The organism is Kineosporia sp. NBRC 101677 (assembly GCF_030269265.1).
In the GTDB taxonomy this organism is placed as follows: Bacteria; Actinomycetota; Actinomycetes; order Actinomycetales; family Kineosporiaceae; genus Kineosporia; species Kineosporia rhizophila.
Window position 1 is genome coordinate 1,145,104 of record NZ_BSTA01000001.1, and the last position, 56,705, is coordinate 1,201,808.

The following is a 56,705-nucleotide window of genomic DNA, read 5'->3' on the forward strand; positions in this document are numbered from 1 at the left end:
GGCCGCGGTGCTGCCGGTGCTGAACTGGCTCACCGTGCGGTACGGCCCGCGGACGATGTTCACCGTCGGGCTGCTGCTGTTCGTGGCCGGGTCCGCGCTGACCGCCCTGGCCTGGTCGGTGCCCGCGCTGATCGGCTTCCGGGTGGTCCAGGGACTGGGCGGCGGCATGATCGAGCCGACCGCGATGACCTTGGCCGCCACCCTCTCGCCGCCGGAGCGGATGGGCCGGGTCATGGGCGTGATGGCGGCGGTGATCAACGTGGCCCCGGTGGCCGGGCCGCTGGTCGGTGGGCTGCTCCTGCAGACCGGGCACTGGCAGTGGATCTTCTTGGTCAACCTGCCGCTGGGAGCCGTCGTTCTGGTAGCCGTGCTGTCCGCGACCCGATCGATGACCCCCGCGCCCTCACCGTCGTCCTCAATTGATCAGCCCCGCGCCGACATACCGGGGCTGCTGATGCTGACCTTCGGCTTCGTGGCGCTGCTGTTCGCCCTCAACCGCTCCGGCGAAGCCGCCGGACCGAGCGCACTCCTGGTTCTCGTCGGTCTGGCCGGAGCCGGGCTCTTGATCGCCTACGGGCCCTACGCCCGGCGACTGTCCCGGCCGCCGGCGCTCGACCTGCGACTGCTCGGCCGGCCCGGGTTCGGCGCCGGTCTGGCCATCATGGGGCTCACCGGTCTGGTCATGTTCGCCATGCTCACCTCGCTGCCGCTGTTCGGCGCCGAACGCTTCGGCCTGACCGGGCTCGAGCAGGGCGTGCTGGTCAGCGCCCTCGGCCTGGGGCTGCTGGTCTCGATGAGCTCGAGCGGACGGCTGAGCGACCGCCTGGGCGCCAGACCTCTGGTGGCCGGCGGATCAGCGGTGACAGTGGTGACGACCGGGACGTTCGCCCTGGCCCACGACGAACTCCCGCTACCCGTTCTCTTCGCGCTGTTCGTGCTCGTGGGCCTGGCCTTCGGCTGCACCGCAGCCCCCACCGTGGCCGGGGCGTTCCGCATGCTCGAGCCGGGCGAGCAGTCGGCCGGCAGCACGGCACTGTTCATGACCGTGCAGTTCGGCGCGTCCCTCGGCGTGACCTTGCTGGGGTTACTGCCCTCGGTCGTGGACGACTGGGTGCGCTGGCTGTTCCTGGTGATCGCGCTGGCCCAGGTGCTGGTGTTCGCCCTGAGTTCGCGGCTTCGGGCGGCACCACCGGCGGCGCCGATGGATCACTTGACCAGCGGGCAGCCGCCGCACTTCTCCTCGTCCTGACGGTAGAACAGGCAGCACATGCCTCGCACCGGGTCGAGCACTTCACGCCCGGCCTCGGTGCACACGGTGCGGACCGTACCCCGGCGCCGGATCGGCGCCCCCTCGGCCACCAGAGCGTCGAGCAGCAACTGCCCGGCGGCCCGGCCCTCTTCCTGACTCTGCCCGGCCAGGAGAGGGGCCTTGGTGGACGGGCTCAGCACCGAGTCGGCCATCTGGTTCCAGATCGCGACCGTGCCGTATCGGGTGTGCGCGTGAACCTGCTCGACCAGCACGGAGAGCGTGGCGTAGGCACCCCGGGCCGCCCAGGAAGCAAGTGCGGCCCGGTCTTGGACGACGGTGACGTGCGGCCCGCCGGCCAACGAGTCGTCGGGGAGCACAGCCAGACGCGGGGAGCGGAGGGCGATCTGCGCGACCAGCCCTTCCTCGTCGAGCCGCAGCATCAGCGAGTCGGGCCCGGTGTCGTAGGCACGGCCGGCCACCGCGAGCGCCACCGCCAGCCGGCCGACCGCCGCATAGCCGAGGCTGCCTGCCAGCCGGGCCCCGAACACGGCCGGCCCGACCTGGGTGTGCGCCGCCTCGGAAGCGAGCATCGACTGCGTCACCTCACGGGGAGTGAACCAGTCGGGGCTCTGCGGAACCCGCGCGAAGTCGGGCGCGGCGTAGCTGTGCGGGGTGTCCGGAGTCAGGGCCCGCAGCTGATCGGCCAGCAGCATCACCGGGTTGGCCTCGGTCACGAAATGTGACTCGCAGGTAGGACGCGAGAGGAGCCGAACAGCACTGTGACCTGCCATCTTTCCCCTCCCAACGAGTCGGCGTCGTCACTGACCGGAGCAACTATAAGGTAAGGCTAGCCTTAAAGCGTGGAGCCGGACGACGTCACCTCTGGGAGTTCCTGAACGTGCAACGCCCTGTACGCAGCACCCTCCTGTCGGTGATGGACGGGCGGTACTTGAGCAGAATCCGCGATCACGCTGAGACACGACACGGTGTCTTCTTGGCGCCCTCGGCCGGACCGGCGGCACCTGGCCCCCTGTCCGCCGCACAGTGCGTCGTGTTGAAGTGATCCACATGGCCGTGGTCCTGCTCGCCCGAAATCCCACCGACACCGTCACCCACGGGCTGCTCCCGGCCGCCCGCGACCTGGGTCTTCCGGTGCGGGTCCTGACCGACGAGCCGGATGCGCACCGGCGCACCTACGCGGGGCAGCACGACCGGTTGGGACGGCCCGAGGTGGTCGGCTGCGCAGTGCAGGACGTGCGCGCGGTCCTGGCCACGATCGAGGCCACCGGTGACCCGATCGCCGTGATCAGCAACAGCGACCACCTCCAGGTGCAGACCGCCCTGGTGGCGAACTACCTGCAGCTGCCCGGCAAGGACTGGCGGGCGGCCCAGCGGGCTCGTGACAAGGGCCTGATGCGGGCCCGGCTGCGGGCCCGGGGTCTGGACGACACCTACTGCCGCCGGCTGGTGCCCGGCAGCGCTCTTCCGGACGACTCCGAGATCCCCTACCCGGTCGTCCTCAAACCCGCCGAAGGCGTGGCCAGCGAAGACGTGGTGATGATCCGCGACCGCGAGGAGCTGGTGCGCCGGGTGGCCGACGTCCGCTCCCGACGGCGGGAAAGCGATCTGCTGCTGGAAGGCATGCTCGAAGGGCCGTTGCAGACCCTGGAGACCCTGGGCGACGGTGACCGGTTGCGGGTGCTCGGCGGGTGGCAGACCCGGGTGTCACCGCCGCCCTACTTCATCGAGGAGCGCCTCACCTGGGATCCGCAGCCCGACCCCGAGGTGACGGCCACGGTGCTGAGCCAACTGCAGGGGATCGGCGCCGGCTTCGGGGCCTGCCACACCGAGTTCGTGCTCACCCCGGCCGGGCCGCGCATCGTCGAGGTGAACGATCGGCTGATCGGCGACCACTGCGACTTCGCCATGGCCCGCCTGCTCGGCGAGCCGCTGTTCCACGATGTGTTGCAGCTCCTGATCGGCGAACCCCTGAAGCCGGATCCGCCCGTCTCGGAGCCTCAGGCCGGCGTCGTGCACTGGGTTCTGGTCGAGCAGGACGCGGTGCTGAACCGGGCGCCGGAGGAGTTCTACGAGAACCGGCTCCGGGACGGCGAGAGCTACCGGCTGAGCTACCGGCCGATGAAGCCGGTCGGTGTGCCGGTGCAGGTCACCGGCACGAACCGGGACTACCTGGGCTCGGTCACCGTCACCGGCCCCTCGGCGGTCGGCGTCGAGGCCGTGACCAGCGAGTTCCTGGCCGGTGGGCACTGGGTGATCGGGTGATCGGCGCGCTTTCGGGCCGCGATGTCGTGGCCCCGTGGGAACAGGACCTGATCCTGCGGCTGGGCACGGCCCTGCTGCGTGAGGACGTGGCCGGTCTGCGCAGCCGCGGCGTGCTGCTGCCGGTGTCGAGGGCCCGGGTGGCCGGAGCGCGGCCGGAGCGGCGTTCGTCGATCGGCTGGACCCGGCGCACCGAGCCGGCCGAGACCGACTTCTGGCTGGCCCTGAACGGGTTGCGGATGCCGGTGCGGGCCGGCTCCCGGGAACGCGGCGACCTGGTCAGCGACCTGGTCATGCGCAAGCCGCTGGTGATCCAGGTGGGGCCGATCCGGATGGACCCGGCCCGCCGGTACTCGCGGCACCTGGGGTCGGTGGTGCGGGCGGTCGAGGCGGAACTGCTCACCAGCGTCGCCCCCGAACTGGCGGCCGAGTTCCGGGCCGGTTTCGAGGCGCTCATGGTCGAGGCCCGTTCCGCAGCCCGCGCCGCGCGGCTGCGTCGGCGGCGGCAGCCCGAGGTTTATGGACGTTTGCGAGCGGCTTCGCAGGGCACCGCTCCTTTGGCTCGGGTCTCGTTGGACGGAACGGCGCCGGCTACCGCCCTGGACACTGATTTCTGGCTTGCCACTGAGTCTCTGGCCGCCCAGCGGGACCACCCGATCTACCCGCTCTCGATCGCCCGGGTCGGCCTGCGACCGACTGATCTACCCCGCTGGGCACCGGAACACGCACCGCGCTTCGGGATGCGCTGGGTATCGGTGCCCCGCGACCAGGTCCAGGCCGGGGGCGAACTGCCCAACTGGTGGCCCGAGACCCCGGAGGCCGAAGTCGCGCTCCCGGTTCACCCGGCCATGACAAAGGGGCAACTGACCGAGGCGGCCGGCGTTTCCTGGCAGCCCTTGCCCGCGCCCCGGCTGCAGGTGCGCCCCACCCTCTCGATGCGCACAGTTGTGCCCGAGTCCGACCCGTCGGTCCACCTCAAGGTCCCCCTGCCGATGCGCACGCTGGGCCGGCTCAACCTCCGGCTGGTCAGCCAGGCGTCACTGGCCGACGGTGCCGTTCTGACCCACAGCCTCGGCCGGCTCCTGCAGCAGGACGAGCAGTTCGGCCACTCGGTGCTGATCGCTGACGAGTCCTCGTGGCTACATACCAGTGGCCACTTGGCTGTCCTGGTGCGGCGCTGGCCGGATCTGGCCGACGCCCGGGTGCTGCCGGTGGCCGCGCTCACCGCTCGTGGCTGGGACGGCCGACCGCTGGTCGAGGTGCTGGCCCAGGAGTTCTTCGCCGGTGATGTCGACGCGTTCCTGGACGTGTACCTGCGCCGACTGCTGGCGTGGCAGCTGGCCCTGTGGCTGCGCTACGGCATCGTGCACGAAGCGCATGCACAGAACGTGCTGATCGCCGTGGATCACCAGCACGGGATCCGGCTGCTGCTGCGCGACCTGGACAGTTGCCTGATCGATCCCGAGCTGGCCACTGCCGCCCTGGGTGAGGCGGCTCCGGCGGGCCTGGCCGACGAGCGGCTGATCTCGAAGGACCCGGTGGATCTGGCCGCCATGTTCGTGACCACCACGCTGCACCAGTGTGTGGCAGCGGTGCTGGTGGAGACGGCTCTGGCTCTCCGGAGACCGGTTGCGCCCCTGCTCGCCCGAGTGCGGCCGTTGCTGCGCGAACTTGCGGACACGCACCGGGGCGCACGCGACACCGCACTCCTGACCTCAGGGATCATCCAGGCGGAGAGACTGCCGGTGAAGCGGACGCTGACCGCCGCCACGCTGCTGCCCAAATCACGCACGGGAGCTGCCGACGTGAACAAGTTCTACGGCGCCGACGCGCCTACTTACCTATGATCCGGCCGACGCTCGACGTCTGCCGGATCAGCCCGGCACCGGTCACCGCCGAGGCCGTGACGGTGGTGGCGCTGCTGAACTGTCTGGTGCGAGAGGTGTCCGGGCCTGGGGGGAACGTGATGCCCGACGGCCCCGAATGGGCGCTCATCAAGCTGGAGAAATCGGGCCGGAGCTTAAGGGCGCGGCTTGGTCGGCCGATGAGGAATGTTTCCCGTGGAACATCGGAGCCGCGCTTCACCGGACAGGTGCAGCTCGGGGACGTTCAGGGGCAGGCGTGGCTCGGCTGGCGTGAGCTACTGGCCGTGGTCGACGAGGAGCTCACCGCGATCACCGGGACGTCGGCCGATCACCTGCCTGACCAGATCGCGGCCTCCCAGGCACTGATCACCGAAGCGCTGAACCGTCCGCACACGTCGGCAGCCGATTACCTGGAGCTGGAGCAGTCCCTCCTCAGCGGCCACCGCTTCCATCCCGCGCCGAAGGCCCGGTCGGGACGGGAGGACGAGGTCCGGCGCTATGCCCCGGAGCTGGGTGCCCGATTCCAGCTGCACTACCTGGCGGTGCGGACCGAGCTCATGCGCGAGACCCACGTCTCGGACGCAACGCCGACCGGGGAAGAGGCGGTGCCGGACGGATATCGCCTGCTGCCCGTGCATCCCTGGCAGTACGCGATCCTTTCGCGGGGTGACGAGCTGCCCGCGGCGCTGGCCGACCGACGCGCCATCGACCTCGGCCCCAGCGGTCCGTCGATGCGGGCCACTTCCTCGGTGCGAACTGTGGCCGCCGACGACAACGGTTTCCTGAAGCTGAGCCTCAGCGTGCTGATCACCAACTGCCTGCGGATCAATCCGTGGCACGAGGTCCAGGCCGCGGTCATGCTGGCCGGCCTGCTCGAGCCGCTGCGCCGCGACCTGGCCACCCGCTTCCCCGGCACCGTGCTGCTGCGGGAGACCTCGGGCCTGACCGCCGGCCTCGGCCCCGGCCTGGCCGACCAGCTCGGCGTCATCCGCCGGGAGGGCCTGGCCGGACGGCTGCAACCGGGAGTGCAGGCAGTACCGGCCGCCGCTCTCACCGAGCCGGTGCCGCACCCCGCACTGGCCCGGCTGCTGGAGCGGATCACCGCCGACCGCGAGGTGCTGCTCGACTGGTGGCAGCGCTACGTGCGCCTGGTGGTGCCGCCGGTGCTGCATGCCTACGCCCGGCACGGCGTGGTGTTCGAGGCGCACCTGCAGAACGTGGTCGTGGGGCTGCGCGACGGCCTGCCCGTACAACTCGTCCTGCGCGACCTGGAGGGCGTGAAGCTCGTGCGAGAGCGGCGGGCTGAAGACCTGGCCGCCATGCCGGCGCGGGTACGCGCCCACGTCGGCACCCCGCAGGGCCGGGGCTGGGACCGGGTGGCCTACTGCCTGCTGATCAATCACGTGGGCGGGCTGGTGGCCGCGTTGGCCGACCGGGATCCGATGGCCGAGCCCGCGCTCTGGGAGATCGTGTCCGACGTGCTCTCCGGCGTCGAGCCGTTCGCCGAACTGGAGGGCGTCCTGGCCGGCGAACCCGTGCCGGCCAAGACCAACCTGCTGACCCGCTGGCGCGGCGCCGCCGACCGCGACAGCGGTTACGTGCCGCTCTACCTGCCGTTTCCGGCCTGAGGAACCCGGGCGAACAGGCGGCCCCGGGCCACTGGGGAGAACTCAGGCAGTTCCAACCCAGCCAGAGCCGAAACCCCCGCCGTCCAGACTCCAGGCGCACCAGCGTCTTCAATTGAGACCGTTCGCCCCAGCGCCGCCGACGTGTACGTGGCCATGGTGCAGGCCAGGGTGTGCAGGGCATCGCGACCGGTGGCCGCCGGTCGCCCGCCCGTGCGCACTGCGTCGGCGATGTCGGCCAGGGCCAGCGTCATGGCGGCCGACATCTTGGCCGGCAGTTCCACCCCGACGGGTACGTCTGCGCTGTGCGTTCCCTCGACGGTGGTGACCGTTATGCCTGCGAGGGGCGCCCAAGGCGGCGTGCTGTCGTCGACGTAGTGGATCACCAACCTGCCCTCGGTACCGGTGACCTGCACTCCCCCCGGCCCGTGCCCCCAGGCCATGTTCACCATCGCGACGCTGGTGCGATCGCCCTGGTCAGCTTCGAACCGGGCCAGGGCCAGAGTCTCCACGCCATCGCCCCAAGCCCCCGGCAGGTCGGCATCGGCGAACCCGGAGACCCTCACGAACGGAGCGCCCAGCAGCTGTTCGGCCAGGTAGACCGCGTGCAGCATGTCCATCAGCACGCCGCCCCCGGCGGCAGCGGGATCGTGCCGCCAAAGGGGGCGATAGCCACCGGCGCCGGGCAGGTCGAGCACCCCTAGGTAATTCACGGTGACCGTACGAATGGCGCCGAGCTCGCCAGAGGCAATGATGCGGCGGGCAGCGATGAATTCGGGCAGGAAGAGATAGTTGTGGACCACGCCCAGCACTACCCCGGCTGCCTCGGCTGCCTTCACTGCAGCTTCCGCGTCGGCCGGCACCGAGGCCAGGGGCTTCTCGCAGATGATGTGCTTACCGGCTTCGGCCGCGGCCACCAGGAGATCGCGCCGCCGGTTCTGCGGGGTGCAGATGTCGACCACGTCCACGTCGGGCGACCGGATGGCCTCCAGCGGATCTGTGTACGCCCGCACCGGATCCAGCGTTACCATCTCCCGGGCCGCCCGCAGCCTCGACGCCGTGGGGTCGGCGACCGCCACCACCTGATAGCGCTCGGGGTCGGCCAGGAACACCGGCAGATGCATGTTCAGCGCGATGTTCCCGCAGCCGATCAGGGCCACCCGCAGAGGTTGCGTCACTCGGACTCCCTCTCGTTCCGGGCCGTCGGCCGCAGCTCGTGCGCCAGTTCGTCGAGTTCGTCCCCACCCGCCATCTCCTGGGTGAGGTCGGTCAGGGTGATCGCCTCGCGCCGCGAGTCCAGCCGGGTGGAGCCCCGTTTCAGCACGATGAAGTGGTCGCCGACCAGATAGGCGTGGTGCGGGTTGTGCGTGATGAACACGACGCCGAGCCCGGCGTCCCGGGCGGCCGCGATGTACTTCAGCACCACGCCCGACTGCTTCACGCCGAGCGCGGCCGTGGGCTCGTCGAGGATCAGCACGCGGGCACCGAAGTAGACCGCCCGGGCGATCGCCACGCACTGCCGTTGACCACCGGAGAGCGTGCCGATCGGCTGGTTGATGTCCTGCACGACGATGCCCATCTTGCGCAGTTCCTCGTCGGCGATCCGGCGCATCTCGCGGATCCGCATCCCGGCCAGCGGGAACGATCCGTGACGAAGTTCCGCCCCCAGGAAGAAGTTCCGCCAGACCTCCATCAACGGCACCACGGCCAGGTCCTGGTAGACCGTGGCGATCCCCCGGTCGAGGGCCTGCCGCGGCGAGTCCAGCACCAGCGTCTCGCCGTCTACCTGGAACGTGCCCTCGGTGTGCGGATGCAGCCCGGACATGATCTTGATCAGCGTGGACTTGCCCGCCCCGTTGTCGCCCAGCACGCAGGTCACCTCGCCCGCGGCGACCTTCAGGTCGACGTCGGACAACGCCCGGATCGGGCCGTAACTCTTTCCCACGCCGTGCATCTCGATCAGCGTCATGCCCCTGCCCTCCGGCTCGGCCGGCTCGCCGTGGCCAGGGCCTTCACGTACAGGTTGACCATCACCGCGAGCAGGAGCATCACCCCGAGAAAGGCCTTGAACCAGTTCGGGTCCCAGCCCGCGTAGACGATGCCCAGACTGGTCATGCCGAAGATGAAGGCGCCGATCGCGACGCCGATCACGTTGCCGAAACCGCCGGTGAGCAGCGTGCCGCCGACCACGGCGGCGATGATGTACAGGAACTCGTTGCCCACCCCGTTGCCGGCCTGCAGGGTGTTGAAGCGGTAGAGGCTGTGCATGCCGACGAACCAGCCGAGGAACGAGACCGTCATGAACAGGCCGATCTTCGTGCGCAGGACCGGCACGCCGACCGCCCGGGCGCTGTCCGCGCTGCCCCCGACCGCGAAGATCCAGTTGCCGGTGCGGGTACGTTGCAGCACCCACCCGGCCAGGCCGGTGAACAGCAGCCACCACACCACGGTGCCCCAGACCGTCACGCCGCCGATCTCGGTGCTGGAGGCGAAAACGTTGCCCAGTACCCCGAACCCGTCCATCTTGGAGACGTCCGGGGAGGTGACCGAACCGGTGACCGCCTTGGTGATGCCCAGGTTCGCCCCCTGCAGCACGAAGAACGTGCCCAGGGTGATCAGGAAACTGGGGATGCCGGTGCGCATCACCAGGTAGCCGTTGACGAAACCGATGAGCAGGCACAGGGCCAGGCTGAGCAGCGCCCCCACCCACAGGTCGATCCCGAACCACCAGCAGAACATCGAGTTGGCCAGGGCCGAGGTGGTGACGATGACGCCGGCCGACAGGTCGAACTCACCGCCGATCATCAGCAGGCCCACCCCGATGGCGACGATGCCGATGGTGGAGGACTGGTAGAGCACGGTCAGGAACGAGTCGCCGGAGCGGAACGCCGGGGCCACGACGAGGAAGAAGATCAGGATGACGACCGCGGCCGCGGTGGCCCCGATCTCCGGCCGGGCGAACAGGCGCCGCGACAGCGGGCTGTCCAGGACCGGCGTGGTCGAGGTCAGGTTCTCCTGGGTGGCGGTCATCAGCGGGTCCCGTTCGCCACGAACGGCAGGATCTGGTCGATGTTCTCGCTGTCGACGAACGACGGGCCGGTCAGGACCGCCTGCCCGCCACCGAGGTCGTTACCGTTCTTGACCGCCAGGTAGAGCGAGGTGATCGCCATGAAACCCTGCATGTAGGGCTGCTGGTCGATGGAGAACTCGATCTTGCCGTCCTGGATCGCCTGCGCCGCCTCCTGATTCAGGTCGAAGGTGACGAGTTTCGCCTCGCTGCCGCTGGCGTCCATCGCCTTGATCGCGTCCAGCGCGATCGGGGCACCCAGGCTGACGATGTAGTCGATGGACGGGTCCTGGGCCAGCTTGGCCTGCAGGGTCGCCACCACGGCGGCGTCGTCGGTGCCGTTGACCTGCAGGTTCTCAGTGCCCGGAACGCCGGCGGCGACACCCGCGCAGCGGGCCTCGAGGGAGACCGAACCGGCCTGGTGGATCACGCACAACGGATGTTTCGCGCCCTCGGCGGCCAGTCGCTCCCCGGCCGCCTCACCGGCCGTGGTCTCGTCCGAGCCGAAGTACATGTCCGCCCCGAGCCGCTGGTAGTCGTCGATCCCGGCGTTCAGGCCGACGATCGGGATGCCCGCGTCGGCAGCGGCCTTCACCGATCCGGCCAGGGCGTCCGGGGTGACCAGGGTGGTGGCGATACCGTCGACCTTGCTGTCCACCGCGTTCTGGATCAGGGTGGCCTGCTTGCCCGCGTCCGGGTCGTTGGAGTACTTCAGGTCGATGCCGGTGTTCTGCGCAGCCTGCTCGGCCCCGGCCCGGACGATGTCCCAGAACGAGTCGCCCGGGGTCTCGTGCGTCACCATCGCGATCGTGTAGCCCGAGTCGTCCCCGGCGGTGCCGGCGCCCCGATCCGGCTCCTTGACCCGTCCGCCCTCGCTGCAGGCCGCCAGCCCGGCCACCAGCGCGGCCGCCGCGCACACCGCGATACCCGTTCTGAGCATGCGAAAATCCCTTCGCTGCTTCTTGTTCCACGAACGACGATTTGTGCTGACAACCTTCTATGTTCGCTTGTCAGAAGTTACAGTCATAACGGTCGGATCGTTCGACATCGAGATCAATGCCCTCGACCGCCTCCAGCGACGAACGGGCCCGGGAGGGTCTCATGCCGATCGAGATGCCGATCGGGCCGGCCCTGCCCGCCCTGGTGGTCGACCGGTCCAGCCCGGTGCCGCTGTACTTCCAGCTCGCGCAGCACCTGGAGCGCGCCATCGACCAGGGTCAGCTGCCGCCGGACACCATGCTGGCCAACGAGATCCAGCTGGCCGGGCAGCTCGGCCTGTCCCGGCCCACGGTCCGCCGGGCGATGCAGTACCTGGTCGACAAGGGGCTGCTGGTGCGGCGCCGCGGGGTCGGTACCCGGGTGGTGCAGCCCCGGGTGCGCCGCCCTCTGCAGCTCACCAGCCTGCACGACGACCTGCTGGCCGGGGGCCGCCTCCCCCGCACCCGGGTGCTGTCCAACGTCGTGGAACCCGCCAAGCCCGACATCGCCCAGGTCCTGGCCCTGCCCAGCGGCACCCCGGTGATCTCGCTGGTGCGCCTGCGCTCGGCCGACGGCCGGCCGATCGCCCGGCTCACCAACCACCTGCTCGGCGACCTGCCCGACGCCCGCAGCCTGACCACCCAGGCCCTGGAACAGCACGGCCTGTACGCGCTGCTGCGCGCCGCCGGGGTGGTTCTGCACGCGGCCCACCAGAGCATCGGCGCCCGCCCGGCCACGCTCGCCGAGGCCCGCCTGCTCGACGAGACCAAGGGCGCGGCCCTGCTGACGATGAGCCGGCTCACCTTCGACGAGCGGGGCCGGGCCGTGGAGTACGGCACCCACGTCTACGTGGCCTCGCGCTACAGCTTCGAGCTCAGCCTGCTGAACGGCTGACACCGTGTGACAATGCGCTGGCCGACGGCTTCGGTCAAACCGTTGGTAATTGTCAAGTCACCCCCGGTGTAACCAATCGGTCAGATCGGGCGTACGCTGCGTTGTGTGCTCAATGCGGATAGTCGCCGTCCTGGGGTGACCGTCCGCCGGAACCGCCGCGTGTCCTCGACCTGAGAGGGCCGGAACGAGGGAGCCGAGTTGCGGTGAAGTCGGACACCAACCCCTGGGGTCGCTGGTACGAGGTGGGCGACCGGGTCTTCGTGCGGCGCAACCGCACACTCGACGTGAATGCCGGGCTGATCCTGGGCGACGAGCGCTGCCTGGTCGTCGACACCCGGGGCAGCGAGCGCGAGGGGCAGGAGCTGCGCCGGGCGATCCGCTCGATCACCCCGCTGCCGCACCTGGTGGCGCTCACCCACTCGCACTTCGACCACTGCTACGGCACCTCGGTGTTCGCCGACGCCCAGCCGGACTGCGAGATCTGGGCGCACGAGCGCTGCTACGCCGATCTGGCCGGCTCGGGGGTGCGGCAGCGCGCCGAGATCTCCACCTGGCTGCGTGAGTCCGGCGAGGAGGTGCTGGCCGACGAGGTCGACGCGGTCCGGCTCACCCTGCCCAACCACACGATGACGGCCGACGTCACGCTCGACCTGGGCGGCCGGTCGGTGGTGCTGCACCATCCCGGCCGCGGGCACACCGACCACGATCTGGTGGTCGAGGTGCCGGACGCCGACGTCACGTTCCTGGGCGACCTGGCCGAGCAGGGGGCGCCGCCGTCGTTCGACCACGCCTTCCCGCTGGAGTGGCCGGACACCATGACCAGGCTGATGGAGCGGGTCGGGCGGGTGGTCGTGCCCGGGCACGGGCACCCGGTGGACGTGGGCTTCCTGGTGCGCCAGCGCACCGAGCTCGCCGAGGTCGCCAACCTGGCCCGCAAGCTGCCGCCGCACCTGGACGACGCCGAGCTGGAGTGGCACGCCAACCGGCTCGCGGTCGGCGGGGCGGCCGGTTTCATCGCCCTGAAGCGGGCCCAGGAGCACCTGGCCGAGCTGGTCAGCTCCGGCAGCCGCGCCGGTCGCCTGTCGTAAAGGCCCTACGATTGCCCTTTCGGGCGTGGGCTCGCGCGTAGGTGGAGGGAACGGTTCTGTGATCCAGGTGGACGACGTCCTCACAGCGGTCGAGGGTGCCGAGCTGGTGCGTCAGGCCACCGGTGGCGAGGCCGGGCGGTTCGGCCGGGCCAGCGTCGACACCCGGGACATCACCGGTGGCGAGCTGTTCGTGGCCATCCCCGGCCCCACCCGTGACGGTCACGACTTCGCCGCGGCCGCCGTGCGGGCCGGGGCCACCGGGGTGCTGATCAGCCGCCCCCTGGCCGACACCCCCGAGCTGGCCGGGCTCGACGCCACGGTGATCCGGGTGCCCGACACCCTGATCGCCCTGCAGCAGGCCGCCGCCCAGGCCCGCCGCCGCAGCACCGCCTCGGTGGTCGCGGTCACCGGGTCGGCCGGCAAGACCACCGCCAAGACCCTGATCGCCCAGGTCCTGCAGGCCAAGTTCGAGGTGCTGGCCAACAAGGCGAGCTTCAACAACCACCTCGGCGTGCCGCTCACGCTCACCCAGATCGAGCCCGCACAGACCCACGTGATCTCCGAGATCGGCACCAACCACCCGGGCGAGATCGGCCACCTGAGCGGCCTGGTCGCCCCGGACGTCTCGGTGGTCACCAACGTCGGTTTCGCCCACCTGGGCAACTTCGCCGGCCAGCCGGAGCTGGCGCTGGAGAAGACCGACATCTTCAACCACACCCGCCCCGGCGGTACCTGGATCGTCAACGGTGACGACGAGCTGCTCACCAGCACCACCCTCGGCCTGCCCGGGGCCGCGGAGGCCACCGTGGTGCGGGTCGGCTTCGCCCCCGGCAACGACCTGCGCGCGGTCGACGTGAGCGTGGACGAGAACGGCACCCGCGGCCGGATCGAGGTGGACGGGCAGACGCTGCCGTTCAGCATCGGCGCGGCCGGGCGGCACTTCGCCTACGCCACCATGCTGGCGGTGGCGGTCGGAAGGGCTTACGGCATCGCCCCTTCCGAGGGCATCGAGGCGCTGCGAGGGGTGCAGCCGCCGGCCGGCCGGGCGTCGCTGCGGCGGATCGACGACGAGCTGCTGATGATCGACGACAGCTACAACGGCAGCCCGGACGCGATGATCGGCTCGCTCGACCTGCTCGCCGCCCTGCCCGGTGAGGTCAAGGTGGCGGTGCTGGGGCAGATGGGCGAGCTCGGCGACTTCTCGCACGAGCTGCACACCCGGGTCGGGCACAAGGCGGCCGACTGCGTCACCGACCTGATCACGGTGGGCCCGAACGCGGCGCCGTTGCAGGCCGGGGCCGTGGAGCACGGGCTCCCGGCTTCCCGAGTGTCCACCGCCGGATCTGCCATGGAGGCGTTCGGGCAGGTCAAGGCCGTTCTCGAGGCTCAGGGAACCACCGCTGTGGTGCTGGCCAAGGGCGCCCGGGCGATGCACATGGAGCGGGTCTACCTGGGGCTGGCCGGGCACCAGGTGGTCTGCGCCCTCACCTCGTGCCCGCTCTACATCAACTGCGCCGACTGCCCCAAACTGACCACGGGCTGACCATTCTCGGCTGCTTCCCGCAGGCGGACCGCCTCCTGTTCGAAAGCGGCTGCGGCTTGCAGGCATTCGTCCCGATCGGGCGGTGTGCGAGAGTACAGAGCCCGATTGAGGACGTCGAAAGCGCCTTCCAGCGCGTGTTTCTGTTCCGGTGCGGTGTAGTAGCGAGGACCCAGCAGCCGGTCCCGTAGTGACTGCAGCGTCTCGTTGGCCGCCCGCGCCGCCCCCTGGGCGGCGAGCTCCGACTCCAACTCCAGGAACGCTTTTCGTAAGTCGGGATCGTAAGGCGGGTCAGCGTCCACAATTTTTCGGCGCCCGGTGACCCGGGCCACCAGCCGGGCCAGCTGCCGCAGCAGGAAACGGCGGAACAGCCAGATCACCAGCAGCACGACGCCGAGCACGACCGGGCCGACCACCCCCGCCACGAAGGCGGAGAACCGCTCGGCCAGGTCGTTCATCGCCCGGTTGAACGCCGAGTTGAGGTCGTCCAGGAAGCTCTCGTCGAGGCCACCAGCGGGGGTCGACTCGAACGTCACCCAACCTGCGCCGGGGAACCAGACCTCGGCCCAGGCGTGTGCCTGGGCCTGCCGGATGAGCTGACGGTCGTCGCCGATCGACTCCTTCCCCTCGGCCAGGTAACCGACCACCATCCGGGCCGGGATCCCGCCGGAGCGCAGCAGCATCACGGCGGCGCTGGCGTAGTGCTCGCAGAATCCCTGGTGAGATTCGAAGAGCGCGAAGTCGACAGCGTCTGCGCCGGACGGGGGTACGGGCGCGTCCAGGGTGTAGCTCATCGACTGCCGCAGCCGAGTGCCGACCGCCTGCACTGCGGCGAGCCGGGTGGTCGCGCCGCCCACCAACTGCTCGCCCAGATCACGCACGCGCGCCGGGAGGGTGTCGGGGACCTGGAGGTAACGGGGGTCGATCAAGGCGTCGGGGTCAGCCACTGCGTCGTCCGCCGCGCCTTCGAGCGCGGCGGGGTTCGAGATGTCGGGGTAGACCTGGCTCGTGACCCTGTACTGGTCCTCGTTCTGGCTGGGCATCACCACCCGCTCGCCAGGGGAGACGAACGTGCGTTCGGCATAGCTGCTGGGAAGGTCGGCGGTGAGTACACGGCCCGGGGCGATCAGCTGGGCCGGGCCGTTCCCCCGGTTGACCACCTGATCGGTGCGGGTACTGCCGAGCTGGGTGTCGCCCCCGTCCAGGGTGCTGGCTCCCCCATCGCTCCCGAGGCCTTCGATGCCTAGGTCGCCGGGGTCGGCGGGGTTGGTGAAGTCGTCTTCCGGGTCGGCGAAGGGGTCGGTCAGATCGGGGGACGACTGGCTCGGGTCGGGCGTTTCGGTCGCGTCCAGGTTGTTGTCGGGGTCTGTGTCTTCTGCTTGGTCTTCTGCCTGGCCTTCTGCTTGGCCGGCGGTCAGGTTTGCGGTGTCGTCGCCGCTGGTGCTGAGCCGTACGCCGGATGCGCTGGGGGTGAGCGTGGTGCGCAGGTTCGAGGTGCCGGTGACCTGCCAGCCGACACCGTTGTAGGAGTCCAGCGTTGCGGTGCGCCAGTGGCTCGGGCTCTCCAGGGGGATCTCGGCCACGGGGTAGTCGCCGAGGGGGCCGCGCGAGTTCAGGTCCATCCGTCCGCCCAGGAACTTGGTCTCCCAGGCCCGGGCGTTGTTGCCTTCGCTCTGGTCGGCGGCCGACGCGTTGCCGTTGCCCAGGTTCCGGAACTCGGCGCCGCCTGCGGCCAGGGCCAGGCCGGAGCTCAGGACGATGGCCAGCAGCACCGGCACGATGCGCCAGCGGAACACCGCGGCCAGTGCCGATTCGGTGGAGGCCACCGGCCCGGCCCCGCGGCGGATGACGGTGGTGCGGACATCGGGGTTCGGCGCGGCCAGGAAGTTCAGCTTGGTCAGGGCCAGCAGGGCGGCCGGCCAGCCGATCACGATGGGCACGAGGAGCCGGAGCCCGGAGGGGGCGGCGACGCAGGCCAGACCGAGCACGGCGGTGCCCAGGACCAAGGCCGACTGGGTGCCCCGACGGTGACCGATCTCCAGGGTCACGGCGATCAGCGAGCCGGCGGCCAGGGCGGCCAGCATTCCCAGAGGCAGGCCCTGCGGCACCGCCAGGACGTCGGCGGCACCGGCCAGCGGGCTCGAGGCGGTGCCGGTCAGGAGGTTCTGCGGCGAGGTCGCCGCCGTGGCTCCCACCACGAGCGCCAGGGCTGCCCCGGCCACCGAGCTGCGGCCCCACGAGGTCTCGGTGAGCTGCGGGAAGCGGGTCGGCACGAAGACGCCGACGAGCACCACGAGCACCATCACCAGCAGGCAGACCGCCCCCGGCAACAGACCGGCCAGACCCAGCGCCAGGGCGGCCGAGACCAGGGTCAGCAGCGTGGGGACGTTCCGTATCTCGTTCATCCGGCCCCGCCGTTCATCCGGCCCCGCCGTTCATCCGGCCCCGCCGTACATGCGGTGCAGACCGAACGGCCGGGTCGAGGCCTCCACGACCACCACCCCGGCCGCCCGCTGGGCCCGGACCAGCTCCTCGAATTCCGCGCCGTCGACCTCGTCCACCTCGTCGGCCGGCTGCTCGAGGCGGCTGCTGTCCAGGCCGCTGAACCAGTCGAGGATCTGCTGCACGTCGGTGCCCGACCAGGCCGGGACGCCGGGCGCCATCAGGGTCACGTCGGCGTGGCTGCCGACCGCCTCGCAGGCCGACCAGGCCGCCAGCGAGACCAGTTCCTCCCAGTCCTCGTCCTGCACCGACCCGGTGACCACGAGCACCAGCCGGGCCTCCACCTCGGGTTCCTGCACCACCACGATCAGCTTGTCCGGCTGCCCCAGCGCCGCCTGACGCGCGGTGGCCCGCCAGTTCACGTGGCGGCGGTCGTCCCCCTGACGCCATTCGCGCAGGCCGTGCGGCTCTGACCCGGCCGGCAGCAGCCGGGCCCCGGCCGCGTCCTCGAGGGACAAACGTCCACTGTCGATCTCTACCGTCGGCACCCGTTCCGGGTGCACCACGATCTCCGCCTTCCCACGGATGCACCGGTGGTGAAACGCCATCCCGAAGGGCGCCAGGGCATGCAGATGGATGTCGTGGGAGTCGGTGCGTCCGCGTTGCACCGGAAGCCGGGGGAAGGTGAGTTCGACCTGGTCACCCGGCCCGAGCGGGGGTACCGCCAGCTGGATCGGGGCCAGTCCCCGGCAGTGGTGCAACACCGCGAAGCCAGGCAACAGACGCCGGCCGTCGTTGCGCACGGTCAGCACCTGCTCAGCCGGTTCGCCCATGACCAGACGCTCGGGCGAGCGGAAGGCCACCGACACCGACTTCAGGTCCGGGCGCATCAGCTGGGAGAGCACCACCGGGATGAACAGGGCGAAGGCGACCAGCAGCAGCCAGGGGTTGAAGGCTCGTACGGCGATCGCCGCCAGCACGGCGGCCAGCATGATCGCCAGCCAGCCCCCCGGCGTGATCGGCCGCACTATGCGCATCTTGCTCACGACCCCCGCTCAGACCGGGACCGGAACGTGCTGGGCCCGGACCAGCTCGGTGATCAGGGCATCGGCCGGAGTGGCCACCGCCGGCACGATGCGGTGGGCGAGCACGGGCACGGCCAGCTCGGCGACGTCCTCGGGGGTCACGTACTCACGGCCGTACAGCACCGCCCGGGCCTGGGCGCAGCGGGCCAGAGAGATCGCCGCACGGGAGCCGGCGCCGGCCCGGATCCGCTGGTCGGTGCGGGTGGACCGGGTCAGTTTCACGGCGTACTCCAGTACCGGCTCGGCCAGGAAGACGCCGCGCACCACGTCGCGCAGTGCGCTCAGCCCTTCCGGGTCGAGCACTGCCTCCAGGGAGTTCACGGTCGGACCGGTCAGCTGTTCCCGCACGACCGTGAACTCGTCCACGGCGGTCAGCGGTTTGAGGTGCAGGCGGACGGCGAACCGGTCCAGCTGACCTTCCGGCAGGGGGTAGGTGCCGTGCTGCTCCACCGGGTTCTGGGTGGCCACCAGGAAGAAGTTCGGCGGTACGGGGTGCCGGACGCCGTCCACCGTGACCATCCGCTCGGCCATCACCTCAAGCAGCGCGGACTGGGTGCGTGGGGGCATCCGGTTCAGTTCGTCGACCAGGAGGACGTCGGCGAAGACCGGGCCGGGGACGAAGCTGAACTCCCGGCGGCTGGGGTCCCAGACCGCGGAGCCGGTGATGTCCGCGGGCATCAGGTCGGCCGTGGCCTGGACCCGCTGGAACACGCCACCGACAGAGCGGGCCACCGACTGTGCGAGGGTGGTCTTACCGGTACCCGGCGCGTCCTCGATCAGGACGTGCCCCCCGGCGAGAACGGCGATCGTCAGCAGCTCGACGGCCGCATGCTGTCCCCGGACCACCTGCTCGATGTTGGCCACCAGGCGGGCGGCGGGCGCGACGTCCATGCACTCTTGCGTCGGCAGCGAGCAGCGTTGCTTGAAGTAGACCGGCCCTGACCCACCGCGAACGGCCGCCGGTTCGACGTAGCTCGAGGTGGCTCGCATGTGAGGGGCTCATGGGCGAGTCGGCTAGGGTGCGCGACCGGCGAGGCCTTCGAGATCCATCCGTGAATTCGAGATCCATCCGTGAATGAGGAGAGACGATGACCCGCGATTCGGCGTCCGGCAAGGGACCCGAAACCGATTCGGCGAACGAGGTCACGGAGGGGACGACCAAGCCGGTCGCCGTCGACACCACGGACGGCGAACCCGGAGAGGTGCAGGACACCACGGACGAGGGGGCGCTCGGCGTCACCCGGACCGGGACGGACGCCGAGGGGGCCGGCGCCGAGAAGGAGGCCGGGGCGGCCGGCAAGAGCGAAGCTGCGCAGGTCGACGCCGGTAAGGCTGCCGAGGCGCCGGCGGCGGAAGAGTCGGCCACGCCCGACCTCACGCTGAAGCCGCTGCCCACGTCGGCCGGTTCCAAGGCCGACGACAAGACGGCCACCCCGTCCAGCACCATGTCGACCGACACGACTGACCCGGCGAGCGGCACGCAGGCGGAGACCACCGGCGCCGACACCGCCAAGGCGGCGGCTCCGGCCGGGGCCACCACCCCGTCCTCTGCTGCCCAGGCAACTGTGCCCGTCGGGGCAGCCACCCCGGCCTCTTCCGGCACCGCTGCCCCGACCGGTCCGGCGACCCCCACCCACACCGGGGCCACCGTGACCTCTGCGCCTGAGGCGAGCCCCTCGTCCTCAGTTTCTGATCCGGTTCCCCCCACCGCGCCGAAGGCCGAGAAGCACTCCACCCTCGTCCCGCTGGTCGGGACCCTGGTGGCGCTCGCCGCCGTCGCCGCCCTGCTGATCGGGTCGATGGCCCTGCCGATCGCCAAGGGCGGGCCGAACAAGGTGCCGGTCGGCGTGGCCGGTACCGAGGAGATCACCGGGCAGCTCACCACGCTGATGGAGCAGTTCGGCGGGGAGGGCACGTTCAGCGTCAGCCAGTTCAGCGATGCCAACGAACTGCGCGACGCCATCGAGGACCGTGAGGTCTACGGCGGTCTGTTCGTGGACAACACCCAGGCCCAGATGATGATCGCCACCGCGGCGGGCATCGAGGTCTCGGACGCCCTGCAGACCGTTGCCCAGGCTCTCCAGCAGCAGGCCCAGGCCCAGGTCACCGTCACCGACGTGGTGCCCCAGCCGGGCAAGGACCAGCGTGGTGACGGGCTCGCGTCCTCCGAGCTCGCCCTGGTCATCGCGGCCGCCCTGCCGGCGTTCGGCCTGATCGCGCTCTACCGTCGTCGTCCGCTGGCCCAGCTCGGGGGCGCGGTTGCGGCCTCCGCCGCGGTCGGCCTGGCCGTGGCCGCGGTGCTCACCTACGGGTCGGGTTCCACCTCCGGCGGTAACTTCTGGCTGCTGACCGTCGGCCTGGCTGCCGGTACGTTCGCCACCACCGTGATCCTGCTGGGCGTGTACGCGTTGGCCGGCCGGATCGGTCTGGCCATCGGCGCGGCCGTGTTGGTGCTGCTCGGCGCTCCCCTGTCCGGTCTGAGCAGCGTGCCCGAGTGGCTGCCCGACCCCTGGGGCACGATCGGGCAGATCCTGCCCCCGGGTGCGACCGCGACGGCGCTGCGCTCGATGGCGTTCTTCGACGGCGCCGGCAGCCGCGCCGCCCTGCTGGTGATGGGCATGTGGGTGGTCGTCGGTCTGCTGCTCCTGGGCCTGGGCACGCTGCTGCACCGCAGCAACCAGCGCCTGGCCGATCTGCGCGCCGAGGAAGAGGCCGCCCGCCTCGAGGACGAGGACGACAAGGCCCCGGCCACCGTCTGAGGTTCCGTACATCGAAAAGAGGCCTACGGACGTCCGTAGGCCTCTTTTCGTTTTGTCTTGCCGCTACTTCTGGTCGGCGAGGCGCCAGTCGCGGTAGTCGAACCCGGGCGCGACCACGCAGCCGACCAGCACCGGCTCGTCGGCCGCCGGACGCGCGGTCTGCCAGGTGCCGGCCGGGACCAGCAGCTGCGGGCTCTGGTCGATGTCGGTGCCCAGGACCGACTCGACCGCCGGACCCGGGCCCGCCTCGTCCGAGCCGCCCAGCCCCAGGGCCAGCGGTCCGCCGCGCTGGTGGATCCACAGCTCGTCGGAGCGCACCTGGTGCCAGGCCGAGACCTCACCGGGCAGCAGCAGGAACACGATCGAGGTGGCCAGCGAGCGGGGGCCGTCGTAGCCGGGTGGAAGCTGATCGGGGGAAAGTTCGACGGAGGAGCGGTAGGTCTCGGCGAACCAGCCGCCCTCGGGGTGCTGCTGGAGCCCGAGTCCGGTGGCCCATTCGGGTAGCGTCGGCATGCCTGCACGGTAGGGGTGGCGGCCCGGGCGGGCCAGCAGGCCGTGGGAGCGCCGTGGGAGCATTGGCCCGTGACCCAGCTCAGCTCCCCGCGCCCCGGAAAGTCCCTGCACCAGCCCGGTCGGCTGAACCCGCCGCCCAACGTCCTCGGCGACGACGTGCCGCTGGGCCCGCTGGACGGCCGTTACCGGGCCGCCGTGGCGCCGCTGGCGCAGCACCTGTCCGAGGCCGCGCTGAACCAGCGCCGGGTGCACGTCGAGGTCGAGTGGCTGATCCACCTGACCGAGTCCGGCGCCGTGCCGGGGGTGCGCCGGCTCACCCCGGAAGAGACCTCCTACCTGCGCAGCATCGCGAGCGACTTCAACGCCGAGAGCGTGGCCGAGCTGGCCGAGACCGAGCGGGTCACCCTGCACGACGTCAAGGCCGTCGAGTACTACGTGAAGAAGCGGATGGAGGGGCACTCGCTGGCCGACCTGGCCGAGATCGTCCACCTGTTCTGCACCAGCGAGGACATCAACAACCTGGCCTACGCGCTGATGGTGCGCGACGCCACCGCCCTGGTCTGGCTGCCCTCGGCCTGGGCGCTGCACGAGGACGTCGCCGACCTGGCCCGCGAGCTGCGCGACCTGCCGATGCTGGCGCGCACCCACGGCCAGCCGGCCACCCCCACCACGCTCGGCAAGGAGCTGGCGGTGCTGGCCCACCGGCTGGGCCGGCAGCTGCGCCGGATCGACAACTCCGAGTTCCTGGGCAAGATCAACGGCGCCACCGGCACCTTCTCGGCGCACGTGGCCGGGGCCCCGGACACCGACTGGGTGCAGGTCTCGCGCAGCTTCGTCGAGCACCTGGGCCTGACCTGGAACCCGCTGACCACGCAGATCGAGTCGCACGACTGGCAGGCCGAGCTGTACGCCGACGTGGCCCGGTTCAACCGGGTGCTGCACAACCTGTGCACCGACGTCTGGACGTACATCTCGATGGGCTACTTCGTGCAGGTCCGGGGGCAGGGCACGGTGGGCTCCTCGACCATGCCGCACAAGGTGAACCCGATCCGTTTCGAGAACGCCGAGGCCAACCTCGAGGTCAGCAACGGCCTGTTCGGCGTGCTGGAGTCCACGCTGGTCACCTCGCGGCTGCAGCGCGACCTGACCGACTCCTCGATGCAGCGCAACATCGGTACTGCGTTCGGGCACTCGCTGCTGGCCATCGACAACGCCCGCAAGGGCCTGGCCGGCCTCGACGCCGACCCGAAGGCGCTGGCCCGCGACCTCGACGCGACCTGGGAGGTGCTGGGCGAGGCGGTGCAGTCGGTGATGCGGGTGCATGGTCTGGAGCAGCCGTACGAGCGGCTGAAGGAGCTCACCCGCGGCCGCAAGGTGGACGCCGAGGTGATGCGGGAGTTCGTCGCCGGGCTGGGGCTGCCCGACGACGTGGCCAAGCGCCTGATGGACCTGACCCCCGGCTCGTACGTGGGTCTGGCCTCGCGGCTGGTCGACGAACTGCGCTGAGCCTGACCGGCTACCTGGTCACGACGTGACCAGGTAGCCGCGGGACGGCTGACGTACGGTGGCCGGGTGGCACAGGACCGGGCAGCGCTGGGCGCCTTTCTGCGTTCCCGGCGCGACCGGCTCACCCCGGCCCAGGCCGGGATCACGCCGTTCCCTGGGCCTCGGCGGGTGCCCGGGCTGCGCAAGGAGGAGCTGGCCGTTCTGGCCGGCCTGAGCGCCGACTACTACAGCCGTCTGGAGCAGGGCCGGCAGGCCAACATCTCGGCCGAGGTCCTGGGCAGTCTGGCCCGGGCGCTGCGGCTGGACGAGGTGGAGCAGGCTCATCTGCACGACCTGGCCGCCCCGGTCGCCGCCGGCCGGGCCCAGGCCGAGTCCTTGCAGGTCGCCGACCCCGGTCTGTTGCGGGTGATGGGCGCACTCGACCATGTCCCGGCGATCCTGCTCGGTCATCGTTCGCTCGTGCTGGCCCGGAATGCGCTGCTCGGTGAGGTTCTGGGCGTGCCGATGGAGCCGGGAACGGTCTTCTCCGACTGGCTGCTGACCGATCCCGGCGCCCGTGAGCGCATCGTCAACTGGACGGACTTCGCCCAGTCGGCGGTGGCGACCCTGCGCCGCGAGGCCGGCCGGCGTCCGCACGACCCGCAGCTGAAGGCCGGCATCGAGCGCCTACGGCGCGACCCGGACATCGCCCGCTGGTGGGACGACCACGGCGTGCGCGACTACTCCTCCATGCGCAAGACGGTGCGCCATCCGGCCGCCGGGCTCCTGGCCTTCGGGGTCGAGGTGCTTACCGGGCCGCTCGATCCGGGTCAGCGGTTGATCGTGTACACGGTCGAGCCGGACTCCGAGACCTCCCGGATGCTGCCGATCCTGGGCTCCTGGGCCGGCGCTTCCTAGTCCGGCCCCCGATACCCCCCTCTGGTATTTGCCGGAACCGAGGCATACCCTAGGGGGGTAGGGTTCCACGAGAAGGGGACGGGACATGCCTGGGTATGCCGGCACCAAAGAGGACTATCTGAAACGCCTGCGCCGGATCGAAGGTCAGGTGCGTGGACTGCAACGGATGGTCGACGAGGACACGTACTGCATCGACGTCCTGACCCAGGTCGCCGCGGTCACCAAGGCCCTGCAGGCGGTCAGCCTGGGGCTGCTCGAGGACCACATGTCGCACTGCGTGGTCGAGGCCGCGCGCCAGGGCGACGCCGAGGCCAAAGTCAAGATCACCGAGGCCGCCGACGCCATCGCCCGCCTCGTCCGTAGCTGAAACCCCTAGTTAGTCGTGTCGTTTCGAGGAGACAGCCAGTCATGAGCACCACCACTGTCGACGTCACCGGTATGACCTGCGGGCACTGCGTCACCGCGGTCACCACCGAGCTCTCCGCCCTTCCCGGTGTGACCGCGGTCGAGGTCGACCTGCACGCGGGCGGGATCACCCCTGTCACCATCGTCAGCGAGTCCGAGCTCGACCCGGCCGCGGTGGCCGCCGCCGTGGACGAGGCCGGGTACGAGCTGGCCCCACAGGCCTGATCATGGCCACCGATGCCGAGGTCAGGCCCACCACCGGGCCACAACGTCAGGTCGAGCTCTCGATCGGCGGCATGACCTGTGCAACCTGCGCCACCCGGATCGAGAAGAAGCTGAACCGGATGGACGGGGTGGACGCCACCGTCAATCTGGCCACCGAGCGAGCACATGTGCTGGTGGCCGCCGGAGTGAGCGACTCCGACCTGATCCACACCGTCGAGGCGACCGGCTACACCGCCCAGGTACCTGAGTCTCTCGAAGCCGAGATTCCCTACCAGGAAGACGTTCTCAAGCCCCGGCTGCGGGTGGCGATCCTGCTCACCGTGCCGGTGGTCGCCCTCTCCATGATTCCGGCCCTGCAGTTCGAGGGCTGGGAATGGTGGGCCCTGGCGCTCGCCCTGCCGGTCGTGACCTGGGCGGCCTGGCCGTTCCACCGCGCCACCGCGATCAACGCCCGGCACCTCGCGGCCACGATGGACACGCTGGTCTCGATCGGGGTCACCGTGGCCACGCTCTGGTCGATCGGCGTGCTGATCACCGGAAGCGGCGAGCCATACCTCGAGATAGCCACTGTCGTAACCACTTTCTTGCTCACCGGACGTTTCACCGAGGCTCGGGCCCGACGCAGTTCCGGTGCCGCCCTACGGTCTCTGCTCGACCTGGGCGCGCGCGACGTGAATCTGCTGCGCGACGGCCAGGAGGTCCGCGTCCGCGCCGAAGAGCTCTCAGTGGGCAGCCTTTTCGTGGTCCGCCCCGGTGAGCGCATCGGCACGGACGGGGTGGTGGTCGAAGGCACGAGCGATGTGGACGAGTCGATGCTCACCGGCGAGCCGTTGCCGGTTCACGTGAAACCGGGCGCGAGTGTGACCGGGGCCTGCGTGAACGGCGGGGGCCGGATCGTGGTGCGGGCCACCCGGGTCGGTTCCGACACCACGCTGGCCCGGATCACCCGCATCGTGCAGCAGGCGCAGTCGGGCAAGGCCCGCGCCCAGCGGCTGGCCGACCGGGTGTCGTCGGTGTTCGTGCCGGTGGTGCTGGTGCTGTCGGTCCTGAGCCTGGTGCTCTGGCTGGTGATCACCGGTGATGCCCAGGCGGCGGGCATTGCCGCGGTGTCGGTGCTGATCATCGCCTGCCCCTGCGCCCTGGGCCTCGCCATCCCCACGGCTCTGCTGGTCGGCACCGGGCGCGGCGCCCAGCTGGGCATCCTGATCCGCGGCCCGCAGACCCTGGAAGACGCCAAGCACGTCGACGTGATCGTGCTGGACAAGACCGGGACACTGACCGAGGGGCGGATGAGCCTGGCCGGGGTGACTTCGGCCGACGGCTTCGAGCAGGCAGAAGTGCTGCGCTGGGCCGCTGCGGTCGAGCACGCCGGGGAGCACCCGCTGGGCCGGGCCGTGGTGGCTGCGGTGCCAGGTAGGCCCGACGAACTGCCCGCCGTCACCGAATTCGCGAGTACCCAGGGGCTGGGCGTCGAAGGAACGGTCGAAGGCCGGCGCGTGCGTGTGGGTCGCCCCTCGTGGGTCCCGCAGAAGCTCCCGGTCGAGCTGGACCGGGCGGTGGTCGAGGCCCAGGGGCGCACTGCGGTGGTGGTGTGGATCGACGAGGTGCCCGCCGCGGTGCTGACTATCGCTGACACGATCAAACCGGCCGCTCGCGAGGCCATCACGCAGCTACGGGCCCTCGGGCTGACTCCGATGCTGGCCACCGGGGACAACCTCTCCACCGCGCGGGCGGTCGCCGCCTCGGTCGGGATCGCGCCGGACGACGTGTTCGCCGAGCTGATGCCGGAGGAAAAGGTCGCCGTGGTCGAGCGGCTGCAGGCCGCCGGGCACCGGGTGGCCATGGTCGGGGACGGTGTGAACGACGCTGCGGCCCTGGCCACCGCCCGCCTGGGTCTGGCCCTCGGCACGGGCACCGATGCCGCCATGGAAGCCGGTGACATCACCCTGGTCCGGGGTGAGATGGCAGGCGTGCCGCAGGCGATCCGGTTGTCCCGGGCCACCTCGCGGATCGTCCGGCAGAACCTGGTCTGGGCCTTCGGGTACAACGTGGCGGCCCTTCCGCTGGCTGCCTTCGGCCTGCTCAACCCGATGATCGCGGGTCTGGCCATGGCCCTGAGCAGTGTCGCGGTGGTGACCAACTCGCTGCGGCTGCCCCGGTTCCGAGGCTGACCTTCTCGGTGCACTGAGATCTGGACCGACCCCCCGGTCCAGACCTCAGTGCACCAGCTCTCGGATCTGCCGCAGGGCGAGCAGCGGGTTGGTGCCACTGCGGGGTGCGGTGGCCACGCGCATGCTGCCGTAGCCCGGGCGCGGGTCGGCGGTGCCCTGGCAACTGCTTCCCACTGCCGGCAGTTCGCCCTTGAGCAGGTAGTTCTCGACCTTCCGGTCCACGCAGCCGTTACCGCCGGCGTAGAGCCCGTGGTCGCCCTCGTTCTTGACCGTCAGCAGCCGGGCCCCGGCGAAGTTGGTCGCTGCCGCGCGGGCGCCCTCGATCGGTGTGGCCGGGTCGTTCTCCGACTGCACCATCAGCACCGGAGGGATGTCCTTACCGGTGGGGGTGGGCAGAGCCGCCGCGGCCGGCCGGTCCCAGAAGGCGCAGGGCTGGCTGATCGTGGCCCAGCCGATCAGCGGATACTTCTTACCTGCCTCCGACGAGGCCGTCCGCAGCCGCTGCACGCCGCCCGACCAGGGCGTGTCCTGGCAGGTGATGGCCAGGAAGGTGGTGCTCGCGGCATCGCCCGAGAAGGTCCGGCGCAGACCGGTGCGCTCGATCGCGGCCACCCGCCGACCGACCTTGGCCGCGTACTGGTCGGCGGTGCGGAACTTGCCGCTGCTCTGCGCCCGTACGTAGCCGTTGAGGTCGGCCAGCGCGGCCGCCGCGTCGGGGAAGAGCATCTTGGCGTACATCGTCCCGGCAACGATGTCATCGAGGGTGACCGCGTCCTCGACCGGCGCATCGGCCGTCATCCGCGACCGCAGCCGTTCGTAGCTGGCGATCACCGCCTCCTTGGTCGTGCCCAGCCCGTAGACGCTGTGGTGCCGGGCCACCCAGGGCGCGAAGTCGGACTCGAAGCGCCGCTGGAAACCGAGCGGCTGCCGGGCGAACGAGGCCTGCCAGGTGCTGGTGAAGTCGACGTTCGAGTCGAACACCATCCGGCCGGTGTGCTGCGGGAAGGCCGTGGCGTAGTGCGCCCCCAGCCAGGTACCGGCCGAGAAGCCCAGCCAGTTCGTCTTCTCCTGGCCGGCGATCCGTCGCAGCAGGTCGACGTCCTGCACGGTCTGCGCGGTGGTCACGTACTCGCGCAGGCCGCCCCCGGCCACTGCGCAGGCCCGGGCGGTGAGCTCGGCCGCGTCGAGCAGCAGGCCGATGTTCGCCTGGCTGCGCACCCGCGGGTCGACACTCAGATCCCGCGCCCCACCACAGGTGAGGTTGCTCGACCCACCCGTGCCCCGCACGTCCATGCCGTACACGTCCTGACCGGCCATCAGCTTCTTACGCTCGGCGCTGACCAGGAGCAACGGCAGATCGGCCCCCTCCGCGCCGGGCCCGCCGGGATTGGTGAAGAGCATGCCCGGATCGGTGGCCTTGACGCTCTTCAGGCGGCTCACCCGGATCCGCACGTCCACCCCGGCCTCCGGCGTCTTCCAGTCGCGCGGCGCGAGCATGGTGGCGCACTGCAGCCGGTAGTACGCGCGGGGCAGGCCGGGCAGTTCGGCCTTGTCCAGGCAGGGCTGCCAGCTGAGTTTCTGGCTGTCGTAGCGGCCGATCGCCTCGGAGGCCCGCAGCTGCGCCGGGCCGGTCACGGCTTGCGCCTCGTGTGGGGCGCCGAGCAGGATGCCGCTCATCGCCGCGCTGATCAGGACACCGGTTCCGGCACGCCGGACAGCCCGAGACTGCATGCTGAGACTTCCCCAAAGTCGGCTTACCGGAACACTTCCCGAGCCCTACGAGAACCCCGGAACCGGTTGCGGTGGTGACTGCTGCGATGACCGACTCTGCCATGGGAAAAGAAGTAGTGTCACATCAGGTGATCAGCGGATACCCAGCGTGCGCCGGACCCGGACCGCCGCGTCCTCCACGGCCGATCGCATCATCGCCGGCGTGGGTGTGGAGCTCATGATCGCCAGCTCGTCGGCCGGGGTGCTGGTTCCGTCGAGGAAGCGGATCACCCGCTCGCTCGGCTGGCGGGCGAAGAGCCCGGCGAAAAGCCCCGGGCCGTCGATGTAACCGCGATCCAGGGCGCGCAGCAGCACCGCATCCATCCACCGGTGCCGCAACGGGTACGGACGCGGTGGAACCGGCAGGCGATCCTGCAACAGCAACTCGGCGATCTGGGCGGCCTGCCGTTGCATGGCCGAGAACGTATAACCAGTGGACGCTCTCGTGGCACCACCCGCGGTACCGAGGCGGAACAACCGATCACCCGTGCGACGGGCGAAAGTTGCGTCGGTCATCGGGATCACACCGTCTTCCACCTCTTCGACGGTGTAGGCCACGCCGTCGAAGGCGCGGGTGAGATAGGCGCGCAGCGCCTCGTCGTAGCGCTCCGGTTCCAGCACGGCCGGGCTGAACTCGGTGTACTCGACCAGCGCGGAGTCGGGCGACAGCGGCAGACAGTAGGCGAAGGCCACGCCACGGCGAGGCTGGGGAACGCTGAAATCCATCAGCGTGGCCACATTCTCGTCGAGCGCGGCCGAGCCGGGCGCGAAACGCACGATCCAGCCCCGGAAATGCTGCAGCAGCGTGGTCGAGGCCGGGCCGGTGGGACGGGTCGGGCGGGAGTCGAACACCCAGCTGGCCATGACGCGTTCGTCGCCGGCCCGGACCACGGCGTGCGGCATGCCGTCGGAGACGCTCTGCGCGGGGGCGGTGATCCGGATCGCCCCGAGACGCTCCAGCGCAGAATCGGCGGCGGCGTACAGGTCGGCCGAGCGCAGCATCTGGTAGCGGAGCGGAGCCAGGTCGTAGGAGCTCGGGGCGCCCTCGGCGTTCACCAGCCGCATCGTCGGCCAGCTGCGGGTCAGCAGCGGATCTACCCACTCGGGCTGTTCCTCCGGCCGGGCCCACCAGCACCAGGTGCGGTCCTGACCGGACCGGCGCACCGGATCGACGAGAGCGATCGACGGGGCTGGCCGTCCGGAGGTGCGAGCTGCGTGGTCGAGGGCCAGCACCAGGTTCAGCCCGGCTCCCCCGCCGCCCACGATCGCCACGTCGACGACGTGGCCGGCCCCGTGGTTGTGGTGGCTCATGCGATGGGCCGCCGTAGCGGGCGAGCGCTGACCGACGCACCAACCGGTCCCCCGACATTGGTGGTGCGCCGGTCAGCGGCGCGACGCCCGGAGTGGGCGTCGGCCGTGCCCGCTGAGCTGGCGCGACGTCGGCGATGCCGATCCCATGGGCCCCCCGGCCCACACCGCTGACGTCGTCCCCTCGACAGCGCGTTCACTCTACACAAAGTCATCAGCCATATTCGCCGGGTAACCACGTTTCGCCTTCGAGATCATCGAACCTGACGATGAGCCATTCATACCCTCGGCCGGTATCACCCCGGGAAACTGCTGAAGGCCTGCACGCTGCCTCCGGATGCGGTGATCCTCTCGCGAACCGCACGGGCGATCTGGACCGCGCCGGGTGTGTCGCCGTGCACGCAGATCGACTCGGCGGTCACCGGAACCACCGTGCCGTCGTCGGCGATCACCCCCTCGCCGGAGAGCAGCCGCCGCACCTGGTCGGCGATGCGGGCGGGCTCGGTCAGCACAGCCCCGGGCTCCGCCCGGGAAAGCAGCCCGCCGTCGGCCGTGTACTGCCGGTCGGCGAAAGCCTCGGTCACGGTACGCAGCCCGACGGCCGCAGCCTCGGACAGCAGCAATGAGCCCGGCTGTCCCAGCACCGCAAGCGTCGGATCGTAGCTACGCACCGCGTCTACCACCGCTTTCGCCTGCCCCTGGTGATGAACCACCGCGTGATAGAGCGCGCCGTGCGGCTTGAGATAGCTGACCCGACCGCCCGCGACCCGGGCGAAGGCCTCCAGCGCGCCCAACTGGTAGAGCACGTCGTCGCGTAGATCGGCCGGAGCGACATCGACGAACCGCCGGCCGAACCCGGCCAGGTCGCGATAGGAGACCTGGGCGCCGATCGCCACCCCCGCGCCGACCGCGAGCTCGCAACTGCGGCGCAGGACGGCCGGGTCGCCGGCGTGGAAGCCGCAGGCGATGTTCGCGCTGCTGATCACCTCGATCAGCGCCGCGTCGTCGCCGAGCGTCCAGCGTCCGAAGGATTCCCCGAGGTCGGCGTTCAGGTCGATGACGGGCATGATCGGCATTCTTTCCCAGCAGTCTGGACATCGCATGGCCGGTTGCTGGGGGTGCACTGTGGGCGCTGCCCTGATGTCGGTTTCCTGCCAGCGGGCCCCTCGGGCGGCCGCGTAGCCTCGGGCCATGCCCATCAGCTGGTCCGTCCTGCCCAGCCCGGTCGGGGATCTGCTCCTGATCAGCCAGGACGCCGCCCTCACGGGGTTGTTCTTCAGCCCGCACAAGGCCTCGCACAAGCACTGGGACGAGGTGCGCGCCAGCGGCGTCGAGAACCCGCAGGAACCGGTGATCGCCGCCACCCGCACCCAGCTCACCGAGTACTTCGCCGGTGACCGCACCACCTTCGACCTGCCGTTGCAGCCGGCCGGCACGGGATTCCAGGTGCGGGTGTGGGAAAGGCTGCGGCTGATCGGCTACGCCCGCACCGCCTCCTACGGCGACATCGCCGCCCAGCTCGGGCTGGTGCCGGGCGCCTCCCGGGCGGTGGGCCTGGCCAACGGGGCGAACCCGATCTCGATCATCGTGCCGTGCCACCGGGTGATCGGCGCCAACGGCTCGCTCACCGGATACGGCGGCGGGCTGGAACGTAAGCGCTACCTGCTCGACCTGGAACAGGGCAGCGCCCTCTTCTGAGCGCCGGTCCGCTGCCGAGGGTCTACTTCCGGGTCTCGACCGGGTCGGGGAGCATCCGGCCGGGCGAGAGGATGCCCTCCGGGTCGAGCGCCTGCTTGATCGCCCGCATCGCCGTCATGTCGGCCGAGCTGCGGGTCAGCGGCAGCCAGCGCCGGTTGGCCAGGCCGATGCCGTGCTCGGCGCTGATGCTGCCGCCCAGGGAGGCGACCAGGTCCAGCACCGCCTCGGTGACCGCGCCCTGGGCGTCCTCCTCCACCGCGTTCAGCAGGTTGACGTGCACGTTGCCCTCGGCGATGTGCCCGAACAGGATGGGCACGGCGTGCCGGGCCACCGAGCGCACCACGGCCGCCAGCCGCCGCTCGAACACGGTCAGCTGGTTCAGCGGCAGGGCCACGTCGAGCTTGACCGGCACCCCCTCGGCGCTGATCGCCTCGGTCTGCAGCTCACGCAGTTCCCAGAGCCGGCGGCGGTCGGCCGCGGTGGACACCAGCACGACGTCGCGTACGCAGTCCAGCCCGGCCAGCAGCTCGGTGAGCTCTTCCAGGGTGTCCGGCCGGCCGTCGTCGTCGGCCAGGTCGAAGAGCAGGTAGAGCGGGTGCGGGCGGTCGAACGGCCGGGCCAGTCGCTCGTGCTCGAGCACCAGCTGCAGGCCGTCGTGGTGGAAGAACTCGGCGGCCTCGAGCCCGGTGAACTCGTGCTGCACGGCCCGCAGCACGGTGAGCGCGTCGTCCACCGTGCGCACCGCCACCAGGGCCGTGCCGACGATCTTGTGCGGGCGGATCAGGTCGAGCTGGACGGCGGTGATCACCCCGAGGGTGCCCTCGCTGCCGATCATCAGCTGGACCAGGTCGTAGCCGGTGTTGTCCTTGGACACGCCGGACATCCGGCGCACCACCGAGCCGTCGGCCAGCACGGCCTCCAACCCGCGGATCCGGAACCGGGCGGCGCCGTGGCGCATCACCCGCTCACCCCCGGCGTTGGTGGCGGCGATCCCGCCGACCGTGGCGGTGTCGCGGGCGGAGAAGTCCAGGCCGATGTCGAGACCCGCGCTGCGGGCGGCCCGCTGGGTCTGGGCCAGGGTGGCCCCGGCGCCGGCCATCAGGGTGCGGCCGAGCGGGTCGAGCGGGCCGACGGAGTCGAGCCGGGTGAGGCTGAGGACGACCTCGCCGTCCTGCGGCACCCCGGCCCCGACCAGCCCGGTGTTACCGCCCTGGGGCACCAGCGGGACCCCGGCGACGGCGCAGGCGCGGACCACCGCAGAGACCTGGGCGACCGTGGCCGGCCGGACCACCGCGAGCGGTTTGCCGTGCCAGCGTCTCGTCCAGTCCTGCGCGTAGGGCGCGACCGCGTCCGGATCGGTGACGACGTGCGTGTCCCCGACGATCTCGCGCAGGCCGGCGAGCAGGTCCACTGCGGGCATCCCTCCTAGTACCACGGTGACGTGGTGGCGGCGGTGCTTGCGGTGCGCACCCGGACGGCTACCGTCCGGGATGTCGCATTCCTCCGCGCGCGACTTTAGCGTGCGGACCGGCACCGGCCGGAGGGCCGGACCACACGTTCCGCCAATGGAGAGTTACCTGTAACCCTGTGGTTTCGCAGAACGGTTGTAGTTCGCCAGCTGAGCCGGTACCTGCCGGTCGTAGGGCAGGTCGGGCGAGGGGAACGGCGGGCCGTAGCTGTTGCGCACGCTGATCACGCCGGCCCAGTGGTGCAGTGCGAGGTCTTCCTCGGCGTCCTGCGGCGGACCGGTCCGGCTCTTCAGGGCCACGTCCTCGAGCGGGAGGCTGATCAGCACGATCTCGTCGAACTCGGCCGTCGTCGGCGGCCGGGAGTGGTTGGACCGCCCGGCCACCAGGTGCTCGACGACCGCGTCGAGCCCGGCCAGCTTGGCCTGCGGGTCCTTGACCAGGCTGCCGGTGCCGCGCACGACGATGCTGCGGTAGTTCATGGTGTTGTCGACCTTGGCCCGGGCCAGCACCAGGCCGTCGATCAGGGTGACGGTGACGCACAGCTTGAGGTCACCGTCGGCGGCCAGCTCGGCCAGCCGGGACCACTGGCCCACCCGCAGGAGCAGTTCCTCGCCGACCCGGGCGTGGATGACGGGGACGACGATCGGGTCACCGCTGTCGATGTACGCGACGTGGCACATGAACGCCTCGTCCAGCGCCGAGTTGATCGCCTGGGCGTCGTAGCGGGTCTGGTCGCTGCGGCGGGTGTAGGTGGGCAGCTGGTCCTCCGCCGCCACGGAGTTGCCCGCGTTTACCGCGTTGCCCGAGTTCCCGGCACCGGCAGTGTTCGGTTCGGTCGTCATACGTGCCGACCCTGCCCGACCCGGACTACCTTCGCCAGTTTCGTCACCGCACCGGTTGCTTTCGTCACTCTTGGCATTCTTCCGGTCACCACCCGCCATCGACTGCCGTTCCAGTCTCGCCGAGGAACTGCATGGGCGCAGGCGCAGACCGCGGCGACAGACGAATCCGTCGCCTGCCGGTCACCTGCCCGTCACCTGCCCGTCACTTGCTCGGTTCGGGCACCTTGCAGTCGACCTTCGGGTTGGCACCCATGTAGTTGAGCGGGCCGGCGATGATGCTGACCGCGATGGTGCCGGCGTCGGAGCAGCTCACGTCCGGGTCCTTCTCGCTGTCGAAGTAGCCCCGCTGACCGGAGGCCAGGACACCGATGAGGAGCCAGACCACGATCACCACTGTCAGGATTCGCATCGCTTCCTCCGAGTGTCGACGCCGATTCTTCGGTCGGCCGGGAAAAGCCGGATGAATTCCGGCCTTCCGGACCTGACCGCTGATGATCACGATAGTGACGGTCGGGGATTGCGCCACTTGTGATCAACACCGGCCGCGTCGCGGCCCCCCGGACGGGCGGGATGCGCGTCAGGGCAGCGGCATTCAGCGACTGGCGAACCGTCTTCCGACCTGGTCCGCCCTGTCCTCCGAATTGTGGACAGCCCGCACGACGTGCCACCCGGACTTGGCGGCGGACTCTGGGCCAGCCTTAACAACCGTCCTAGAATCGGGACTGCATTCGGGCCACGAGCGGGGGGCGGACGGGTGAGGAACGACCAGCGGGCCCTCGTTCTGGCCGGGGGCGGAATCACCGGGATCGCCTGGGAACTGGGCATGATCGCCGGTCTGGCCGAGCTGGGGGTCGACCTCTCCGCGGCCGACCTGGTGATCGGCACCTCGGCGGGCTCGGTGGCCGGGGCACAACTGCGCTCGTGCACCCCGATCGACCGGCTCTACGCCGAGCAACTGCGTGAGGTGCGGGGCGAGGCCCCGGCCCATCCCGGCCGGCGCACCCTGTTGCGGCGTGCGCTGATCGGCATCACCCCGGGCACCCGCACCAAGACCCGCCGGCGCATCGGCCGGGCCGCGCTGGCCACGCGCACCGTTCCGGAGAGCGACCGGCGCACGGTGATCGAGAGTCGGCTGCCCGAGCGCACCTGGCCGCAGCAGCCGTTCAAGGTCACGGCGGTCGATGCGGCCACGGGCGAGTTCGTGGTCTTTGACAACGATTCCGGGGTGCCCCTGGTCGATGCGGTGGGGGCCAGTTGCGCGGTGCCGATGGTCTGGCCGCCGGTCACGATCAGGGGGCGCCGCTACATCGACGGCGCCGTGCGCTCCTGGGCCAACGCCGACCTGGCCGAGGGCTACGACCGGGTGGTGGTGCTCGCCCCCTTCACCGCCGTGCTCCGGCGGGGCGGACGGGTACAGTCCCAGCTCGACGGCCTGGGCCCGCAGGTGCGCAAGGCGGTGATCGTGCCGGACGCGAACACCCGGCGGGCGATGGGTTCCAACCCGTTCGACCCGGCCTTCCGGTCGGATGCGGCGAAGGCCGGCCGCTCGCAGGCCCGGCTGGTACGTGACACCGTTGCCGTCGCCTGGGGTGAGCCACCCCGCTGATCACCGCTGATCAGGGGCGGGGGTGCTCCATCCAGTACTCGGTGAACTCCCGGCAGCGGCCGTCCCGGTCCAGCCGGATCACCCACAGGTTGCTGAAGGTCGTGGCCGGATAGCGCGTGGTGGCCCGCACCACCTGCACGTCTTCGGTGCAGGAGACGATGTCCCAGTCCATCGCGAAGGAACCCGGAACATCGCCCCGGGCAATCCATCCCGCCACGATCGCCTCCCGCCCCACCCACGGCTGCGCGTAGGGAGCGGTGAAATAGCGGGCGTCGGAGGCGAAGATGCCCCCGATGTCGTCCGGAGCGTTGCTCTGCCAGGCCCGCAGATAGGCGGCGATCCAGCTACCCAACATCGCGGCGTCGGCCATGGCGCTTTTCTACTCTGTCGGGATGGACGAGCGACAGGCAATTCTGGCCCAGGCGCTGCAGGAGAACACCGAACTGCTGAGCGCGCTGGAGCGGGACCACGCCCGGATGGTCGAGGCGTCGCTCGACTCCAACGCCGACGACGAGCACGACCCGGAGGGCGCGACCATCGCGTTCGAGCGGGAACAGCTCACCGCCGCCCTGACCCGCACCCGCGCCGCCCGGGCCCGCATCCACGAGGCGCAGGCGGAACTGGCGGCCGGTCGTTACGGCATCTGCGCGGGCTGTGGGCAACCGATCGCGGTGGAGCGCCTGGAGGCGCGGCCTCTGGCCACGCACTGCATCAACTGCGCCAACAACAACGGACGTCCGTGAGCCCCTTTCGGGGCCCACAAACGTCCATTGTTGGAAGGGTTTTGAAACTCAGCCGGCCAGGGTGCGCAGGCGACGCAGCACCTCGTCCTGACCCAGCACCACGGCCACGGCGTGCAGGTCGGGGCTGCGGGTGGAACCGGTCAGCGCAACCCGGACGAGCTGCGAGGCCTCACGGATCGAGCCGGGGTAGGCGTCGGGGTTCTTCTTGAACTCCTTCGGGCTGGGCGCGAAGTCGTTCTTGGCCGCCGCCTCCCGGATCTGGTTGAACCACTCCGGCTGCTCGTCCAGGTGCTGGTAGCCCTCGACGAACGTGTTCATGAACGCGGTGACCACTTCGGGCGCCAGGTTCAGGCCGGCGACCCGCTCGTCGGCGGGACCGGCGACCGGGGTGAACAGCGCGGGCAGGAAGAAACCGTACTGCGGGCCGAAGTCCGACCACTTGCGCAGGTCCTTGCGGGGGTTCTCGACGCCCTCGCGCTCCACGCCGATCGCCTTCACCGCGTTGTCCCGGTCGGCCTTGAGCACCTCGGCCAGCTGGGCGTCGAACTGCTCGGCCCAGGCCAGCACCTGCTCGTAGACCTGCTCGGAGCTGAGCGTGGCGATGTAGTCGGCGCTCATCCCCTCCAGCTTCACCAGGTCGACCAGCGGCCCGGCGACGCCGAACTGGTCCAGCTCGAGCGGGGTACGCAGGGCTTCGTCCAGGGGGAGCTCAGCGAGCCGACCGTTGGCCAGACCCCGCAGGTAGTACTGCACGGCGGGGGCAGGGAAGCCCTGCTCGATGTAGAACTCGACGCCCGCTTCCGGGTCTTTGCGTTTGGACAGCTTGCGCTTGCCCCCGGGGATCATCTTCATCAGGGGGGCGATGTGCGCGTAGGTGGGACGCTCGAAGCCCAGCGCGTCGAACAGCTGCAGGTGCAGCGGCACCGAGCTGATCCACTCCTCACCCCGGATGACGTGGGTGACCCGCATCAGGTGATCGTCCACGGCGTGCGCGAAGTGGTAGGTGGGCAGGCGCGGGCTGGTGGCCGAGCTCTTCAGGATGACCGCGTCGTTGCGGTTGGCCTCGTGCTGCAGCTTGCCGCGGATCGCGTCCTCGAAGCTGACCCGGCGCTCGCCGTCCTCCGGGGCCTTGAACCGCACGACGTAGGGGCGGCCCTCGTCCAGCGCCTTCTGCACGTCCTCGTCGGCGGCCTTGCGCCAGATCGCCCAGCGGCCGTAGTAGCCGGTCGGCGCCTTGGACGCCTCCTGCCGGGCCCGGATGTCGGCCAGCTCCTCGGGGGTGGCGAAGCACAGGTAGGCCTTGCCCTCGCGCAGCAGCTCACGCACGAAGGTCAGGTACAGGGTCTCGCGCTGGGACTGGAAGTACGGGCCGTACTCGCCGCCGGCCAGGGCCGACTCGTCCGGCTCGACGCCGAAGTACTCGAACGCCCGGGTGAACTGCTCGGCCGCGCCCTCGACCTCACGGGCCTGGTCGGTGTCCTCGACGCGGAGTAGGTAGTGGCCACCGGTGCGGCCGGCCAGGTCCTTGTTGATCATGCCGACGTAGAGGCCACCGATGTGCACCGAACCGGTCGGGGACGGGCCGAGCCGGGTCACCATCGCACCTTCCGGCAGCTGCCGGGGCGGGTACTTCTGTTCCAGCTCGGCCGGGGAGGGGAGGTCGGCGGGGAACAGGGAGTCGATGACCTGACGGTCAAGCATCATGAGTCCAGTCTGTGTATTCCTTAAATGCGTCGCATCAACTGTAGTGCTGGCGTCGTCGCCTTCCCACTTGCCGCTCTGCGTATAGTTGACAACAGCGGCTTCGACCCGGCCATCACCGGTGAGCCTCCGGAAGAACAGAGGGCTGTTCCAACCGCCCTCCTACTAGACCCGGACGTCCTCGGCGCACGTCACAGCGTCTTCGAGCGGCATCCGTCCCCCGGGACAGGTGCAAGCGGGGTGGTACCGCGGAGCCACGTGCTTCGTCCCCGCATGAGACCCGAAAGCTCATGCGAGTGACGAGGAGAGTCCTTCCGATGGCCGAACCCACGTTCGCCACCCCCTTCGCCGGCCTCCCCACGCGGATCGATCTGCCCGCCACGGATCACAAGATCATCGAGTGGTGGAAGCAGAACCGGATCTTCGAGCGCACGCTGGAGCGCACGAAGGACGGCGCCCCGTGGGTCTTCTACGAAGGCCCGCCGACCGCCAACGGCGCCCCCGGCACCCACCACGTCGAGGCCCGGGTGTTCAAGGACCTCTTCCCGCGCTACCGCACGATGAAGGGCTACGCCGTACCCCGCCAGGCCGGCTGGGACTGCCACGGTCTGCCGGTCGAGCTCGCGGTGGAGAAGGAGCTCGACCTCAAGGGCGGCAAGCCGGACATCGAGAAGTTCGGGATCGCGCCGTTCAACCAGCGCTGCCGCGAGTCGGTGACCCGTCACGTCGGTGAGTTCGAGAAGCTCACCGAGCGGATGGGCTACTGGATCGACCTGGAGAACCCCTACGAGACGATGTCCCCGGAGTACGTGGACAGCGTCTGGTGGTCGCTGAAGAAGATCTTCGACGACGGCCGGATGAGCGAGGACTTCCGGGTCACCCCGTACTGCCCGCGCTGCGGCACCGCACTGTCCGACCACGAGGTCGCGCAGGGCTACGAGAACGTCAAGGACCCCTCGGTCTACGTCCGCTTCCCGCTGGTCGAGCCGCTGGCCGGGCACGCCGACGCCGAGCTGCTGATCTGGACCACCACCCCCTGGACGCTGGTCTCCAACACCGCGGTCGCCGTCCACCCGGACGTCACCTACGTGCTGGCGAAGAACGACAAGGGGACGTTCGTGGTCGCCCAGCCGCTTCAGGCGGCTGTGCTGGGTGAGGACGCCGAGGTGCTCGCCGAGTTCCCCGGCCGCGACCTCGAAGGCGCGCGCTACACCCGTCCGTTCGATCTGATCGAGATCCCCGACGCGCACCGGGTGGTGCTCGCGGAGTACGTGACCACCGCGGACGGTACGGGTCTGGTGCACCAGGCGCCCGCGTTCGGTGCGGACGACCTTCTGGTCGCCCGGGCGAACGAGCTGCCGGTGGTCAACCCCGTGGCCGGGAACGGTCACTTCAAGGACGAGGTGCCGCTGGTCGGCGGGCTGTTCTTCAAGGACGCCGACGAGCCGCTGATCATGGACATGAAGAAGCGCGGCGTGCTCTACCGCTCGCAGCGCTTCGAGCACTCCTACCCGCACTGCTGGCGCTGCCACACGCCGCTGATGTACTACGCGCAGCCGGCCTGGTACATCCGCACCACCACCGTGCGACAGGAACTGCTGCGGGAGAACGAGCAGACCAACTGGCACCCGGAGCACATCAAGCACGGCCGCTTCGGCGACTGGCTGGAGAACAACATCGACTGGGCGCTGTCCCGGTCGCGCTACTGGGGCACCCCGCTGCCGTTGTGGCGGTGCGAGGACGAGCACGTCACGGCGATCGGCTCACGCAGGGAACTGGGTGAGCTGATCGGCCGGGACCTCTCCGACCTGGACCCGCACCGTCCGTTCATCGACGAGATCACCCTGCCCTGCCCCACCGAGGGCTGCGGGAAGACCAGCACGCGGGTGCCCGAGGTGATCGACGCCTGGTACGACTCCGGCGCGATGCCGTTCGCGGCGATCGGCTACCCGCACGTCGAGGGCAGCGAAAAGGCTCTGGAGAAGCGCTATCCGGCGCAGTACATCTGCGAGGCGATCGACCAGACCCGCGGCTGGTTCTACTCGCTGATGGCCGTGGGCACCCTGGTGTTCGACCGCTCGCCGTACGAGAACGTGGTCTGCCTGGGTCACATCATGGCCGAGGACGGCCGCAAGATGAGCAAGCACCTGGGCAACATCCTGGCGCCGATCCCGCTGATGGACGCGCACGGCGCCGACGCGCTGCGCTGGTTCATGGCCTGCTCCGGCTCGCCCTGGAGCCCGCGCCGGGTGGGCCCGGGCCCGCTCGACGAGATCACCCGCAAGCTCCTGTCCACCTACTGGAGCACGGCCTCGTTCTTCAGCCTCTACGCCAGCCACGTGAACTGGGACCCCTCGGCCGCCCGGCCGGCGGGCGAGCGCAGCACCCTGGACCGCTGGGTGCTGGGTGAGCTGCACGCCCTGGCCCGTGACGTGGACCAGAAGCTGGAGAACTACGACACCGCCGGAACCGGGCGCGTGCTGGGCGACTTCGTCGACGACCTGTCCAACTGGTACGTCCGGCGCTCGCGGCAGCGGTTCTGGGAGGGCGACATGGACGCCCTGGTCACCCTGTACGAGTGCCTGGACGTGCTCACCCGCCTGCTGGCCCCGATCGTCCCGTTCATCACCGAGGAGGTCTGGCAGCTCGTCGTGCGGCCGGGCAACACCGACGCCCCCGAGTCGGTGCACCTGGCCGACTGGCCGGTGGCCGACGAATCGCGGATCAGCGCAGCGCTTTCGGAGGAGGTGCGGTTCGCCCGCAACGCCGTGGAAGCCGGCCGGGCCGCTCGTAAGGCGAGCAAGGTGCGTGTGCGGCAGCCGCTTTCGGCCGCGTTCGTCGGACTTCCGGGCAGCGTCACGCTCTCCCAGGCGCTGCTCGACGACATCGCCGAAGAGCTGAACGTGAAGAAGCTCGACACCCTGGCCTCGGCCGGTGCGGTGGTCGACGTCGAGGTGAAGCCCAACTTCCGTGCTCTGGGCAAGCGTTTCGGCAAGCAGACCCAGGTGGTGGCCAAGGCCCTGTCGGCGCTGCCGGCCGAGGACGTGGTGGCGGCCCTGCGCTCCAGTGGTGCGGTGCAGGTCGAGTTCGAGGGTTCGCCGGTCGACATCACCGCGGAAGACGTTGTGGTGACCGAGCTTCCGCGCTCCGGCTGGGTGGTGGAGACCCAGCGCGGCGTGACCATCGCGCTGGACACCGAGGTCACGCCCGAGCTCGAGGTGGAGGGCCTGGCCCGCGACGTGGTCCGGGTGGTGCAGCAGGCCCGGCGCGACGCCGATCTGGACATCTCCGACCGGGTCCGGCTGGTGCTCACCGCGCCCACCGAGGTGCTGGACGCGGTGCGCGCGCACGAGCAGTTCGTGCTCGGCGAGGTGCTGGGTGACTCCGTCGAGCTGGCCGAGCACACCCCCGACGGCTCCCCCGACGCACTGTCGGGCGGCTTCGGCGGGATCGTGGGCGAGGTCGAGGTCACGGTGTCGGTGACGAAGGCCTGATCTTGCAGTAGAACCCGACAGGGGACGTCGGTGAGGACTCGAAATCGAGTCTCACCGGCGTCCTTTGTTGGGTTTCGGGGTTTTTCGCATCCCCGAGCCCTAGGCTCCGGTTGTGAGCATGCTGCTGGACACCGTCATCTTCGGGCTTCTGTTGCTGGCCGCCGGACTGCCGCTGACCGTCTTCCTCGGCGCCTGCGCCGGCCTCGTCTGGCTGCGGCTCGACCGGGTGCCGGGCTGGTTCTTCCTGGTGGGGATCGCGGTGTGCGCGGCGGTCTGGGCCGGTACCGAGATCTGGACGGCCGGGATGGACGAGAGCGACCCGGAGATCGTGGTCGGCCTGTTCGTCTGGCTCAACGCCCTGGTCGCCCTGCCGGCACTGGCGATCGGCTGGCTCGGGCAGCGCCGGTTCGGAGGGCGCGGGTTCGGGCGGCGCAAAAGCGGGCGGCCGGACAGCGTTTCCGCTGCCCGGCCGCTCGTGCCCTGATCAGGCTTCGCCGCGGATGAACTTCTCCACGTCTTCCTTGGCCTGACGGTCCTCGACCTGGACCGGCGGGGACTTCATGAAGTAGGCGGAGGCCGAGACGACCGGGCCGCCGACGCCACGGTCCTTGGCGATCTTGGCGGCGCGCAGGGCGTCGATGATCACACCGGCCGAGTTCGGGGAGTCCCAGACCTCGAGCTTGTACTCCAGGTTCAGCGGGACGTTGCCGAACGCGCGGCCCTCGAGGCGCACGTAGGCCCACTTGCGGTCGTCCAGCCACTGCACGTAGTCGCTCGGGCCGATGTGGACGTTGCGGGCGCCCAGGTCGTGCTCGATGTTGCTGGTGACGGCCTGGGTCTTGGAGATCTTCTTGGACTCCAGGCGGTCGCGCTCGAGCATGTTCTTGAAGTCCATGTTGCCGCCGACGTTCAGCTGGTAGGTGCGGTCCAGCACCACGCCGCGGTCTTCGAACAGCTTCGCCATCACGCGGTGGGTGATGGTGGCGCCGACCTGGCTCTTGATGTCGTCACCGACGATCGGTACACCGGCGTCGATGAACTTCTGCGCCCACTCCGGGTCGGAGGCGATGAACACCGGCAGGGCGTTGACGAACGCCACGCCCGCGTCGATCGAGGCCTGCGCGTAGAACTTGTCCGCGTCCTCGGAGCCCACCGGCAGGTAGCTGACCAGGACGTCGACCTTGCGCTCCTTGAGCACGGCGACGACGTCGACCGGCTCCTCGGGCGACTCCTCGATCGTCTCGCGGTAGTACTTGCCCAGGCCGTCGAGGGTGTGACCGCGCTGCACGGTGACGCCGGTCGGCGGCACGTCGGCGATCTTGATGGTGTTGTTCTCGCTGGAGTTGATCGCGTCCGCCAGGTCGAAGCCGACCTTCTTGGCGTCCACGTCGAACGCCGCGACGAACTCGATGTCACGCACGTGGTAGTCGCCGAACTGGACGTGCATCAGACCGGGGACGGTGCCCTGCGGGTCAGCGTCGGAGTAGAAGTGGACGCCCTGCACGAGCGAGGACGCGCAGTTACCTACGCCGACGATGGCAACGCGGATGGACATGCGTTTCTCCTTTTGGTTCTAGCGGGATCGTGATCGGTGAGCGGGAGCCAGGCTGGGGTCGGCTACCGGTCACCGTCGTCAGGGGGGTGGGTCATGTTGCTCGCCCGCTCGGTGTCGATGAGCTCCGAGAGCCACCGCACCTCGCGGTCAACGGATTCGAGTCCGTGCCGCTGGAGCTCGAGCGTGTACTGCTCGGCACGTTCCCTGCTGCGCTGCATGGACTGCCGGTAGCCCTCGCGCCGTTCTTCCAGCCGGCTGCGCCGGCCCTCCAGGATCTGCAGGCGGGTGACCGCGTCGGTCCTGGCGAAGAAGGCGAAGTGGACGTCGAAACGCTCGTCCTCCCAGGCCGCGGGGCCGGGATGACTGACCAGGGACTGGAAGTGTTCCTTGCCCTCGGCGGTGAGCTCGTAGACGATCTTGGCGCGGCGGCCGCCCAGGGGTGATGCCGGGGCGCCCGTCTCGACCGTGACCGGTGTGCCGCCGGCCTCGCGGATCCACCCCTGGGCCAGCAACGACTTCAGGCAGGGATAGAGCGTGCCGTAGGACAGCGCCCGGAACGGGCCGAGCAGGGCGTTGAGCCGTTTGCGCAGCTCGTAGCCGTGCAGGCCGGACTCCTGGAGCAGACCGAGGACGGCCAGCTCGAGGACGTCGCCGCGACGACGGCTCATGCCGGTACCTCCTCTTCCCTGTTCCACGAGCGGACGGTGCGGGTGTGTGGTGGGTCTTCCGCGTCCGTTACATCGACCCAATGTATCGGAGCGATATATCCGAGCTTCCAGATGAAGATACGACGGAGTTAACCCCGGGACAAGGCCGGGTGGATCACAGTCAACGTGGGCAAAGAAGCCAGGTTGGTCACACCCAAAGCCGCTCTGGGCGCAGACGGCCCACAGTCCGACCCCTTACCCTCGTCACCGGCGGATTTGGGAAGAAGTGGGGGGCCGCCGCACACTAAAGCGATCCGACAACCGGACGAATGCCTCACGGCGTACGGAACAGGAGGGCAGCGAGTACCGTGGAACGTCCTTCTGGTCCATCCCGGGGCCGCTCAGGCTCGCCCGAGGGCGAACCCAACGGCCTTGGTGGCCGCCGTCTCGGCAACACCCCCGGTGGTCAGCGCGCCAACAACCAGCCTGGTCTGGGTGGGCGCCGGCTCGGTGCCCAGGGCCAGCAGGCCCGACAGGGGCTGGGCGGTAATCGCAACAACGGCCAGAACGGGCAGGGTCAGGGGCTGGGCGGGCGGTCAGCCTCGCAGCCGCGCCGCCCCGAGCAGCCTGACGCCCGGTACTCGCAGCCGCCGGAAGACAGTCGGCGCCGGTCCTCCGGCCCGGTCTCCGAGCACCGCAGCGCTCCGGTCGCGCCGCCTTCTCCCTCGCGCCCTTCTTCTTCGCGCCCCGACTCCTCTTCTTCGCGTCCTGACTCCCGCCCGCCGGCTGCGCCTTCGCGCCCGGCGGCTTCTTCGCGTTCGGCTGCTGCTTCACGGCCGGTCGAGGCCCCCAGCCCGTACGACCGGGATCCGTACCAGCGCGACGAGCCGATGCGCCCGGCCGGGGGCCCGCACACCCCGCGCCCCTCTTCGCGTACTGCCGATCCTTATTCTTCGTCCTCCGCTGCCGATCACTCTGATGCGCACACGGTTGCGTACGGCGCGTCGCCGTACGACGAGATGGGCGGTCCGGCACAGTCGCCGGACGGGATGCCGTCGGCCAGGCGGCCCCAGAACCGCCTGCGGGACAGCCGCGCCGGTCGTCTGCTGGCAGACACGGGCGCGCTGAGCCTGTTCGGTCGCCAGGAGGACGAGCAGCTGGACAGCACCACTGCACCACCTCGCCGTAACCCCCGCCCGCGTGGGCCCGGGGGTGGCGGAAACCTGCCTCCGCAGGGCTATCACCGCTTCATCAACTACCCGCGGTGGGGCAAGCGCGGCGTCAAGCGCTGGCTGCCCTCGTGGAAGCTGATCAGTGGGATGTTCACGCTCGGGCTGCTGATGGTGGCGGGCGCGGTGTTCTGGTTCTGGAACTCGGTGAGCCTGCCCACCTCGCAGGACGAGCTGGTGAATGCGCAGACCACCACGGTGTTCTTCGCCAACGGCAAGGCCGAGCTGGGCGAGCTGAAGGTGCAGGACCGCGAGAAGGTCGACCTGGCTAATGTGCCGGAGCACGTTCAGCAAGCCGTCATCGCTGCTGAGGACAACACGTTCTACACCAACAGCGGTGTGCAGTGGACGTCCATCGCCCGGGCTGCCTTGTCCACCGTCACCGGCGGCGACACAGGTGGTGGGTCGACCATCACCCAGCAGTACGTGAAGAACATCTACGACCAGAAAGAGCTCACGTACCAGCGCAAGATGCGCGAGGCCGTGATGGCGATGAAGGTCAGCCAGCAGAAGAGCAAGCCCGAGATCCTCGAGAGCTACCTCAACACCATCTACTGGGGCCGCGACACCTGGGGCATCCAGGCCGCGTCGAAGGCGTACTTCGACAAGGAGTCCAGGGATCTGACGATCTCCGAGGGCGCTTATCTGGCCGGCATCGTCAACTCACCCAACAACGCAGACCCGCGTGCAGACGAAGCGGGCCGTAAGCGGGCCGAGTTCCGCTGGAACGTAGTGCTCGATGCCATGGTCAAGGAGGGCTGGCTCGCCGCCGACAAGCGCGCCGAGATGAAGTTCCCCAAAGTGATCAAGGAGAAGCAGGACACCTCGATCACCGGGCAGAACGCCTACCTGATGGAGATGGTCAAGGAAGAGGCGGCTGAGGTCGTCGGCATCCCCGAGGAAGAACTCACCACCGGTGGCTACGAGGTCACCACCACCTTCAACAAGGGGCTGGTCAAGGCCGCCGAGAAGGCGGTCAAGGAGCAGACTCCCGACTTCGCGCCCAAGGGCCTGCGGGTCGGTATGGCCACGATCGATCCGCGCGATGGATCAGTGCTGTCGATCTACGGCGGCAAGAACATCACCAAGGAGATGAACCAGGCCACGAAAGACGGGGCGCAGGCCGCCTCCACCTTCAAGGCCTTCGGTCTGCTGGCTGCTCTCAAAGACGGCGTGAGCCTGGACTCGTACTACGACGGCAACGACGGCCGGGTGATCCGCGGCGCCGGGGACTCGCGCAAGATCAGTAACTTCGGCAACACCGACTACGGCTGGATCAACCTGGTCAAGGCCACGGCCAACTCGGTCAACACGGTCTACGTCGACATGAACAACCAGGTCGGGCCGGAGAAGATGCGCCAGGCCGCGATCGACGCCGGTATCCCCGAGTCCGACGACCTGCAGAAGAACCTGGTCAACGTGCTGGGCTCGACCAGCGTGCACCCGATCGACCTGGCCAGCGCCTACGGCACCCTGGCGGCGCAGGGCATTCATCGCGACTGGCACGTGATCAAGTCGGTCAAGAAGGTCGAGACCGGCGAGGTCATGTTCAAGGCCGACAAGGATGCGACCAAGGGCGAGCGGGTCTTCGACGAGGGCGTGGTCGCCGACGCCACCTACGCGCTGGAGCACGTCGTCACCGAGGGTTCCGGCGAGAAGGCCCAGGCCCTCAACCGGCCGGTGGCCGGCAAGACCGGTAGCTCCACCGACAACCTGTCGGCCTGGTTCGTCGGCTACACCCCGCAGATGGTCACCGCGGTGGGGCTGCACCAGGTGAAGAAGGACGGTCAGAGCCTGGCTCAGATGAAGGGCTGGGACTCCAGCCTTCCCCAGGTCACCGGTGGTTCCGTACCTACCGACATCTGGACCGCGTTCATGCTCGACGCGCTCGAGGGCAAAGAGGTCATCGAGTTCCCGGATCCGGTCAACGGTGGCGAGGTGGTCAGCGCGTCGCCGACGCCTGAGGTCACCGTGGAGCCGACGCCGACCGAGACGCCGAGCGCTCAGCCGACCCAGACGATGGAACCGACCGAGCAGCCCAGCCAGCCGGTGCAGCCGACCGAGACCGGAACTCCGTCGGTGGAGCCGACCGAGACGGTCGGCGACGGCGAGGGCGAGGTCGATCCCACCGAGGATCCGAACAACGGTGGGATCTTCCCGACCGAGGATTCGGACGACGAGGGGAACGACGGGTTCGGATGACAGGCCGCCGGGTCCGGCAGCCCAGCCTGAAGCCGGGCTCGCCGCGCTGGTCGCAGACGCCGGCCGAGACAGACGACGGGGAGGGCGTGTACGCGCCCTCCCGGCTCGATCCGCTGGTGCGTTCGGCGAGCCCGGTGATCGGCGGCCCGGCCGGGCGACGGCTGGCCACCGCCACCGGTTTCTGGAGCGCTGCAACGGTTCTGGTGCTGCTGTCGGCGGCCGTCCTCGGTGCCGGACTGGTGCAGAAGCAGCACTGCCGGGCGGCCGGGTGGACGTCGCCCGACCACTTCTGGCACGCCTGCTACAGCGACATCCCGGTGATCTTCGCCAGTTCCGGCCTGGGTGGATCGGACCGCCCGGGTCTCAGCGAGGCCCTGGGCTCGGCCGGCGGGCTGGGGCAGCCCCCGCTGGCCGGACTGCTGATGTGGGTGACCTCCGGACTCGTCGACGGTGCCGACCCGGGCGCCAACCGCAGCTTCTTCGACCTGACCGCCCTGCTCCTGGCCGCCGTGCTCGCCGTCGGCGTGGCTGCGACCACCTTCACCCTCGGCCGTCGCGGCTGGGACGCGGCCCATCTGGCGATCAGCCCGGTCCTGATCACCGCCGGCCTGATCTCGTACCAGATCCTCGGCATCACCCTCCTCGCCCTGGCGCTCTTCGCCCTCTCCCGTAGCCGCGCGCTGGCCGGCGGGGTGCTGCTCGGCCTGGGCATCTCGGCGGCCCCCCAGGTAGCGGTGGTCGCAGTGGTCGCCGCCGTTCTGGCGCTCTGGCGCAGCCGTCATCCGGCCCACCCGGCCGAGGCCGGTCGCGATCCCCGGGCCCTGGCCGCGGTCACCTTCGCCGGGACCGCGGCGATCACCTGGCTGGTGGTGCGGGTCCTGCTGCTGCCCGGGTTCACCGGCCAGTTCGGTGACATGGTGAGTGCCTGGCGCGACGGCGCCCCCGGCTACGGCTCGTTGTGGCTGGTGCCGCAGCTTCTCGGTGCCTCCGAGCCGGAACCGGCCTCGTCGTGGGCCGGCCGGCTGGCCCAACTGCTGTTCGGGTGGTTGTTCAACGCCGACGCCCTGGGCGGCACCGCCACTTCGATGCTGGTGGTGCTGGCCCTGATCGTTCTCACCGGGCTGCTGGTCCGCTTCACCGTGTTCCGGGTGCCCCCGCTGTCGCCCCTGCGCACCGGCGGCCGGCCGCCGAGCCTCGACCTGGCCGAGTGGGTCACCCGCCGACTGGCGCCCGCCTCGCTCGCAACCCTCGCCGTCGTCCTGCTGACCGCGAAATCCCTGCCCGCGCAGTCGTCCTTACTTCTTCTGCCGTTGATCGCCCTGAGCGGGCTGCGCTGGCGCGACCACCTGATCTGGGCCGGCACCGAGGCGGTCTACTTCGTCGGGATCTGGCTCTACATCGCCGCCGAGACCACGTCCAACCGCGGCCTGCCCTCGCACTTCTACCTGATCATGCTGCTGCTGCGGCTGGCCGGGATCGCCTGGGTGGGGGTTCAGGGCGTGCTGGTCTACCGCTCCACCTCGACCCCGCCGGAGCCCGCACCCGACCTTCCGGACACCACGGCCGGGCTGAGAATCCACGAAATTTCATCTACCGGCCTTGACGAAGGTACGCTGCTGGGCGATCGAGATGCCGGTGCTCCCCGCTCCCTGGGGTGAGCGGCATCCCGACGACGCTTTAGCCCTCCTGTCACGGAGAGACCGTGACCGCTTAGACCGAAGGAGGTGGGTTACGCATGCGTCAGTACGAGCTGATGGTCATCCTCGACCCCGAGCTCGAGGAGCGGACCGTTGCGCCCTCGCTCGACAAGTTCCTCGGCGTCATCCGCAAGGGTGGCGGGACCGTCGAGAAGGTCGACATCTGGGGCCGTCGCCGGCTCGCGTACGAGATCAAGAAGAAGGCCGAAGGCATCTACGCGCTGGTCGACATGACCACGACGCCGGCCGACGCCAAGGAACTCGACCGCCAGCTGAACCTCAACGAGTCGGTGCTGCGGACGAAGCTGATCCGCCCCGGCGGTCGCTGATCCTTCTCACCGCCCACGTGGCCCTCACCGGGGCCTGAGGCCGGTACCCCCCAACGAAGCAACCAGCAGGACCGGAGAGAAACCGCATGGCCGGCGACACGACGCTCACGCTGATCGGCAACCTCACGAACGACCCCGAACTTCGTTTCACCCCGTCCGGGGCCGCGGTGGCCAACTTCACCGTCGCCTCGACCCCCCGCGCGTTCGACCGTCAGTCGAACGAGTGGAAGGACGGCGAGACGCTGTTCATGCGCTGCTCGGTCTGGCGGGAGGCGGCGGAGAACGTCGCCGAGTCGCTGACCCGTGGCTCGCGGGTGATCGTCACCGGGCGGCTGAAGAGCCGCACGTACGACACCCGTGAGGGCGAGAAGCGCACGGTCGTCGAGCTCGAGGTCGATGAGCTGGGCCCGTCGCTGCGCTACGCCACCGCCAAGGTCAACAAGACCTCGCGCGGTGGTGGCGGTGGCGGTGGTGGTGGCGGCTTCGGTGGTGGCGGTGGCGGTGGCTACTCCGGTGGTGGCGGCAACAGCGGTGGCGGCGGTGGCGGCTACTCCGGTGGCGGCCAGTCCGGCCCGGCCGACGACCCGTGGGCCACTGGCCCGGCTTCGGGCGGCGGCGGTGGCGGTTTCGGCGGCAGCCAGGAAGAGCCGCCCTTCTGATCTCTACGTCGGCCCCTCACCGGGCTGCCGACGAACCCCACTCGTGCAGTAAGGAGTAACCACGATGGCTAAGCCCCCCGTGCGCAAGCCCAAGAAGAAGCAGAACCCGCTGAAGGCCGCCAAGATCACGGTGGTCGACTACAAGGACACGCAGCTGCTGCGTAAGTTCATCTCCGACCGTGGCAAGATCCGGGCCCGCCGGGTCACCGGCGTCACGGTGCAGCAGCAGCGTGAGATCGCCAAGGCCGTCAAGAACGCGCGGGAGATGGCCCTGCTGCCGTACTCCAGCTCGGCCCGCTGAGCAGAGGGGACGCGAAGATGAAGCTCATCCTCACGCAGGAAGTCTCCGGTCTGGGTACCCCGGGCGACGTGGTCGAGGTCAAGGACGGCTACGGCCGTAACTACCTGGTTCCGCGCGGCCTGGCCACCAGCTGGACCAAGGGTGGCGAGAAGCAGGTCACCGCGATCCGCAAGGCTCGCAAGACCCGTGAGATCGCCACGCTGGACGAGGCCAAGTCGGTCAAGGCCAAGCTGGAGGCCAAGCCGGTCCGCCTCGCGGTCCGCGCCGGCGCCTCGGGCCGCCTGTTCGGTGCGGTCACCCCGTCCGACATCGCCGCGGCGATCGTCGCGGCCGAGGGCCCGCAGGTCGACCGTCGCAAGGTCGAGCTGCCGCAGCCGATCAAGACCACCGGCGAGCACGTCGCCCACGTCCGGCTCCACTCGGACGTCCAGGCGAAGGTCACGCTGAAGGTCGTTGCCGAGGGCTGATCCCCTGGGCATTCGAAGACCCCGGCTCCTGCTTCAGGCAGGGTCGGGGTCTTCTGCTTTGCGCAGGTGCGCGCCGGCTCGGGATGTCCAGGATGCTGAGGCGACCACACTCGTCCTCGATCACCACTGCGCCATGAGCCGACTCTCGTGGATTGGCCCTTTGGTCTTTGCGGCACAGGGACGAGAATTGGGTGCATGAGTGAGACACCCCGGCCCTCGTTCGGACGCCGCGTGTACATGGCCCTGTTCCAGATCATGGGCCCGGCCGACGTCCGCCCGGTGGGCCAGCCCGCAGCGCACAACCCCGACGACCCGACCGTTCCGCAGGGCTACCACCTGGAGACGTTCACCCAGCCCGACGGCATCAAGAAGCGCATCATGGTGAAGGACTCCTGAGCCGCTTCCAGGCTCAGCGATAGGCGCCCGTGACCAGCCACAGGTCACCCCGGGCGCGACGCCGCAGCACCACGGCCCGGACGATCATCCAACCGCCGGCGAAGGCCACCCAGAGCCAGACCAGGCCGACCTTGCCGTCCGGGCCCCACAGACCGATCGCGATGGCGGCCGGCGCGTAGAGCGCGGTCTGAACCACCGCCGCGTAGGCCAGGAACCGCCCGTCGCCCGCGCCGATCAGCACACCGTCGAGCACGAAGACGTACCCCGCGACGGGCTGAGTCAGCGCCGCCACGATCAGCGCCCCCGTGAGAGCTGTTCTCACCTCGGGATCGTCGCTGAACAGCGGGCCGAGGGCGCCGGCGCAGAGCAGAAGAATCACCGCGAAGACGATTCCGGCGCCGATCCCCCAGCGCACCATCCGTGCAGTGGCGTCGCGGACCCCCTGCACATCCCCCGCGCCCAGGGCGTTGCCGGTCAGCGCCTGCCCGGCGATCGCCAGCGCGTCCAGGCCCAGCGCCAGCAGGTTCCACACGTTCAGCGCCACCTGGTGCGCGGCCAGCGCGGGGGCTCCGAAGCCGGCGGCCACCGCGGTGGTCAGCAAGAGCAGCAGCCGCATCGCCACCGTTCGGATCAGCAGGGGGACGCCGGTGCGCCCCGCGAGCCGGACGCCGTCGAGTTGGGGCCACAGCCGCACCCCTGCCCGCCTGGCGTCGCCCACCACGTACCCCAGGGCCGCAACCGCCATCCCGCACTGGGTGATCGAGGTACCTAGCGCCGATCCGGCGATACCCCAGCCCACGCCGTGCACCAGGAAGAGGTTCAGGAGCGCGTTCACCACGGCCCCGCTGACGGCGATCCACAACGTCACCCGGGTGTTCTGCAGCCCCCGGAGGACCCCCACCAGCGCCAGGACGATGAGCATGGCCGGAACACCCGGCAGGGACCATCGCAGATAGGTGATGGCAGCCTCGCGTACCCCCGCCTCGGCGCCTGCGGCCCCGACCAGGTCCACGGCGTAGGGCGCGGCCGGATAGAGCAGCAGAACCACGCCCAGGCCGATCGCCGCCGCCAGCCAGGCCGCGTCCATCCCGATGGCGATCGCCTTGGTGCGCTCGCCCGCCCCCATCAGCCGGGCCACGCTGCTGGTGGTGCCGTAGGCGAGGAAGACGAAGATGTAGACGGCGGTGGTCAGGATCCCCGCGGCGATGCCCAGGCCGGCCAGTTCGGTGGTGCCCAGCCGGCCGACGATGGCCGAGTCGGCGAGCAGGAAGAGTGGTTCGGCCACCAGGGCACCGAGGGCAGGCAGGGCGAGCGCCAGGATCTGCCGGTCGGTGTTCCGGGCCCGGCCGGGATTCTTGCTCAGCCGGATCACCTCGTCGCTGGTCTAGGGCGGTCTGTGGCAGTTGCCGGCCCGGCCGTCGTGCTCAGCCGGCCGAACGCGTTCACGGCCCTGCCCACGCGTCCGCCCCCAGCGCGTCCGGCATTGCCACCTCACAGTGTGCCCGACGAGTAGGCAAGTGTCGGGTCCGTCCGGCGGGCGGGGTTCCGGACCCGCTCTTACCGACGGATCTGCATGCTTTGGTAACGGTGAGGTGACTGTGCACTGAATCGACGCAGGGTTTTTGGCATCCACAGGCCGTGGACAGCTGCGTGGCCGGTCAGAGGCCGTTTGGGGACAACCAGAACGCGCTTCATCCCCACTGTTATCCACAACCTGTGCACAACACCCGGGGTTTGTCCCCAAGTTATCCACAGGCCTGGGGCAATTGTGCACCGATTCGGGCCAGGGCTGTGGACAGTCTCTTTGAACCCACGCCCGGCGACCCGTATTTTCAGGGGGCCTGCTCATGGGTCGAGTCGGCCGCACAGTCAGCGGGTTCCACGACGAACTCGAAGGGTGGCCGGTGTGGCGCCCTTCGCAAGGTTGTCGTACCTCTCCGCTTGACTGAGCCGCGTCGCCCCGGCGGCCGGGTACCTCCCGGCCGGTGGCGATTGGTGCAGGGCAACAGCTGGGAAGAGGGTTCGATGTCCATCGTTGATCTGCCGGTGCCGTCCGACTCCGGCGGCGGTCCGGACCTCGGCCGGACCCCGCCGCAGGACGTGGCGGCCGAGCAGAGCGTGCTCGGCGGCATGATGCTCTCGAAAGACGCGATCGCCGACGTCGTCGAGGAGCTGAAAGGCACCGACTTCTACCGGCCGGCCAACGAGCTGGTCTACGACGCGATCCTCGACCTGTACGGGCGCGGCGAGCCGGCCGACGCGGTCACCGTCGCGGCCGAGCTCACCAAGCGCGGCGAGCTGGCCAAGGTCGGCGGCCCGGCCTACATCCACACCCTGATCTCCTCGGTCCCCACCGCGGCCAACGCCGGCTACTACGCCCGCATCGTCCGCGAGCGCGCCGTCCTGCGCCGCCTGGTCGACGCGGGCACCCGCATCGTGCAGCTCGGCTACAACGGCGCCGACGGCCACGGCGGCGGCGACGTGGAAGAGATCGTGAACTCCGCCCAGGCCGAGATCTACAAGGTCAGCGAGGCCCGCACCAGCGAGGACTACGCGGCCCTGTCCGAGGTGATCGAGGGCGCGATCGACGAGATCGAGGCCTCCAGCCACCGCGGCGACGGCCTCACCGGCGTCCCCACCGGCTTCGCCGACCTCGACGCCCTCACCAACGGCCTGCACCCGGGCCAGATGATCATCATCGCCGCCCGCCCGGCGATGGGTAAGGCGCTCGCGCTCGACACTGCGCTGCCCACGCCCGCGGGCTGGACCACGATGGGCGCCGTCCAGGTGGGTGACGAGCTGATCGGCGCCGACGGCCGGCCCACCCGCGTGGTGGCCGCCACCGACGTACTGCTGGAACGCCCCTGCTACGAAGTCGAGTTCTCCGACGGCAGCAAGATCGTGGCCGACGCGGAGCACCAGTGGCTCACCGAGACCAGAGCATCGCGCCGCTCCGGCAGCCGGGTCGCCGCCGAGGTCCGCACCACCGCGCAGATCGCCGCCACCCTTCGCTGTGAGAGCGCCGACCGACGCCTCAACCACAGTGTGCGCAACGCCGAGGCTCTTGAGCTCGCCCCGAAAGACCTTTTGGTGCCGCCATACACGCTGGGCGCCTGGCTCGGCGACGGTACGAGCGCGGCGGCCCAGATCACCTCGGCCGATCCCGGCATCGTGATCAGGCTGGAGCAGGACGGCCTGGACGTGGTCCCGAGCGCCAGCCACAGCCTGCGGTACTCGCTGCGTCTGCCTGAGGGCCGTCTGCGCACCATCGGAGTGCTCGGGAACAAGCACATCCCCGCCGACTACCTGCGAGCGTCTGAGACGCAGCGTCGGGACCTGCTGGCCGGGCTCCTGGACACCGACGGCACGGTGCACTCCACCGGCTCGGTGCAGTTCTCGGTGACCAACGAGCAGCTCGCCCTCGATGTGCAGGAGCTCGTGATCAGCCTCGGCTACCGGTGTACGGTCATGCGTAAGGCGGTGAAGGGCCGCCGCAAGGACTCGTCCGTGGCCCACACGCTGAACTTCACCACCGACGACCGGGTCTTCCACCTCGAGCGCAAGCACTTGGTGCACAAAGACCGGATGGCTCGCCGTTTCCACTGCCGCGACTCGCGTTTCATCACCGCCGTACGGCCGGTGCCGAGCGTGCCGGTGCGCTGTGTAGAGGTAGACAACGCGTCCCACCTCTACTTGGCCGGCCGCACGATGATCCCCACCCACAACTCCACCTTCGGGCTGGACATCCTGCGTTCTGCTGCAATTCACCATCGGATGACGTCGGTGATGTTCAGCCTCGAGATGGGGCGCAACGAGATCACGATGCGCCTGCTCTCGGCCGAGGCGCGGATCCCGCTGCAGAACATGCGCAAGGGCACGATGCGCGAGGAGGACTGGACCCGGCTGGCCCAGACCATGGGCGACGTGAGCGAGGCGCCGCTGTTCATCGACGACAGCCCGAACATGTCGCTGATGGAGATCCGGGCCAAGTGCCGCCGGCTCAAGCAGCGGCACGACCTCAAGCTCGTGGTCATCGACTACCTCCAGCTGATGACCAGCGGCAAGCGGGTCGAGAGCCGGCAGCAGGAGGTCTCCGAGTTCTCCCGGGCGATCAAGCTCCTGGCCAAGGAGCTGCAGCTGCCGGTGATCGCGCTGAGCCAGCTGAACCGTGGTCCGGAACAGCGCACCGACAAGAAGCCGGCCATGTCCGACCTTCGCGAATCCGGTTCTATAGAGCAGGATGCCGACATGGTCATCCTGCTGCACCGTGAGGATGCATACGAGAAGGAGAGCCCGCGCGCCGGTGAGGCCGACTTCATCGTGGCCAAGCACCGTAACGGCCCGACCGACACGATCACCGTGGCGTTCCAGGGTCACTACTCGCGCTTCGTGGACATGGCTCAGTAGGTCTTGTGGACGAGCGGCGGGGCGGCTGGCAGCGGGCTGAGAAGCTCGATGCGGAAGGCCTCGCCGCCCGGCTACGCATCGAGCACGGTGTCCGGCTCGAAGTCGAAGGTCCTTGTGCCGGTGGGGAAGTCGGTGCTGCCTTCGTCCGCTGGGAGCCGGTCGGAGGCCGGCGGCGCCGGTCAGTGCTGAAATGGCAGCCGCACTCTCGTCTGCAAGATCTGCGGGCCGGGCCGCTGGCGGTGCAGGAAAGCGCTCGGGCGGCCGGGCTTCCGGTCCCGGCGGTCGAGTTCGCGGCGCAGGTAGGGCACGCCGTGGTGATGGTGCAGGAGTTGATGCCCGGAGCCCCGGTCGACCGGTTCGACGCAGCGCTGCTCGGCCAGGCCCTGCAGCTCAACGCCCGGCAGGCCGGACTGCTCCGGCACCACCCCAATGTTCCCCCGGTGCACCTTTACCTCGCTGAAGACGGGCCGGGCTACTGCCTGCACGAACCGTTGCGCCAGCACAGCGCCAGAGGTGCTGCACTGGAACGCCGCATCGCGGCTACCCCCGCCGATCCCACCATGGCCGGGGACGACGTCGTCCATCTGGATTTCCATCCCGGCAACCTGCTGGCCTCGAACGGAATCATCACCGGCGTGGTCGACTGGGACGGCGCCGCCCGCGGGCATCGCGCATTCGACCTGGTCACCCTGCGATTCGGCCTGAACAACCGGGCTGACCCCGAGGTGACCAGCCGCCTCGACGACGTTCTTGATCAGGTGCCCACCGACGTCCTCAATCCGGCTTGGGCGCACATGAGCCTGCGGATGAGCGACTGGGCCATCCGGCACCACGCGCCCGCCGAAGTCCAGCAGTGGTTCGATCTGGCCGAGCAGCGCCTGAGCTGAGTTCGCCCAACACGGTACTTTCCTGCTTCCCAGAAGAACCCGAAAGCCCGATGGGGGACGATGTGCGCGCGGCGGTCGATGTCGGCTACCCACCCAGCGGGGGCGCCCGCGCGGCGCTGGTTCTCAGCGACTCCCCTGAGTTCGCGCGGATCACCGGCACTCGGGTGTCAATGGTGGACGAGGTGGCCCCCTACGAGCCGGGCCAGTTCTACAAACGCGAGCTTCCGGCCGTCCGCGCTGTCCTCGCCGAACTGACCGAACTGCCTCACCTCTTGGTGGTGGACGGGTTTGTGGACCTTGATCCGGCCGGTACCCCCGGGATGGGGCGTTACGTGCACCGCGAGTTCGGTATCACCGTGGTCGGGGTGGCCAAGACCGCCTTCCGTACCGCAGAACACGCCTTGGAGGTGCGGCGAGGCGCCTCGGCCCGCCCGCTGCACGTCACCGCCGCCGGTATGCCCCCGGAAGACGCAGCTACCCTCGTGCAACGCCTCAGTGGCCCCCACCGGATCCCCGATGCGCTGCGGGCGGTGGACCGGCTCTCGCGAGGGCTCCCTCCGGTCTGATCGAGCCAGGAGCGGATCTGCGGCCTAGGGTTGTCGAGTGCCAGGGACCCAACAATCCTTCCTGTCCGACCTGATGGTGGTGCTTCGCGGTGCCAACTTCCGCAAGCTGTTCGCCGTGCGCCTGGTGTCCCAGGCCGGTGACG

The 56,705-nt window shown here is 70.0% G+C and carries 49 protein-coding genes (2 of these 49 only partly in view); 29 read left to right on the forward strand and 20 right to left on the reverse strand.

Annotated elements, in window-relative coordinates:
- Window positions 1–1,249: the 3' portion of an MFS transporter gene (locus QSK18_RS05205; protein ID WP_285616796.1), read on the forward strand. Its footprint begins 170 nt before the window's first position; 1,249 of the gene's 1,419 nt are visible here — the last part of the coding sequence; its start codon lies beyond the left edge, outside the window; the stop codon is at window positions 1,247–1,249.
- On the opposite strand, the gene QSK18_RS05210 is transcribed toward QSK18_RS05205, so the two are convergent.
- Window positions 1,207–1,983, reverse strand: coding sequence for a (2Fe-2S)-binding protein (locus QSK18_RS05210; protein WP_232808793.1), 777 nt, complete (start codon window positions 1,981–1,983; stop codon window positions 1,207–1,209). The two genes, QSK18_RS05205 and QSK18_RS05210, sit on opposite strands and share 43 nt — an antisense overlap.
- A 334-nt stretch (window positions 1,984–2,317) precedes the next feature.
- Here QSK18_RS05210 and QSK18_RS05215 point away from each other — a divergent pair, with 334 nt between their 5' ends.
- From QSK18_RS05215 to QSK18_RS05225, 3 genes are all read left to right on the forward strand, one after another.
- Window positions 2,318–3,532, forward strand: coding sequence for an ATP-grasp domain-containing protein (locus QSK18_RS05215; protein ID WP_285616799.1), 1,215 nt, complete (start codon window positions 2,318–2,320; stop codon window positions 3,530–3,532).
- The gene (locus QSK18_RS05220) at window positions 3,529–5,376 is read left to right on the forward strand and encodes an IucA/IucC family protein (RefSeq protein WP_285616801.1); all 1,848 of its coding nucleotides are present in this window, start codon (window positions 3,529–3,531) and stop codon (window positions 5,374–5,376) included. The genes QSK18_RS05215 and QSK18_RS05220 overlap by 4 nt, the downstream gene beginning before the upstream one ends.
- A gap of 197 nt (window positions 5,377–5,573) precedes the next feature.
- The gene (locus tag QSK18_RS05225; RefSeq protein ID WP_285616803.1) at window positions 5,574–7,022 is read left to right on the forward strand and encodes an IucA/IucC family protein; all 1,449 of its coding nucleotides are present in this window, start codon (window positions 5,574–5,576) and stop codon (window positions 7,020–7,022) included.
- Here the strand turns inward: QSK18_RS05225 and QSK18_RS05230 are convergent.
- The 4 genes from QSK18_RS05230 to QSK18_RS05245 are packed head-to-tail and all read right to left on the reverse strand — an operon-like array spanning window position 7,001 to window position 11,026.
- Window positions 7,001–8,197: a Gfo/Idh/MocA family protein gene (locus tag QSK18_RS05230; protein WP_232808797.1), complete on the reverse strand. Its 1,197-nt coding sequence runs from the start codon at window positions 8,195–8,197 to the stop codon at window positions 7,001–7,003. The genes QSK18_RS05225 and QSK18_RS05230 overlap by 22 nt on opposite strands.
- A complete protein-coding gene (locus tag QSK18_RS05235; protein WP_232808798.1) occupies window positions 8,194–8,988 on the reverse strand; it encodes an ATP-binding cassette domain-containing protein in 795 nt (264 codons plus the stop codon). The genes QSK18_RS05230 and QSK18_RS05235 overlap by 4 nt, the downstream gene beginning before the upstream one ends.
- Entirely contained in the window at window positions 8,985–10,049 is a 1,065-nt protein-coding gene (locus tag QSK18_RS05240; protein WP_232808799.1) for an ABC transporter permease, read from the reverse strand. The genes QSK18_RS05235 and QSK18_RS05240 overlap by 4 nt, the downstream gene beginning before the upstream one ends.
- The gene (locus tag QSK18_RS05245) at window positions 10,049–11,026 is read right to left on the reverse strand and encodes a substrate-binding domain-containing protein (protein WP_232808800.1); all 978 of its coding nucleotides are present in this window, start codon (window positions 11,024–11,026) and stop codon (window positions 10,049–10,051) included. Before QSK18_RS05245 ends, QSK18_RS05240 begins: the two co-directional genes overlap by 1 nt.
- A 161-nt stretch (window positions 11,027–11,187) precedes the next feature.
- Here QSK18_RS05245 and QSK18_RS05250 point away from each other — a divergent pair, with 161 nt between their 5' ends.
- From QSK18_RS05250 to QSK18_RS05260, 3 genes are all read left to right on the forward strand, one after another.
- Window positions 11,188–11,958: a GntR family transcriptional regulator gene (locus QSK18_RS05250; protein ID WP_232808801.1), complete on the forward strand. Its 771-nt coding sequence runs from the start codon at window positions 11,188–11,190 to the stop codon at window positions 11,956–11,958.
- Between the two features lie 203 nt (window positions 11,959–12,161).
- A complete protein-coding gene (locus QSK18_RS05255) occupies window positions 12,162–13,046 on the forward strand; it encodes an MBL fold metallo-hydrolase (protein WP_232808802.1) in 885 nt (294 codons plus the stop codon).
- 58 nt (window positions 13,047–13,104) lie between these two features.
- Complete coding sequence (locus tag QSK18_RS05260) at window positions 13,105–14,589, forward strand: UDP-N-acetylmuramoyl-tripeptide--D-alanyl-D-alanine ligase (RefSeq protein WP_232808803.1); 1,485 nt, start codon at window positions 13,105–13,107, stop codon at window positions 14,587–14,589.
- Here QSK18_RS05260 and QSK18_RS05265 read toward each other — a convergent pair.
- From QSK18_RS05265 to QSK18_RS05275, 3 genes are read right to left on the reverse strand one after another with little or no spacing between them, the layout of a single operon-like run.
- Window positions 14,547–16,991 (reverse strand): transglutaminase TgpA family protein, encoded by a 2,445-nt coding sequence (locus QSK18_RS05265; protein WP_285616812.1) that lies wholly within the window; start codon window positions 16,989–16,991, stop codon window positions 14,547–14,549. The genes QSK18_RS05260 and QSK18_RS05265 overlap by 43 nt on opposite strands.
- A 30-nt stretch (window positions 16,992–17,021) precedes the next feature.
- On the reverse strand, window positions 17,022–18,074 hold the full coding sequence (locus QSK18_RS05270) for a DUF58 domain-containing protein (RefSeq protein WP_502894166.1): 1,053 nt from the start codon (window positions 18,072–18,074) through the stop codon (window positions 17,022–17,024).
- 9 nt (window positions 18,075–18,083) lie between these two features.
- A complete protein-coding gene (locus QSK18_RS05275; protein ID WP_285616814.1) occupies window positions 18,084–19,004 on the reverse strand; it encodes an AAA family ATPase in 921 nt (306 codons plus the stop codon).
- A gap of 197 nt (window positions 19,005–19,201) precedes the next feature.
- Between QSK18_RS05275 and QSK18_RS05280 the strand changes: the two genes are divergently transcribed.
- Window positions 19,202–20,872 carry a hypothetical protein gene (locus tag QSK18_RS05280; RefSeq protein WP_285616816.1) on the forward strand — a complete coding sequence of 557 codons (1,671 nt, stop codon included), beginning with the start codon at window positions 19,202–19,204 and terminating at the stop codon, window positions 20,870–20,872.
- A 63-nt stretch (window positions 20,873–20,935) separates the two neighbouring features.
- On the opposite strand, the gene QSK18_RS05285 is transcribed toward QSK18_RS05280, so the two are convergent.
- Window positions 20,936–21,385 (reverse strand): cupin domain-containing protein, encoded by a 450-nt coding sequence (locus QSK18_RS05285; RefSeq protein ID WP_232808807.1) that lies wholly within the window; start codon window positions 21,383–21,385, stop codon window positions 20,936–20,938.
- A gap of 105 nt (window positions 21,386–21,490) precedes the next feature.
- Here QSK18_RS05285 and purB point away from each other — a divergent pair, with 105 nt between their 5' ends.
- The 5 genes from purB (at window position 21,491) to QSK18_RS05310 (ending at window position 26,589) form a co-directional block, all read left to right on the forward strand.
- Window positions 21,491–22,891 (forward strand): adenylosuccinate lyase, encoded by a 1,401-nt coding sequence (gene purB / locus QSK18_RS05290; protein WP_408622483.1) that lies wholly within the window; start codon window positions 21,491–21,493, stop codon window positions 22,889–22,891.
- Window positions 22,892–22,957: 66 nt separating this feature from the next.
- Entirely contained in the window at window positions 22,958–23,788 is an 831-nt protein-coding gene (locus QSK18_RS05295; protein ID WP_232808809.1) for a helix-turn-helix transcriptional regulator, read from the forward strand.
- A gap of 85 nt (window positions 23,789–23,873) precedes the next feature.
- The gene (locus QSK18_RS05300; protein ID WP_232808810.1) at window positions 23,874–24,155 is read left to right on the forward strand and encodes a metal-sensitive transcriptional regulator; all 282 of its coding nucleotides are present in this window, start codon (window positions 23,874–23,876) and stop codon (window positions 24,153–24,155) included.
- Window positions 24,156–24,196: 41 nt separating this feature from the next.
- Window positions 24,197–24,418, forward strand: a complete 222-nt coding sequence (locus QSK18_RS05305; RefSeq protein ID WP_232808811.1) for a heavy-metal-associated domain-containing protein — start codon at window positions 24,197–24,199, stop codon at window positions 24,416–24,418.
- A 2-nt stretch (window positions 24,419–24,420) separates the two neighbouring features.
- On the forward strand, window positions 24,421–26,589 hold the full coding sequence (locus tag QSK18_RS05310) for a heavy metal translocating P-type ATPase (RefSeq protein ID WP_285616820.1): 2,169 nt from the start codon (window positions 24,421–24,423) through the stop codon (window positions 26,587–26,589).
- A 45-nt stretch (window positions 26,590–26,634) separates the two neighbouring features.
- On the opposite strand, the gene QSK18_RS05315 is transcribed toward QSK18_RS05310, so the two are convergent.
- The 3 genes from QSK18_RS05315 to QSK18_RS05325 form a co-directional block, all read right to left on the reverse strand.
- A complete protein-coding gene (locus QSK18_RS05315; protein WP_232808813.1) occupies window positions 26,635–28,320 on the reverse strand; it encodes an alpha/beta hydrolase in 1,686 nt (561 codons plus the stop codon).
- Window positions 28,321–28,452: 132 nt separating this feature from the next.
- Window positions 28,453–29,670 (reverse strand): lycopene cyclase family protein, encoded by a 1,218-nt coding sequence (locus QSK18_RS05320; protein ID WP_232808814.1) that lies wholly within the window; start codon window positions 29,668–29,670, stop codon window positions 28,453–28,455.
- A 293-nt stretch (window positions 29,671–29,963) separates the two neighbouring features.
- Window positions 29,964–30,734: a LamB/YcsF family protein gene (locus QSK18_RS05325; RefSeq protein WP_232808815.1), complete on the reverse strand. Its 771-nt coding sequence runs from the start codon at window positions 30,732–30,734 to the stop codon at window positions 29,964–29,966.
- Window positions 30,735–30,858: 124 nt separating this feature from the next.
- Here QSK18_RS05325 and QSK18_RS05330 point away from each other — a divergent pair, with 124 nt between their 5' ends.
- Window positions 30,859–31,365: a methylated-DNA--[protein]-cysteine S-methyltransferase gene (locus QSK18_RS05330; protein WP_285616825.1), complete on the forward strand. Its 507-nt coding sequence runs from the start codon at window positions 30,859–30,861 to the stop codon at window positions 31,363–31,365.
- A gap of 22 nt (window positions 31,366–31,387) precedes the next feature.
- Here QSK18_RS05330 and QSK18_RS05335 read toward each other — a convergent pair whose 3' ends face one another.
- From QSK18_RS05335 to QSK18_RS05345, 3 genes are all read right to left on the reverse strand, one after another.
- Window positions 31,388–32,785, reverse strand: coding sequence for an FAD-binding oxidoreductase (locus tag QSK18_RS05335; protein ID WP_285616827.1), 1,398 nt, complete (start codon window positions 32,783–32,785; stop codon window positions 31,388–31,390).
- Window positions 32,786–32,938: 153 nt separating this feature from the next.
- Complete coding sequence (locus QSK18_RS05340) at window positions 32,939–33,676, reverse strand: pyridoxamine 5'-phosphate oxidase family protein (RefSeq protein ID WP_232808817.1); 738 nt, start codon at window positions 33,674–33,676, stop codon at window positions 32,939–32,941.
- A 202-nt stretch (window positions 33,677–33,878) separates the two neighbouring features.
- Window positions 33,879–34,085: a hypothetical protein gene (locus tag QSK18_RS05345; protein WP_232808818.1), complete on the reverse strand. Its 207-nt coding sequence runs from the start codon at window positions 34,083–34,085 to the stop codon at window positions 33,879–33,881.
- Window positions 34,086–34,430: 345 nt separating this feature from the next.
- On the opposite strand from QSK18_RS05345, the gene QSK18_RS05350 reads away from it, so the two are divergent.
- Complete coding sequence (locus tag QSK18_RS05350; protein WP_232808819.1) at window positions 34,431–35,282, forward strand: patatin-like phospholipase family protein; 852 nt, start codon at window positions 34,431–34,433, stop codon at window positions 35,280–35,282.
- Window positions 35,283–35,292: 10 nt separating this feature from the next.
- On the opposite strand, the gene QSK18_RS05355 is transcribed toward QSK18_RS05350, so the two are convergent.
- On the reverse strand, window positions 35,293–35,652 hold the full coding sequence (locus tag QSK18_RS05355; RefSeq protein WP_232808820.1) for a nuclear transport factor 2 family protein: 360 nt from the start codon (window positions 35,650–35,652) through the stop codon (window positions 35,293–35,295).
- A gap of 22 nt (window positions 35,653–35,674) precedes the next feature.
- Between QSK18_RS05355 and QSK18_RS05360 the strand changes: the two genes are divergently transcribed.
- A complete protein-coding gene (locus tag QSK18_RS05360) occupies window positions 35,675–36,025 on the forward strand; it encodes a TraR/DksA family transcriptional regulator (RefSeq protein WP_232808821.1) in 351 nt (116 codons plus the stop codon).
- A 48-nt stretch (window positions 36,026–36,073) separates the two neighbouring features.
- Here the strand turns inward: QSK18_RS05360 and QSK18_RS05365 are convergent, their stop codons facing one another.
- Window positions 36,074–37,726, reverse strand: a complete 1,653-nt coding sequence (locus tag QSK18_RS05365; RefSeq protein WP_352396467.1) for a glutamate--tRNA ligase — start codon at window positions 37,724–37,726, stop codon at window positions 36,074–36,076.
- Window positions 37,727–38,043: 317 nt separating this feature from the next.
- Here QSK18_RS05365 and ileS point away from each other — a divergent pair, with 317 nt between their 5' ends.
- Together ileS and QSK18_RS05375 are read left to right on the forward strand one after the other, a co-directional pair.
- Window positions 38,044–41,220, forward strand: coding sequence for an isoleucine--tRNA ligase (gene ileS / locus QSK18_RS05370; protein ID WP_285616838.1), 3,177 nt, complete (start codon window positions 38,044–38,046; stop codon window positions 41,218–41,220).
- Window positions 41,221–41,332: 112 nt separating this feature from the next.
- On the forward strand, window positions 41,333–41,704 hold the full coding sequence (locus QSK18_RS05375; protein ID WP_285616840.1) for a hypothetical protein: 372 nt from the start codon (window positions 41,333–41,335) through the stop codon (window positions 41,702–41,704).
- On the opposite strand, the gene QSK18_RS05380 is transcribed toward QSK18_RS05375, so the two are convergent.
- Both QSK18_RS05380 and QSK18_RS05385 read right to left on the reverse strand, forming a co-directional pair.
- A complete protein-coding gene (locus QSK18_RS05380) occupies window positions 41,705–42,775 on the reverse strand; it encodes an inositol-3-phosphate synthase (protein ID WP_232808825.1) in 1,071 nt (356 codons plus the stop codon).
- A gap of 62 nt (window positions 42,776–42,837) precedes the next feature.
- The gene (locus QSK18_RS05385; protein ID WP_232808826.1) at window positions 42,838–43,443 is read right to left on the reverse strand and encodes a helix-turn-helix transcriptional regulator; all 606 of its coding nucleotides are present in this window, start codon (window positions 43,441–43,443) and stop codon (window positions 42,838–42,840) included.
- Between the two features lie 1,028 nt (window positions 43,444–44,471).
- Between QSK18_RS05385 and QSK18_RS05390 the strand changes: the two genes are divergently transcribed.
- From QSK18_RS05390 to QSK18_RS05420, 7 genes are all read left to right on the forward strand, one after another.
- The gene (locus tag QSK18_RS05390) at window positions 44,472–46,853 is read left to right on the forward strand and encodes a transglycosylase domain-containing protein (RefSeq protein ID WP_285616843.1); all 2,382 of its coding nucleotides are present in this window, start codon (window positions 44,472–44,474) and stop codon (window positions 46,851–46,853) included.
- Complete coding sequence (locus tag QSK18_RS05395) at window positions 46,850–48,511, forward strand: glycosyltransferase family protein (RefSeq protein ID WP_285616844.1); 1,662 nt, start codon at window positions 46,850–46,852, stop codon at window positions 48,509–48,511. The genes QSK18_RS05390 and QSK18_RS05395 overlap by 4 nt, the downstream gene beginning before the upstream one ends.
- A gap of 77 nt (window positions 48,512–48,588) precedes the next feature.
- Window positions 48,589–48,879 carry a 30S ribosomal protein S6 gene (gene rpsF, locus QSK18_RS05400; protein WP_232808829.1) on the forward strand — a complete coding sequence of 97 codons (291 nt, stop codon included), beginning with the start codon at window positions 48,589–48,591 and terminating at the stop codon, window positions 48,877–48,879.
- 86 nt (window positions 48,880–48,965) lie between these two features.
- Entirely contained in the window at window positions 48,966–49,538 is a 573-nt protein-coding gene (locus tag QSK18_RS05405; RefSeq protein WP_285616847.1) for a single-stranded DNA-binding protein, read from the forward strand.
- A gap of 64 nt (window positions 49,539–49,602) precedes the next feature.
- On the forward strand, window positions 49,603–49,839 hold the full coding sequence (gene rpsR / locus QSK18_RS05410) for a 30S ribosomal protein S18 (RefSeq protein ID WP_232808831.1): 237 nt from the start codon (window positions 49,603–49,605) through the stop codon (window positions 49,837–49,839).
- A 17-nt stretch (window positions 49,840–49,856) separates the two neighbouring features.
- Window positions 49,857–50,306, forward strand: coding sequence for a 50S ribosomal protein L9 (gene rplI / locus QSK18_RS05415; protein WP_232808832.1), 450 nt, complete (start codon window positions 49,857–49,859; stop codon window positions 50,304–50,306).
- Between the two features lie 195 nt (window positions 50,307–50,501).
- The gene (locus QSK18_RS05420) at window positions 50,502–50,702 is read left to right on the forward strand and encodes a hypothetical protein (RefSeq protein WP_232808833.1); all 201 of its coding nucleotides are present in this window, start codon (window positions 50,502–50,504) and stop codon (window positions 50,700–50,702) included.
- A 13-nt stretch (window positions 50,703–50,715) separates the two neighbouring features.
- Here QSK18_RS05420 and QSK18_RS05425 read toward each other — a convergent pair whose 3' ends face one another.
- Window positions 50,716–52,074 (reverse strand): MATE family efflux transporter, encoded by a 1,359-nt coding sequence (locus QSK18_RS05425; protein ID WP_232808834.1) that lies wholly within the window; start codon window positions 52,072–52,074, stop codon window positions 50,716–50,718.
- Window positions 52,075–52,727: 653 nt separating this feature from the next.
- Here QSK18_RS05425 and dnaB point away from each other — a divergent pair.
- The 4 genes in view from dnaB to QSK18_RS05445 are tightly spaced (at most 50 nt apart) and all read left to right on the forward strand, a layout consistent with a single transcriptional unit that may run on beyond the window.
- Entirely contained in the window at window positions 52,728–55,109 is a 2,382-nt protein-coding gene (gene dnaB, locus QSK18_RS05430; RefSeq protein WP_232808835.1) for a replicative DNA helicase, read from the forward strand.
- A 5-nt stretch (window positions 55,110–55,114) separates the two neighbouring features.
- Window positions 55,115–55,996, forward strand: coding sequence for a phosphotransferase (locus tag QSK18_RS05435; protein ID WP_285616851.1), 882 nt, complete (start codon window positions 55,115–55,117; stop codon window positions 55,994–55,996).
- 50 nt (window positions 55,997–56,046) lie between these two features.
- Window positions 56,047–56,562, forward strand: a complete 516-nt coding sequence (locus tag QSK18_RS05440) for an endonuclease V (protein WP_285616853.1) — start codon at window positions 56,047–56,049, stop codon at window positions 56,560–56,562.
- 37 nt (window positions 56,563–56,599) lie between these two features.
- Window positions 56,600–56,705: the 5' portion of an MFS transporter gene (locus QSK18_RS05445; RefSeq protein ID WP_232808838.1), read on the forward strand. It continues 1,268 nt past the right edge of the window; the window shows 106 of its 1,374 coding nt (coding positions 1–106); it begins with the start codon at window positions 56,600–56,602; its stop codon lies beyond the right edge, outside the window.

Excerpts from the sequence above, each read along its gene's own strand:
- QSK18_RS05215 (WP_285616799.1), top strand. The coding sequence starts at position 2,318 with ATGGCCGTGGTCCTGCTCGCCCGAAATCCCACCGACACCGTCACCCAC.
- QSK18_RS05225 (WP_285616803.1), top strand. The coding sequence starts at position 5,574 with ATGAGGAATGTTTCCCGTGGAACATCGGAGCCGCGCTTCACCGGACAG.
- QSK18_RS05235 (WP_232808798.1), bottom strand. The coding sequence starts at position 8,988 with ATGACGCTGATCGAGATGCACGGCGTGGGAAAGAGTTACGGCCCGATC.
- QSK18_RS05240 (WP_232808799.1), bottom strand. The coding sequence starts at position 10,049 with ATGACCGCCACCCAGGAGAACCTGACCTCGACCACGCCGGTCCTGGAC.
- QSK18_RS05245 (WP_232808800.1), bottom strand. The coding sequence starts at position 11,026 with ATGCTCAGAACGGGTATCGCGGTGTGCGCGGCGGCCGCGCTGGTGGCC.
- QSK18_RS05250 (WP_232808801.1), top strand. The coding sequence starts at position 11,188 with ATGCCGATCGAGATGCCGATCGGGCCGGCCCTGCCCGCCCTGGTGGTC.
- QSK18_RS05265 (WP_285616812.1), bottom strand. The coding sequence starts at position 16,991 with ATGAACGAGATACGGAACGTCCCCACGCTGCTGACCCTGGTCTCGGCC.
- QSK18_RS05275 (WP_285616814.1), bottom strand. The coding sequence starts at position 19,004 with ATGGACGTCGCGCCCGCCGCCCGCCTGGTGGCCAACATCGAGCAGGTG.
- QSK18_RS05280 (WP_285616816.1), top strand. The coding sequence starts at position 19,202 with ATGACCCGCGATTCGGCGTCCGGCAAGGGACCCGAAACCGATTCGGCG.
- QSK18_RS05285 (WP_232808807.1), bottom strand. The coding sequence starts at position 21,385 with ATGCCGACGCTACCCGAATGGGCCACCGGACTCGGGCTCCAGCAGCAC.
- QSK18_RS05300 (WP_232808810.1), top strand. The coding sequence starts at position 23,874 with ATGCCTGGGTATGCCGGCACCAAAGAGGACTATCTGAAACGCCTGCGC.
- QSK18_RS05305 (WP_232808811.1), top strand. The coding sequence starts at position 24,197 with ATGAGCACCACCACTGTCGACGTCACCGGTATGACCTGCGGGCACTGC.
- QSK18_RS05310 (WP_285616820.1), top strand. The coding sequence starts at position 24,421 with ATGGCCACCGATGCCGAGGTCAGGCCCACCACCGGGCCACAACGTCAG.
- QSK18_RS05315 (WP_232808813.1), bottom strand. The coding sequence starts at position 28,320 with ATGCAGTCTCGGGCTGTCCGGCGTGCCGGAACCGGTGTCCTGATCAGC.
- QSK18_RS05320 (WP_232808814.1), bottom strand. The coding sequence starts at position 29,670 with ATGAGCCACCACAACCACGGGGCCGGCCACGTCGTCGACGTGGCGATC.
- QSK18_RS05325 (WP_232808815.1), bottom strand. The coding sequence starts at position 30,734 with ATGCCCGTCATCGACCTGAACGCCGACCTCGGGGAATCCTTCGGACGC.
- QSK18_RS05330 (WP_285616825.1), top strand. The coding sequence starts at position 30,859 with ATGCCCATCAGCTGGTCCGTCCTGCCCAGCCCGGTCGGGGATCTGCTC.
- QSK18_RS05335 (WP_285616827.1), bottom strand. The coding sequence starts at position 32,785 with ATGCCCGCAGTGGACCTGCTCGCCGGCCTGCGCGAGATCGTCGGGGAC.
- QSK18_RS05340 (WP_232808817.1), bottom strand. The coding sequence starts at position 33,676 with ATGACGACCGAACCGAACACTGCCGGTGCCGGGAACTCGGGCAACGCG.
- QSK18_RS05345 (WP_232808818.1), bottom strand. The coding sequence starts at position 34,085 with ATGCGAATCCTGACAGTGGTGATCGTGGTCTGGCTCCTCATCGGTGTC.
- QSK18_RS05355 (WP_232808820.1), bottom strand. The coding sequence starts at position 35,652 with ATGGCCGACGCCGCGATGTTGGGTAGCTGGATCGCCGCCTATCTGCGG.
- QSK18_RS05360 (WP_232808821.1), top strand. The coding sequence starts at position 35,675 with ATGGACGAGCGACAGGCAATTCTGGCCCAGGCGCTGCAGGAGAACACC.
- QSK18_RS05365 (WP_352396467.1), bottom strand. The coding sequence starts at position 37,726 with ATGCTTGACCGTCAGGTCATCGACTCCCTGTTCCCCGCCGACCTCCCC.
- ileS (WP_285616838.1), top strand. The coding sequence starts at position 38,044 with ATGGCCGAACCCACGTTCGCCACCCCCTTCGCCGGCCTCCCCACGCGG.
- QSK18_RS05380 (WP_232808825.1), bottom strand. The coding sequence starts at position 42,775 with ATGTCCATCCGCGTTGCCATCGTCGGCGTAGGTAACTGCGCGTCCTCG.
- QSK18_RS05385 (WP_232808826.1), bottom strand. The coding sequence starts at position 43,443 with ATGAGCCGTCGTCGCGGCGACGTCCTCGAGCTGGCCGTCCTCGGTCTG.
- QSK18_RS05390 (WP_285616843.1), top strand. The coding sequence starts at position 44,472 with ATGCCGTCGGCCAGGCGGCCCCAGAACCGCCTGCGGGACAGCCGCGCC.
- QSK18_RS05395 (WP_285616844.1), top strand. The coding sequence starts at position 46,850 with ATGACAGGCCGCCGGGTCCGGCAGCCCAGCCTGAAGCCGGGCTCGCCG.
- rpsF (WP_232808829.1), top strand. The coding sequence starts at position 48,589 with ATGCGTCAGTACGAGCTGATGGTCATCCTCGACCCCGAGCTCGAGGAG.
- QSK18_RS05405 (WP_285616847.1), top strand. The coding sequence starts at position 48,966 with ATGGCCGGCGACACGACGCTCACGCTGATCGGCAACCTCACGAACGAC.
- rpsR (WP_232808831.1), top strand. The coding sequence starts at position 49,603 with ATGGCTAAGCCCCCCGTGCGCAAGCCCAAGAAGAAGCAGAACCCGCTG.
- rplI (WP_232808832.1), top strand. The coding sequence starts at position 49,857 with ATGAAGCTCATCCTCACGCAGGAAGTCTCCGGTCTGGGTACCCCGGGC.
- QSK18_RS05420 (WP_232808833.1), top strand. The coding sequence starts at position 50,502 with ATGAGTGAGACACCCCGGCCCTCGTTCGGACGCCGCGTGTACATGGCC.
- dnaB (WP_232808835.1), top strand. The coding sequence starts at position 52,728 with ATGTCCATCGTTGATCTGCCGGTGCCGTCCGACTCCGGCGGCGGTCCG.
- QSK18_RS05440 (WP_285616853.1), top strand. The coding sequence starts at position 56,047 with ATGGGGGACGATGTGCGCGCGGCGGTCGATGTCGGCTACCCACCCAGC.